Annotated in this window: 55 protein-coding genes and 2 other annotated features (2 of these 57 cut by a window edge); of the genes, 46 read left to right on the forward strand and 9 right to left on the reverse strand. The window is 30.0% G+C overall.

Annotated features, from left to right (window positions below):
* The 3 genes in view from P8F83_RS00260 to P8F83_RS00270 are tightly spaced (at most 5 nt apart) and all read left to right on the forward strand, a layout consistent with a single transcriptional unit that may run on beyond the window.
* Positions 1-1,007: the 3' portion of a flagellar hook-length control protein FliK gene (locus tag P8F83_RS00260; protein WP_326512972.1), read on the forward strand. 832 nt of this gene lie to the left of the window's left edge; 1,007 of the gene's 1,839 nt are visible here — the last part of the coding sequence; the start codon falls outside the window, past its left edge; the stop codon is at positions 1,005-1,007.
* A 5-nt stretch (positions 1,008-1,012) separates the two neighbouring features.
* Positions 1,013-1,276 (forward strand): EscU/YscU/HrcU family type III secretion system export apparatus switch protein, encoded by a 264-nt coding sequence (locus P8F83_RS00265; RefSeq protein ID WP_073020664.1) that lies wholly within the window; start codon positions 1,013-1,015, stop codon positions 1,274-1,276.
* A gap of 5 nt (positions 1,277-1,281) precedes the next feature.
* Positions 1,282-1,971: a metallophosphoesterase gene (locus tag P8F83_RS00270; protein WP_326512973.1), complete on the forward strand. Its 690-nt coding sequence runs from the start codon at positions 1,282-1,284 to the stop codon at positions 1,969-1,971.
* A 40-nt stretch (positions 1,972-2,011) separates the two neighbouring features.
* Here P8F83_RS00270 and P8F83_RS00275 read toward each other — a convergent pair whose 3' ends face one another.
* Complete coding sequence (locus tag P8F83_RS00275; RefSeq protein ID WP_021803132.1) at positions 2,012-2,986, reverse strand: methyl-accepting chemotaxis protein; 975 nt, start codon at positions 2,984-2,986, stop codon at positions 2,012-2,014.
* A gap of 32 nt (positions 2,987-3,018) precedes the next feature.
* Positions 3,019-3,801, reverse strand: coding sequence for a DUF2225 domain-containing protein (locus P8F83_RS00280; RefSeq protein ID WP_326512974.1), 783 nt, complete (start codon positions 3,799-3,801; stop codon positions 3,019-3,021).
* Positions 3,802-3,912: 111 nt separating this feature from the next.
* Here P8F83_RS00280 and yjbM point away from each other — a divergent pair, with 111 nt between their 5' ends.
* From yjbM to P8F83_RS00305, 5 genes are all read left to right on the forward strand, one after another.
* A complete protein-coding gene (yjbM, locus tag P8F83_RS00285; RefSeq protein WP_073020672.1) occupies positions 3,913-4,710 on the forward strand; it encodes a GTP diphosphokinase in 798 nt (265 codons plus the stop codon).
* A gap of 137 nt (positions 4,711-4,847) precedes the next feature.
* A complete protein-coding gene (locus tag P8F83_RS00290) occupies positions 4,848-5,624 on the forward strand; it encodes a hypothetical protein (protein WP_326512975.1) in 777 nt (258 codons plus the stop codon).
* Positions 5,625-5,645: 21 nt separating this feature from the next.
* Positions 5,646-6,764 (forward strand): AAA family ATPase, encoded by a 1,119-nt coding sequence (locus tag P8F83_RS00295; RefSeq protein WP_326512976.1) that lies wholly within the window; start codon positions 5,646-5,648, stop codon positions 6,762-6,764.
* 13 nt (positions 6,765-6,777) lie between these two features.
* On the forward strand, positions 6,778-8,112 hold the full coding sequence (locus tag P8F83_RS00300; protein WP_326512977.1) for a vWA domain-containing protein: 1,335 nt from the start codon (positions 6,778-6,780) through the stop codon (positions 8,110-8,112).
* 185 nt (positions 8,113-8,297) lie between these two features.
* Positions 8,298-8,948, forward strand: coding sequence for a hypothetical protein (locus tag P8F83_RS00305; protein ID WP_073020677.1), 651 nt, complete (start codon positions 8,298-8,300; stop codon positions 8,946-8,948).
* Between the two features lie 56 nt (positions 8,949-9,004).
* Here P8F83_RS00305 and P8F83_RS00310 read toward each other — a convergent pair whose 3' ends face one another.
* Positions 9,005-9,334, reverse strand: coding sequence for a HesB-like protein (locus P8F83_RS00310; protein WP_021803125.1), 330 nt, complete (start codon positions 9,332-9,334; stop codon positions 9,005-9,007).
* Between the two features lie 208 nt (positions 9,335-9,542).
* On the opposite strand from P8F83_RS00310, the gene P8F83_RS00315 reads away from it, so the two are divergent.
* Together P8F83_RS00315 and aroD are read left to right on the forward strand one after the other, a co-directional pair.
* Positions 9,543-10,277, forward strand: coding sequence for a polyamine aminopropyltransferase (locus P8F83_RS00315; RefSeq protein ID WP_326512978.1), 735 nt, complete (start codon positions 9,543-9,545; stop codon positions 10,275-10,277).
* Between the two features lie 48 nt (positions 10,278-10,325).
* Entirely contained in the window at positions 10,326-11,090 is a 765-nt protein-coding gene (aroD, locus tag P8F83_RS00320; protein ID WP_326512979.1) for a type I 3-dehydroquinate dehydratase, read from the forward strand.
* A 44-nt stretch (positions 11,091-11,134) separates the two neighbouring features.
* Here the strand turns inward: aroD and leuS are convergent, their stop codons facing one another.
* Entirely contained in the window at positions 11,135-13,585 is a 2,451-nt protein-coding gene (gene leuS, locus P8F83_RS00325; protein ID WP_326512980.1) for a leucine--tRNA ligase, read from the reverse strand.
* Between the two features lie 61 nt (positions 13,586-13,646).
* Positions 13,647-13,855 (reverse strand) — a binding site (T-box leader).
* A 126-nt stretch (positions 13,856-13,981) separates the two neighbouring features.
* Between leuS and P8F83_RS00330 the strand changes: the two genes are divergently transcribed.
* The 4 genes from P8F83_RS00330 (at position 13,982) to P8F83_RS00345 (ending at position 18,512) form a co-directional block, all read left to right on the forward strand.
* The gene (locus tag P8F83_RS00330; protein WP_326512981.1) at positions 13,982-14,344 is read left to right on the forward strand and encodes a YccF domain-containing protein; all 363 of its coding nucleotides are present in this window, start codon (positions 13,982-13,984) and stop codon (positions 14,342-14,344) included.
* 498 nt (positions 14,345-14,842) lie between these two features.
* Positions 14,843-15,538, forward strand: coding sequence for a response regulator transcription factor (locus P8F83_RS00335; RefSeq protein ID WP_326512982.1), 696 nt, complete (start codon positions 14,843-14,845; stop codon positions 15,536-15,538).
* Positions 15,513-17,786 (forward strand): HAMP domain-containing sensor histidine kinase, encoded by a 2,274-nt coding sequence (locus P8F83_RS00340; protein ID WP_326512983.1) that lies wholly within the window; start codon positions 15,513-15,515, stop codon positions 17,784-17,786. Before P8F83_RS00335 ends, P8F83_RS00340 begins: the two co-directional genes overlap by 26 nt.
* 183 nt (positions 17,787-17,969) lie before the next feature.
* Positions 17,970-18,512, forward strand: a complete 543-nt coding sequence (locus P8F83_RS00345) for an NADH peroxidase (protein WP_238903818.1) — start codon at positions 17,970-17,972, stop codon at positions 18,510-18,512.
* A 224-nt stretch (positions 18,513-18,736) separates the two neighbouring features.
* On the opposite strand, the gene P8F83_RS00350 is transcribed toward P8F83_RS00345, so the two are convergent.
* The gene (locus P8F83_RS00350) at positions 18,737-19,303 is read right to left on the reverse strand and encodes a TetR/AcrR family transcriptional regulator (protein WP_326512984.1); all 567 of its coding nucleotides are present in this window, start codon (positions 19,301-19,303) and stop codon (positions 18,737-18,739) included.
* 155 nt (positions 19,304-19,458) lie between these two features.
* On the opposite strand from P8F83_RS00350, the gene P8F83_RS00355 reads away from it, so the two are divergent.
* The 22 genes from P8F83_RS00355 (at position 19,459) to galT (ending at position 41,849) form a co-directional block, all read left to right on the forward strand.
* Positions 19,459-20,373, forward strand: a complete 915-nt coding sequence (locus tag P8F83_RS00355; RefSeq protein ID WP_326512985.1) for a ketopantoate reductase family protein — start codon at positions 19,459-19,461, stop codon at positions 20,371-20,373.
* Between the two features lie 171 nt (positions 20,374-20,544).
* Entirely contained in the window at positions 20,545-20,826 is a 282-nt protein-coding gene (locus P8F83_RS00360) for an ArsR/SmtB family transcription factor (RefSeq protein ID WP_021803117.1), read from the forward strand.
* Between the two features lie 69 nt (positions 20,827-20,895).
* Positions 20,896-23,304 carry an endopeptidase La gene (gene lon, locus P8F83_RS00365; RefSeq protein ID WP_326512986.1) on the forward strand — a complete coding sequence of 803 codons (2,409 nt, stop codon included), beginning with the start codon at positions 20,896-20,898 and terminating at the stop codon, positions 23,302-23,304.
* Between the two features lie 284 nt (positions 23,305-23,588).
* Positions 23,589-23,741 carry a hypothetical protein gene (locus P8F83_RS00370; protein ID WP_156337861.1) on the forward strand — a complete coding sequence of 51 codons (153 nt, stop codon included), beginning with the start codon at positions 23,589-23,591 and terminating at the stop codon, positions 23,739-23,741.
* Positions 23,742-23,760: 19 nt separating this feature from the next.
* Positions 23,761-24,396, forward strand: coding sequence for an accessory gene regulator B family protein (locus tag P8F83_RS00375; protein WP_326512987.1), 636 nt, complete (start codon positions 23,761-23,763; stop codon positions 24,394-24,396).
* Entirely contained in the window at positions 24,368-24,532 is a 165-nt protein-coding gene (locus tag P8F83_RS00380) for an AgrD family cyclic lactone autoinducer peptide (protein WP_181602648.1), read from the forward strand. The genes P8F83_RS00375 and P8F83_RS00380 overlap by 29 nt, the downstream gene beginning before the upstream one ends.
* A 68-nt stretch (positions 24,533-24,600) precedes the next feature.
* The gene (locus P8F83_RS00385; RefSeq protein WP_326512988.1) at positions 24,601-25,911 is read left to right on the forward strand and encodes a sensor histidine kinase; all 1,311 of its coding nucleotides are present in this window, start codon (positions 24,601-24,603) and stop codon (positions 25,909-25,911) included.
* A gap of 12 nt (positions 25,912-25,923) precedes the next feature.
* A complete protein-coding gene (locus P8F83_RS00390) occupies positions 25,924-26,640 on the forward strand; it encodes a LytR/AlgR family response regulator transcription factor (protein ID WP_021803115.1) in 717 nt (238 codons plus the stop codon).
* Positions 26,641-26,768: 128 nt separating this feature from the next.
* Positions 26,769-26,891: a hypothetical protein gene (locus tag P8F83_RS00395; RefSeq protein ID WP_275299559.1), complete on the forward strand. Its 123-nt coding sequence runs from the start codon at positions 26,769-26,771 to the stop codon at positions 26,889-26,891.
* Positions 26,892-26,998: 107 nt separating this feature from the next.
* Positions 26,999-28,015: a 3-deoxy-7-phosphoheptulonate synthase gene (aroF, locus tag P8F83_RS00400; RefSeq protein ID WP_021803114.1), complete on the forward strand. Its 1,017-nt coding sequence runs from the start codon at positions 26,999-27,001 to the stop codon at positions 28,013-28,015.
* A gap of 17 nt (positions 28,016-28,032) precedes the next feature.
* Entirely contained in the window at positions 28,033-29,088 is a 1,056-nt protein-coding gene (aroB, locus tag P8F83_RS00405) for a 3-dehydroquinate synthase (RefSeq protein ID WP_315114419.1), read from the forward strand.
* A 16-nt stretch (positions 29,089-29,104) separates the two neighbouring features.
* Complete coding sequence (aroA, locus tag P8F83_RS00410) at positions 29,105-30,382, forward strand: 3-phosphoshikimate 1-carboxyvinyltransferase (protein ID WP_326512989.1); 1,278 nt, start codon at positions 29,105-29,107, stop codon at positions 30,380-30,382.
* On the forward strand, positions 30,363-31,436 hold the full coding sequence (gene aroC, locus P8F83_RS00415; RefSeq protein WP_326512990.1) for a chorismate synthase: 1,074 nt from the start codon (positions 30,363-30,365) through the stop codon (positions 31,434-31,436). The genes aroA and aroC overlap by 20 nt, the downstream gene beginning before the upstream one ends.
* Positions 31,437-31,441: 5 nt before the next feature.
* A complete protein-coding gene (locus P8F83_RS00420; RefSeq protein WP_326512991.1) occupies positions 31,442-32,578 on the forward strand; it encodes a chorismate mutase in 1,137 nt (378 codons plus the stop codon).
* Between the two features lie 10 nt (positions 32,579-32,588).
* Positions 32,589-33,395, forward strand: a complete 807-nt coding sequence (aroE, locus tag P8F83_RS00425) for a shikimate dehydrogenase (protein ID WP_326512992.1) — start codon at positions 32,589-32,591, stop codon at positions 33,393-33,395.
* Positions 33,396-33,409: 14 nt separating this feature from the next.
* Complete coding sequence (locus P8F83_RS00430) at positions 33,410-33,919, forward strand: shikimate kinase (RefSeq protein ID WP_315114408.1); 510 nt, start codon at positions 33,410-33,412, stop codon at positions 33,917-33,919.
* A 67-nt stretch (positions 33,920-33,986) separates the two neighbouring features.
* The gene (aroF, locus tag P8F83_RS00435; protein ID WP_315114406.1) at positions 33,987-35,000 is read left to right on the forward strand and encodes a 3-deoxy-7-phosphoheptulonate synthase; all 1,014 of its coding nucleotides are present in this window, start codon (positions 33,987-33,989) and stop codon (positions 34,998-35,000) included.
* 26 nt (positions 35,001-35,026) lie between these two features.
* Positions 35,027-35,860, forward strand: coding sequence for a prephenate dehydrogenase (locus tag P8F83_RS00440; protein WP_326512993.1), 834 nt, complete (start codon positions 35,027-35,029; stop codon positions 35,858-35,860).
* A gap of 220 nt (positions 35,861-36,080) precedes the next feature.
* Positions 36,081-36,296 (forward strand) — a binding site (T-box leader).
* Between the two features lie 65 nt (positions 36,297-36,361).
* Positions 36,362-37,663 (forward strand): dicarboxylate/amino acid:cation symporter, encoded by a 1,302-nt coding sequence (locus P8F83_RS00445; RefSeq protein ID WP_326512994.1) that lies wholly within the window; start codon positions 36,362-36,364, stop codon positions 37,661-37,663.
* A 451-nt stretch (positions 37,664-38,114) separates the two neighbouring features.
* Positions 38,115-39,014: a galactose-1-phosphate uridylyltransferase gene (locus P8F83_RS00450; RefSeq protein WP_326512995.1), complete on the forward strand. Its 900-nt coding sequence runs from the start codon at positions 38,115-38,117 to the stop codon at positions 39,012-39,014.
* A gap of 162 nt (positions 39,015-39,176) precedes the next feature.
* The gene (locus P8F83_RS00455; protein ID WP_326512996.1) at positions 39,177-40,346 is read left to right on the forward strand and encodes a galactokinase; all 1,170 of its coding nucleotides are present in this window, start codon (positions 39,177-39,179) and stop codon (positions 40,344-40,346) included.
* An 18-nt stretch (positions 40,347-40,364) separates the two neighbouring features.
* On the forward strand, positions 40,365-41,849 hold the full coding sequence (gene galT / locus P8F83_RS00460; RefSeq protein ID WP_326512997.1) for a UDP-glucose--hexose-1-phosphate uridylyltransferase: 1,485 nt from the start codon (positions 40,365-40,367) through the stop codon (positions 41,847-41,849).
* Between the two features lie 39 nt (positions 41,850-41,888).
* Here the strand turns inward: galT and P8F83_RS00465 are convergent, their stop codons facing one another.
* Positions 41,889-44,075, reverse strand: coding sequence for an alpha-galactosidase (locus P8F83_RS00465; protein ID WP_326512998.1), 2,187 nt, complete (start codon positions 44,073-44,075; stop codon positions 41,889-41,891).
* 137 nt (positions 44,076-44,212) lie between these two features.
* Here P8F83_RS00465 and P8F83_RS00470 point away from each other — a divergent pair, with 137 nt between their 5' ends.
* Together P8F83_RS00470 and P8F83_RS00475 are read left to right on the forward strand one after the other, a co-directional pair.
* Positions 44,213-45,070: an AraC family transcriptional regulator gene (locus P8F83_RS00470; protein WP_326512999.1), complete on the forward strand. Its 858-nt coding sequence runs from the start codon at positions 44,213-44,215 to the stop codon at positions 45,068-45,070.
* 146 nt (positions 45,071-45,216) lie between these two features.
* Positions 45,217-46,206: a LacI family DNA-binding transcriptional regulator gene (locus P8F83_RS00475; RefSeq protein ID WP_326513000.1), complete on the forward strand. Its 990-nt coding sequence runs from the start codon at positions 45,217-45,219 to the stop codon at positions 46,204-46,206.
* A gap of 167 nt (positions 46,207-46,373) precedes the next feature.
* On the opposite strand, the gene P8F83_RS00480 is transcribed toward P8F83_RS00475, so the two are convergent.
* Positions 46,374-46,928, reverse strand: a complete 555-nt coding sequence (locus P8F83_RS00480) for a class IV adenylate cyclase (RefSeq protein ID WP_326513001.1) — start codon at positions 46,926-46,928, stop codon at positions 46,374-46,376.
* A gap of 125 nt (positions 46,929-47,053) precedes the next feature.
* Between P8F83_RS00480 and P8F83_RS00485 the strand changes: the two genes are divergently transcribed.
* From P8F83_RS00485 to P8F83_RS00495, 3 genes are all read left to right on the forward strand, one after another.
* Positions 47,054-48,094: a nucleoid-associated protein gene (locus P8F83_RS00485; RefSeq protein WP_286905051.1), complete on the forward strand. Its 1,041-nt coding sequence runs from the start codon at positions 47,054-47,056 to the stop codon at positions 48,092-48,094.
* Positions 48,095-48,186: 92 nt separating this feature from the next.
* Positions 48,187-48,582 carry a hypothetical protein gene (locus tag P8F83_RS00490; protein WP_326513002.1) on the forward strand — a complete coding sequence of 132 codons (396 nt, stop codon included), beginning with the start codon at positions 48,187-48,189 and terminating at the stop codon, positions 48,580-48,582.
* Positions 48,583-48,616: 34 nt separating this feature from the next.
* A complete protein-coding gene (locus P8F83_RS00495; protein WP_315114383.1) occupies positions 48,617-48,961 on the forward strand; it encodes a hypothetical protein in 345 nt (114 codons plus the stop codon).
* Between the two features lie 64 nt (positions 48,962-49,025).
* Here P8F83_RS00495 and P8F83_RS00500 read toward each other — a convergent pair whose 3' ends face one another.
* Both P8F83_RS00500 and P8F83_RS00505 read right to left on the reverse strand, forming a co-directional pair.
* Positions 49,026-50,450, reverse strand: coding sequence for a BclA C-terminal domain-containing protein (locus tag P8F83_RS00500; protein ID WP_326513003.1), 1,425 nt, complete (start codon positions 50,448-50,450; stop codon positions 49,026-49,028).
* Positions 50,451-50,639: 189 nt separating this feature from the next.
* On the reverse strand, positions 50,640-52,484 hold the full coding sequence (locus P8F83_RS00505; RefSeq protein ID WP_326513004.1) for an urease accessory protein UreH domain-containing protein: 1,845 nt from the start codon (positions 52,482-52,484) through the stop codon (positions 50,640-50,642).
* A 150-nt stretch (positions 52,485-52,634) separates the two neighbouring features.
* On the opposite strand from P8F83_RS00505, the gene P8F83_RS00510 reads away from it, so the two are divergent.
* The 5 genes from P8F83_RS00510 to P8F83_RS00530 form a co-directional block, all read left to right on the forward strand.
* Complete coding sequence (locus P8F83_RS00510; RefSeq protein WP_326513005.1) at positions 52,635-52,877, forward strand: hypothetical protein; 243 nt, start codon at positions 52,635-52,637, stop codon at positions 52,875-52,877.
* Positions 52,878-53,001: 124 nt separating this feature from the next.
* Positions 53,002-54,057 (forward strand): aldose epimerase family protein, encoded by a 1,056-nt coding sequence (locus tag P8F83_RS00515; protein ID WP_326513006.1) that lies wholly within the window; start codon positions 53,002-53,004, stop codon positions 54,055-54,057.
* Between the two features lie 251 nt (positions 54,058-54,308).
* Entirely contained in the window at positions 54,309-55,808 is a 1,500-nt protein-coding gene (locus P8F83_RS00520; RefSeq protein ID WP_326513007.1) for a sugar ABC transporter ATP-binding protein, read from the forward strand.
* Between the two features lie 37 nt (positions 55,809-55,845).
* Positions 55,846-57,072, forward strand: a complete 1,227-nt coding sequence (gene mglC / locus P8F83_RS00525; protein ID WP_326513008.1) for a galactose/methyl galactoside ABC transporter permease MglC — start codon at positions 55,846-55,848, stop codon at positions 57,070-57,072.
* A gap of 170 nt (positions 57,073-57,242) precedes the next feature.
* Positions 57,243-57,671, forward strand: the 5' portion of a protein-coding gene (locus P8F83_RS00530; protein ID WP_326513009.1) for a response regulator. Its footprint extends 1,182 nt past the window's final position; only the first 429 of its 1,611 coding nucleotides appear in the window; it begins with the start codon at positions 57,243-57,245; the stop codon falls past the right edge of the window.

The raw sequence follows: 57,671 nt of genomic DNA on the forward strand, positions 1-57,671 counted from the left end.
AAAAAATAAGTATTTTAGATATGTTGAAAAAAATATCTGGAGATTTTGAAGAAGTTAATAATAATGAGAAAAACGTTAATCTAAACTTGAGTAAAGAAGGAATTAAAAACGAAATAGTTATTAATAAAGATACTATTATTAATAAGAATACTATTATAAATTATTTTAAAGAGAACAATATTAATACAGAAAGTCTGACAGATAAAGATATAGAAAAGTTTATAGAGATAGTAAATAATAAGAATACAGATGAAGCTGATATGCAGGAGTATAAGTTTAAAAATATATCTTTTAGCACAACTAAAGACGTAAAGGAGTTTATAGATATTTTAAAAAATCAAGCAACTATTCCCAAAAATGATAAAGTAGATAAAGTAATGACTCCATTAGAGGTAGAACAAGATGAATTTGTACAAGCAAAAGAGTTAGTTAAAGATGTACATAAAGCTACGCCGGAGATAATAAAAGAAGGTATTAAAGCAAAAGCTTTAGATATTAAGGATATAATCAAAGAGGTTATACTATCTTCAAAAAATGGAGATGATGAAGGGGAAGCCTTTAATAAAGTTATAGAGTTTATTAAAGGAAATGCTGCAGAAGTAAAGGTATTTAATTCAGTAAGTAATAATTATTATTACATGAATATACCTTTAAAGGTGAAGCAAGATGAATACGAATGTAAGCTTATAGTTAAAGATGAAAGAGGAAAAGGAAAAAAATTAGATTCTAGCAATGTAAAAATGATTGTATCTGTAAAAACATTAAACTTAGGAAATGTGGATGCATATATAAAGCTTCAAAATAAGAATTTAGATATTGATTTAAAATGTTCAAAGGAATATGTTAAAATTCTTGATAAAGAAAAAAATAAACTTATAGAATCATTAAATACCATAGGATATAATAGTAAAGTAATAGTATCTAGAGCCATAGAAGAGGTTAATATAAGTACATCAAGGGAATTTTTTAATTCTACTAATCTAGTTATATTAGATAGAAAGGTGTAAGGATAATGAAACAGAGAAAAAAAGCAGTTGCACTTAAGTATGAATTAAATAATGAAGCTCCTATAATAACAGCAGCTGGTATGGGACCAATAGCTGATAAAATAATTGAAAAAGCTGAGGAAAGTGATGTGCCTGTAGTTTATAATAAGGAATTAACAGATTTACTATCAAATGTTGATATCGGGAAAGAAATTCCTGAAGATTTATATGAGGCTGTAGCATACATTATTGCATTTGTAACAGATTTGGATAAAAAGAATGAAAGGTGAGTATTATGGCATTATACGCTATATCAGATCTTCATTTATCTTTTAGTACGGATAAACCTATGAGTATTTTTGGAGATAATTGGATAGGGCATGAAAATAAAATAAAAAAAAATTGGGAAGATAAAATCAATGAGAGTGATACTGTTTTAATTGGGGGAGATATATCTTGGTCAATGAACGCAGATGAATCTAGAGAAGACTTAAAATGGATTAATGCTCTTCCAGGTAGGAAGATAATAATTAAAGGGAATCACGATTATTGGTGGAGTAGTATAACAAAGCTTAATTCGCTATATGTTGGAATGAATTTTATACAAAATAATTATTTTAGTTATAATGAGTGGGCAATATGTGGAACTAGGGGATGGATATGTCCTGACAGTGATAAGTTTGCGGAGAAAGATAAGAAAATATATGACCGGGAACTTATAAGGCTTAGATTATCTTTAGATGCAGCCAAAAGAGATGGATATAAAAAATTTATATGTATGATACATTATCCTCCAACTAATGAAAAATTTAATTCATCAGGGTTTGTTGAAATTTTTAATGAATTTAAAGTTGAGAAAGTTATATATGGTCATTTACATGGTCCAGCTCTTGGTAAGGTAATACAAGGAACATATGATGGAGTTGAGTATATTATGACATCCTGTGATTTTATAAATTTTGACCCAGTTAAAATAATGGATTAGTATAACATAAAAAGGAACCTATTAAAGGTTCCTTTTTATGTTATTTATTTATAATATTTAAAATAGATTCTATGGAATCATGAAGATCATTACAAGCTTGAGAGTCTATTTTTACTGCAGCAGAAATCTCTTGGGTTAAAGCTGTATTTTCAAGAGTTATTGTTTCTAAATCCCTAACAAGACCAATGGAATCATCTTTATTAGCTGCAACAGAAGTTAGATTTTCAATAAATTCATCTATTTCAGTAACAGCCTCATTGATGGATGTTTTAATATTTTTAAAAGTTCCCTTAGTTGATTCAATAGCATCTTGTTGAGAGCTTAATGCAACATTTCCAGTACTCATAGCTGTAGAAGCACTTAAAATGTCCACTTTAATTTCTCCTAATAAATTAGTTATACTTTGAACAGCTTGCTTAGAATTTTCAGCTAGCTTTCTAACTTCTCCAGCAACTACAGAGAATCCTCTACCAGCTTCTCCAGCACGTGCAGCTTCAATTGCAGCATTAAGTGCAAGTAAGTTTGTTTGGCTAGCAATCTGACTTATAGAATCGGTAATTGAATTAACATATTCAAGCTTGCTAACTAATTCATTAATAGTATCAGAACTTACAGTAAAAGCCTGTTTAAGTTCACTTAAAGAATTATCCAAAGTATTTATAGTCTCAACACCTTGATCAGCGGAAGAATCTGTATCAAGAACCTTAATATGTACATTAGTTACGTTATAAGCAAGCTCTTCTAGTGAAGCACCAATGCTTCGTATAGAACTACTAACATTAGATAATTGATCACTTTGTTTTATAGATGAATCTGCTAAAGAAGATACAGAGTCTTCTATGTTACCAATAGAATTTTTTAAACTTTCAGAGTTTGCCTTCGTACTTTGTAACTCTGAAGATATTGAATCTAATATAGTATAATCATTAGTAGGTTCAATAATAGCGTTTTTTGAGGAAATATCTTGAGAAATTTCCTTAGGTTCAACATTTTTCTTTTTTGAGAATAAACTCATAGTAAAATCCTCCTAAGTTTTATTTGATAATATTATTTGTTTTTATAATCTTTTATAAGATCTTTACAATCTCTTGCAAGATCTTTAACTTTTTGAGGAACTCCAGGGGTCGTAATAACGCTAGAGAACCATCTTAATGCCTCATCATAGTTACCAACTCTTCTATTTAATTCACCAATTAAATACATTATACTATATCTATGCATACCATATATAGGGAAATCCTCACTACTATATGCTTCGTTAAAACCATTCAAAGCTTGAGATAAAAATGAAATCTCGTTGTCAGTATCTTCTAGGAGCCTGTACATCCAAGCAGTTTTCAAACAAATCATTGCTTTAGTACTATTTTTTGCTTCCATGAATATAGCGTTAACTAAGGCTAATTTGAATCTCTCTATAGCTACTTTCTCATCAAAAACTTCAGGATATTCTCTTCCTTTCCATTTTGGAGTAATTGAGGATAATATAATTTCCTTTTGAAAAGCCTTTATTTTAGGGAAATCAGCTTTCATGGCAGTATATCCACAACTATTACAAACCCATACATCATATAAATAGGGGTTAATTACATCATAATGAATAAATAAGTCAGAATCTTGTCCCCTCATTCTAGGGGAATTAACTTTAACAGATTTAACCTTGAAAGAAGCACTACAAACAGGACAATCTACTTGTTTATCAAATATATGACTCATAGGGTCCAATTCTTTCTTTTCAACTATAGTCTGTTTTTGCTTTTTCTCTTCATATACTTTTAAACCGTTTAAATTATCGAATCCCAGATTCTCTAATCCGGAAAAAATGTTACCCATTGTCAACACCTCTGTAAAATTGTATTAATATCATTATATCATAAATTTTAATTATCAGAAGCACTTTATTTTGGTATAATAAATATAGATTTAAGGAGTAGGTGAGACAATATGGCTATAAATGACTGGAAAAAATTTCTGATACCCTATGAACAGGCAGTAGAAGAATTAAAGATAAAACTAAAAAGTATTAGAAAAGAATATAGGAAGAGAAAAGAATACTCACCAATAGAATTTGTGACAGGAAGAGTAAAAGAAGTTAGCTCTATGTTAGAAAAGGCTAATAAATTTGAAATTCCTTTAGATAGATTGCAGTATGAGCTTGAAGATATTGCAGGAGTAAGGATAATGTGTCAGTTTGTTGATGATATAGATAGAGTTGTAGAAATATTAAGAAAAAGAAGAGATATGCAGATCTTATATGAAAAAGATTATGTGAGAAATGTTAAAAGTTCAGGATATAGGAGTTATCACATGATAATAAAATACCCAGTTAATATGGCAGACGGACAAAAAGAAATCTTAGCAGAATTTCAAATAAGAACTTTGGCTATGAACTTTTGGGCAACTATAGAACATTCCTTAAATTATAAGTATAAACATCAAAAACCACAGGAGATAATGTCAAAATTGAAAAGTGCAGCCGATGCAGCCTTTAGATTAGATGAAGAAATGCTTTTAATAAAAGATGAAATAAAAGATGCTCAAAAATTATTTGAAGTTAAGTCTGATGTAATATCCAGCATAATGAATAATATATTAACATTAATGGGATTAGGTAGAATAGCTGAAGCTAGCAGATTTCAAAATTCTCTTAATAAACTATTAGAAGAGGGAGAAATGTGGGAATTTAACAACTTACTGTTTTTAATTCAGCGAGAAATTGAAAAATATAAAGAATCTAGATAAAGGGAACTTCAAATGATAGAAGTTTCCTTTTTAATAACTATTATTAAGTAATAGATAAATTCTTTTTAGTGGTATATAATTATATTAAGAAAAAAGTTGTTTTATATTATTAACATAGAAAACGAAGGGAAGTAAAGATGGAGAAATATGATTTAGAAATAAAAATTAAGGATAATCCTATTTATATTAGAGAAATAGATAATCCTAGTGAAGATATTAAAATATTGGCAGTAAGAAAAAATGGAACAGTTATAAGATATATAAAAGAACCATCAGAAGCTGTACAAATAGAGGCAATAAAAAGCAACCCACTTTCTATAGAGTATATAGAAAATCCAGAGGAAGAGGCTTCAATAATAGCTGTTAAAAGCTTATGGAATGCATTAAAGCTTATAAAACATCCAACAGAAAAAATTCTTAGAGCTGCTATACAAACTAAAGGATGGGCAATTCAGTTTGTAAATAATCCTAAAGAAGAACTTCAAATATTAGCCGTAGAAAATGATTATGATGCAATAAAATATATAAAAAAACCAAGTGAAAATGTAGTATTAAAAGCCATAGAGAACTACTGGGGGGCTATTAGGTTTGTTGATAATCCATCAATGGAAAGCAAGAAAAAGGCTATATCATTAAATGAAGAAGCTATAAACTATATAAATTATACTTATGAAGAGTTAGTTGAACTAATTGAAGTTAATATTAATGTAGTAAAGTACGTTTATAACGATATAAGCATTGATTTAGTTGTAGATATACTAACCAAAAAGGTTAGGGAAGATCGTATAGATGAGAAATACTTAAAAGATTTCCTAAATCTAGAGGTTTTAGAAATGGACAAAATAAATTTTATAAATAATTTTGGTAGTAAGACAGCAAGAAAAATCTTAGTTGATTATAAACTTTCAATTTAGCTTAAGAAAGGACGAAAAAAATTGAATTTTAGAGAAGCATTAAAAACAGTGGAGTTAATTATAGAGGCCAAAGATGTACCGCTACTAATTGGAGAAAGTGGAATAGGGAAGACATCATTAATAAAAGAATTAGCATACAATAAAAATTGTGAATTAGTTACTATAGATGCAAATTTACTAAAGGAGGGGGAAATAGGAGGATTACCAACAGTAGAAAAAAGAGAATTCTTAGTGAAGGGAATTTCTAAAAGTAGAAAAGTAACTGAATACGCTACTCATTCAAAATTGATAGAGGTAGATAGTTATATAGAACAAGGTAAGCAAGTAGTTTTATTTATAGATGAATTAAATAGATGCGAACATACAGTTCAACAGGAACTTATGAATTTAATATTAAATAGAGAAATAAATGGATATAACTTAAGTGAAGATGTTTATGTAATAGCGGCTATGAATCCATCTAACAAATATGATGATTATGAAGAAAGTGAATATCAAGTAATAGATATGGACCCAGCCCAAGAAGATAGATTTGTTTGGATCCAAATGGAATCAGAACTAAAAGAATGGGTAAGATGGGCTATGACAAAAGGGCAGATACATGAGCATATAATAGAATTTATATCAACTTTTCCAGAATTTCTTCATACCCCAAACTCTAAAGAACATATAAAAGCTACACCAAGAAGTTGGGAGAGGGTTTCTAAGGGATATAAGGCGTTTTTAAAGAATAAAGACTCTACGGGGAAAAATATATTCTTTAATTTGGTTAAAGGAAATGTAGGAGCTTCAATTGCTGGAGATTTTATAAACTTTTTAGACAATTTAAAGAATCCATTAATTAAACCAGAAGAGGTATTTAGAGAAAATATATTAGTATTTGATATTAAAGATAGAATCTCAAAGGAAAGTCATTCACGACTATATATATTATCTAAAAATTGTTTGAATTATATTGAGTCATTATCTATAAGAGAAAAAGAAATATCTGTTTTTTCAGAGCTACTTAGTTTTTATCCAAAGGATTTAAGATTAGGAATAATGAAGGAAATAAAAAGTGATTACTCTAAAAAACTTTATGATGAGATGCTTGAGAATGAAAACTTCCTAGATGCATTTTTTAATATCTATTCTAATTAGTTGGGGTGATGTTATGGATTTTGAAAAAAATAGTAAGGAATTATTGAAAGTATGTTATGAAATAGAATCTCAGAATGATTTTAAAGATTATCATAAAAGAAAATTTTGGGAACTAATAGAGTTTATAAATATAAGTCTTTTATCCAGCGAAGATAACTTTTTTGGACAATTTATGATTCAGATTAAGAGGGAGATTAATTTTAACATTACTTGGCCCATAGCAACTGAAGTTACGCTGGAAGGATATAAAATGCATTTTAACCCATTTTTAATGCTTTCTTTATCTCTTAAGGAGATGGAAGCACTTATAAAACATGAGATATATCATATAATGTATAACCATTATGAAAGAGAACGTAGCCTAAAGAACAAAGTATCTACTTTGGCTATAAATATAGCAATGGACTTATCTATAAATCAGTATATAAAAAATCTACCTGCATTTTGTAAGAAGCTTCATACAGTAAACATAGAGTATGATTTAGATTTAAAAGAAGATATGCCTATTGAAGTCTATGCGGAAGAGATACAAAAGGCTATAGATAAAAGAAAAAATAAAAAGGTAATAAATAAAGATTCTAATATACAAAGGTCTATAGACTTAGAAAGAGCTCATGAGTTATGGGAAAGAGGAGAGTTAACCTTAGATAATATTAAAGATATAAAGAAAAGAACCTCTAAAAGTGCGTATAAAGGGAAAGCTCCTAAGGATATTGAAAAAATGATTCTATCTTTTGATGAAAAAGAAGAAATAGATTGGAAATCTCATTTAAAAAGATTATTAAATACCTCTAAGATTGGTTATAAAAAAACTATAACCAGAAAAGACAGAAGACAGCCTGATAGATTGGATATTAGAGGGGTGTTACCTAATAATATACCAGAAATATTAGTTGCTATAGATATATCCGCATCTATGAGTGATGGGGAAATTAAAAGCATAATGAAAGAAATATTAGCTTTATGCAGAAATAAGCTTGGAAAGATAAAAGTAATTGAATGTGATAACCAAATTAGGCGTATTTATGAACTTAAATCTACTAAGGATATAAAACAAAGAATGAATAAAAGTGGAGCTACTCAATTCTCTCCAGTATTTAATTATATAAAAGAGAATAACTATAGAAATCATATATTGATATATTTTACTGATGGAGTAGGAGAAAAGGAATTAACAGTTAAACCTATAAACTATAAAACTATATGGGTTTTAACCTCAAAAGATAATCTTTCATTAAATAAAAACTATGGTGTAGTTACTAGATTAGAAAAGGTACAAGTTGAGGGATATGGTTATGATTATGGACTACAGGCAGTTAGAGATGCTATACATGATTGGGCAAGGTAAATAAAAGAAGCTATTACAGGAAGTGATAGCTTCTTTTATTATAAGGAAATTGTTAATAAAGAGTTTATGGTAATATTGTTAAGGAGATGCTATTATTTCTATAGGGAGATAATAATTATTGATGTCAATAATTGTAGAAAAATGAAAGATGGTGTGGTATAATTATCAAAATAGGGGGGGATTGAATGAGACAATTATCCGTAAAGAATTGTTTTTTTATTGTGGTCATAATTCTTGTGATAAGCTTTTCATTAAATATTTATTTTGCCTTAGATAATAAAAAGTATGAGAAAAAGATAGGCGAAAAATCCAATAATGAAATTTGTTCAATTAAAGATAAAAATGAGGCCAATCTTATAATGCTTGAGATGGTTACAGAAAAGGGAAGTATATCTAAAAAAGATATAACTAAGCTATACTCTAATTACAATGATATTTCAAAGAATTTATATACCTTACTTGAGGAATATAATGAGTATAAAGAGGATAGGACAATATTTAATAAGAAAGTTGTAGAGAGTAATGGATTAATTTTAGATGATATTTATGCAAAGGGAAATACATTTATTTTATATATAATGGAGAATAATGAAACACAAAGTGTAGAAGGTACAAAAGTATTTAAACTTAATGAATCAGATAAGGTTAATTTTAAAATGTTATATAATCTATCATTAGAAATTGAAAAATACTTTGAAGATCTTACTGAAAAGTTTCCTATTAGTGGGAATGAATTTAAAAATGAAATTATAAAGAACAGATTATGGATAGATATCTTAAATGATTTAAAGAAAATAAATGATAAATATAGTAGCTTTACTTTACCAGTAAAATAGAAATATAAAAAAAGGAAGAAGTTCACTAAAATGAATTTCTTCCTTTCTAAATGTTATTAGTGACATCCACCACAAGTTCCGCAACCGCTACTTTCAGATTCTATAACAGGTCTTAAACTTAATCCTCTTCCATCATTTTCATCAGTAGAAAGAATTATAAAACCGCCGAATTCATCTATAAGATTTTCTTCAGCAAAAAAAGTAATATCGTTAACTTTTTCAACAACATCATTTTCTTTAGGTTCTTCAACTGATATATTAAAAGCAGGACCACTACATCCATAACCAGCAAGATTTACTCTTACGTTAAAATCAGTAATATCATTTTCACCTAAAAATCCTTTAAACTCAGTATATGCTTCTTCACTTAATATAAATTTATTCATCAACTTCACCTACTTATTTCAATTAATAATAATTATTAATTACATTATAGAATATTTTATAACAAACTTCAAGGGGGGATTTATAAAAAATATTTCTAAAAAATGTAAAACGTGTTATTATAGTAAAGAATGTATTTAATATAAGATCATTAATCATAATATATAAGATACAAGTAATTGACATTATAGTTAGAATGGAAGTGATTATGTGCTTTTTGATAGAGCATATTATATAGATAAAATAAGAGAGTATAATAAAAAAATCAAATGTGAAAAAATTAATAAATTTGAAGTTTCTAAAATTGACGGATTAAAAGGAATAATTCCTCATTATCTTTATGAATTAAATGAGGAGATAGAAGAATCTATTATAGAATTAAGCGATAATACTAAGACATGGATGCGATTAACTCCATTAGAAATAGAAGGCTGCTATGAAAGTATAAAAAGAGCAAAAGGAACTGTTGGAGTAGTAGGATTAGGACTTGGATATTTTATTCAAGAGATATTAAAAAAGAAGGAAGTTAAAAATATAACTGTATATGAAACTTCAAAAGATGTTATAGAAATTTATAAACATAATTTTGGAGAAGATGATAAAATAGAAATAATACAAGAAGATGCTTTTAAAAGTCAATCAAGAAATTTTGATTTCTTTTTTGTTGATATTTATGAATATAAATTGACTTCTAAAATAGCTGAGGATTATAAATTTTTTAATGAACTTCACGATATAAAGGAATATTCTTTCTGGGGGGTTGAAAGGTTTCTGTTAAGTTGTACTATGGAGGATTTAATGCATTTATGTATTCCAGAAGAATGGATGGATATGGCAAGAGATTTATACGATAAATTTAATGATTCCTATTACTTTAACCAGTTTAAACCGCTAGACTATAAAGAGATAGAGAAATTATTAAATGCCTTTGAGCGAATATTATAAAATTATTGGAGAATAAGCTGTGGAGAACTATTGGGGGGGATTAAGTAAATGGAGAAAGTAGTTAAAGTAAAAGATGTAGTGATTGGAGAGGGTTTACCTAAAATATGCGTTCCAATGGTTGGTGAAAGTCTTTCTGAGCTTTTAGAAGAAGCAAATTATCTAAAAGATTTAGATGTAGATATAGTTGAGTGGAGAGTAGATTTTTTTGAGCATGTTAGTGATATAGAAAAAGTAAAACAAGCTTTAAAAGAAATTAGAGAAGTATTAAGTTCTAAACCTATTATATTTACATTCCGTAGCAAAAAAGAAGGCGGACAAAAAGAGGTTAGTTCAGAATTTTATGTTGAATTAAATAAAACAGCAGTAGAAACAAAACTTATTGATGTAATTGATGTTGAATTATTTAATGAAGAAAAAGATGTTAAAACATTAATTGAAGTAGCTCATTTAAATAATATAGCAGTTATAATATCAAATCACGATTTTGATAAAACTCCAGCTAAGGAAGAAATAATAGCACGTCTTCGTAAAGCAGAGAAGCTAGGTGGAGATATTCCTAAAATAGCTGTTATGCCTACTTGTACTGAGGATGTAATCACTTTATTAGATGCAACAAGAATAGTTAAGGAACAGTATATTGAGGGACCTATAATTACGATGTCTATGGCAGGAAAAGGTGTAATAAGTAGAGTTTCTGGAGAATTATTTGGGTCAGCTTTAACTTTTGGAGCCGTTAAAAAGGTTTCTGCACCAGGACAAATATCACTAGTTGATTTACGTAATATAATTGAAGTATTTCACAATAATTTATAATATATATGAAAAAGCAGTAAGGATTAAGCCCTACTGCTTTAACTTTATTTAACAACTATATTTACAAGTCTTCCTTTTATAACTATTACTTTAACAACATTTTTACCATCAATAGCAGCTACTACTTGTGAGTTAGCTAAAGCCTCAGCTTTAATTTCTTCCTCACCTAATCCAGAAGCAATATTTATTTTAGCTTTAATTTTTCCATTGATTTGAATAGCTATTTCAATCTCATCTTTAACTAAAGCTTTTGGATCAAAAGCTGGCCATGATTGGTTAAATATTGAGTAAGAATTACCTAATAGTGACCATTGTTCTTCAGCAAAGTGAGGAACAAATGGTGCTAATAATTTTAAATAATCGTCTAAAGCTTCTTTTAAGAAGGATGAATTCATATCACTTTCTTGAGTGTACTTAGAAAGTGCATTTACAAATTCCATCATTCTAGCTATAGCTGTGTTAAATTGAAGTTTATCTGTATCTTCTGTTACTGATTTTATAGTATTATGTCTCCAGAAGTTTAATTCTTTTTCTGCTTTATCTAAAGTAGTTTTGGAATCTTTATTAGCTTCTATAAATTCTCTTGAAGTTTCTAGGACTCTTTCAATTCTTTCAACAAATCTATTTACAGATTTTATTCCATCGTCGCTCCAAGCGCCACCTTCAGTATATGCAAAACCAAACATCAAGTACATTCTAAATACGTCTGCACCGTATTGTTTTATATAATCATCTGGAGATATAGTATTTCCTTTTGATTTACTCATTTTAAGGCCATCTGGTCCAAGTATAAGACCTTGATGAGTTAAGCTTAAGAATGGTTCATCAAAATTTATATATCCCATATCTCTTAAAGCTTTAGTAACAAATCTTGCATATAATAGATGCATACATGCATGTTCAGGTCCACCTACATATTTATCTACAGGAAGCATTTTGTTAATCATATCTGTATCAAATGCTTTTTCAGAATTATGAGCGTCTGCATATCTTAAATAATAGAAAGATGAACAAACGAATGTATCTAAAGTATCAGCTTCTCTTTTAGCGGCTCCACCACAACAAGGACAAGTCGTATTTATAAAATCCTCATTTTTAGCAAGTGGTGACTTTCCATCTGGAGCAAATTCTACATCATAAGGAAGCATAACAGGAAGATCTTTTTCAGGTACTGGAACAGTTCCACACTTTTCACAATGGATCATTGGAATAGGTGATCCCCAGTATCTTTGTCTAGATACTAACCAGTCTCTTAATCTGTAGTTAACTTTTTGTTCTCCAAGATTGTTTTTATCTAGTTTCTCAACTAGCTTAACCTTAGCTTCTTCTGTTGTTAAACCATCAAATTCTTCTGAATTTACAAGCTTTCCATATTCACAATAAGGAAGTTCTTTAGAATCTCCATTTTTAGCTACGATTACCCTTTCTATAGGTAACTCAAACTTTGTAGCAAAAGCAAAGTCTCTTTCATCATGAGCAGGAACAGCCATAACAGCTCCTGTACCATAAGTAGCTAAAACATAATCTCCAACCCATACAGGAACAGTTCTTCCGTTAATAGGATTTATAGCATATGAACCAGTAAATACACCAGTTTTTTCTCTAGAAATTGATTGTCTTTCTATATCAGATTGCTTTTTAGCAGCTTCTTTATAAGCTTCTACAGCTTCTTTTTGATCAGCTGTTGTGATTTCATCAACCAATGGATTTTCAGGAGCTAAAACTACATAAGTAACTCCGAATAAAGTATCAACTCTTGTAGTAAATACATCAAAGCTTAAATCTGAATCCTTCATATTAAAAGTAACTTGTGCACCAGTAGATTTTCCTATCCAGTGTTTTTGCATTGCTACTGTTTTTTCTGGCCAATCTAAGGTATCTAATTTTTCTAATAATTCATCAGCATAATCAGTGATTTTTAAGAACCATTGAGTTAAGTCTTTTTTAGTTACCTCAGTTGAACATCTTTCACAGGCACCATCAACAACTTGCTCATTTGCAAGAACTGTATTACAAGATGGACACCAGTTAACAGGAGCCTTTTTTCTGTAAGCTAACCCTTTTTCATAAAGTTTTAAAAATAACCATTGAGTCCATTTATAATAATCAGGCTGGCAAGTTACAACTTCACTTTCCCAGTTAAACATAGCGCCCATAGCTTTAAGTTGCTTTTCCATAGTTTCTATGTTTTTTACAGTTGAATCCTTAGGATGTATTCCAGTTTTTATAGCATAGTTTTCTGCTGGTAAACCAAAAGCATCAAAGCCCATTGGTTGAAATACATTATATCCATTCATCTTTTTAAATCTAGCCCAGCTATCTACTGGTCCATAATTAAACCAATGCCCTGCATGAAGCTGACTGCCTGATGGATAAGAGAACATCTCAAGGACATATAACTTCTTATCTAAATTTTCTTTATCAAACTCATATAATTTTGTTTCTTCCCACTTATCTTGCCATTTCTTATCAATGGAAGTTCCGTAGTTTCCCATAGTATTTTCCTCCTTAAACAATAAAAGATAAAAAAATAAAAACCCATCATCTCATAAAAAATTAAGAGACGAAAGGTTAAGTTCCGCGGTACCACTCTTGTTGAAATAAAATTAATTATTTCCACTTGAAACTTTAACGCAGTTAACGTCTTTGCTTTTCACAAAGAAACTCCTAGACAAGTTCATATTTATTCATTACTGTTTTGCACCAAACAACAGCTCTCTAAATAAATGAAATAAAATATTACTACTTCTAATCAATGCTTTAAAATATTACATTATCGTTATTATATTCTATTACAGAATTTAAATCAAGAAATTCCTTTATAAAGATATTTAATAGCAAAAAGAATTAAAGGATAGTATAATATTAAAAATGAATACTGGAGGAGTAATATGAATTTTTTAGGAAATTTAGTTTGGATAATATTTGGGGGATTAATTCATAGTATAGGTTGGCTTTTAATAGGAGCATTGTGGTGTTTAACTATTATTGGGATACCTATAGGAGTTCAATGCTTTAAGATGGCATCTCTTCAGCTTGCACCCTTTGGAAAAGATGTTATTACAGTAGATAATGGAGGGGGAAGTTTAATTGCAAACATATTTTGGTTAATATTTGGTGGACTAGAGCTTGCTATAGGAAATGTCATTTCAGGTGTAATAATGTGTGCAACTATTGTTGGAATTCCTTTTGGACTACAGTTTTTTAAAATGGCGTCATTAAGTTTGATGCCTTTTGGGAAAGAAATCAGATAATATTAATAAGGCTATTACAAATTTAATTTGTAATGGTCTTTTTGTTTTTAAGAGAGAATTGCTTTAAATAGTAAAACTAAACATTAGGCTAAAAGTTAATAATATTAGGTGGAAGATGGGGCCCAACATGAGGCCCAAGACAAGGCCCAAGATAAGGTGATTATAGAAATAAAATCTGGGTTAAAGAGTAAAAGTATGAAGAAGCCAAGGGAAGAAGCTCCTACAAGTTAGAAGTGCAGAAACTCAGAAGATCAGAAATTTAGAAACGTAGAAATTTAGAAATTTTTCTAATAAAATATGAAAAAACTAATATTCGTTGAGTTTATTATTTCTAGCTCTAAGTGAGGATTTAATATAAATCTTCAAATTTAATAATTTGTAATGGAATCTTAAGAATTACAAGGGTAACTTTGTAATTTTTTTTATTTAACATTTTAATAGAGCTAAATCAGCAGGGGGTGTTATAATAATGCTAGGAATTTTAAGGGGGATGCTAGTATGGAAAAATACAATGTTTTAGTAGTTGACGATGAGGTTGAAATAACGGATGCAATACAAATATATTTAGAGAATGAAGGATATAAAGTATTTAAAGCTTACGATGGATTAGATGCTTTAGACACACTAAATTCTGTGGACATACATCTAATAATAATGGATATAATGATGCCAAAACTAGATGGAATGAGAGCAACTTTAAAAATAAGAGAAAATAAAAATATTCCTATAATAATGCTTTCAGCAAAATCAAGGGATACAGATAAAATTTTAGGACTTAACATGGGAGCAGATGATTATATTACAAAACCCTTTAATCCTCTAGAACTTATAGCTAGAGTTAAATCTCAATTAAGAAGATATGTGAACCTTGGAAACTATGGAGGAGAGTCAAAGGAAATCCTTAGAGTAGGAGGCTTATATCTTAATAAGGAGACTAAAGAGTTTAAAGTTGATGAAGAGGATGTAAAGATAACTCCATTAGAATTTAAAATTTTAACTTTACTTATGGACAACCCAGGACGAGTTTTTCCTATAGAAGAAATTTACGAAAGAGTATGGAATGAACCTTCTTATAATGCAGATACAGTTACAGTTCACATAAGAAGAATTAGAGAAAAAATAGAAATAAATCCGAAAGAACCAAGATATTTAAAGGTGGTGTGGGGAATTGGCTATAAAATTGAAAGGCAGTAGAAAAGTTGGGGTTATATGTATAATATTATTTATTTCTTCAATTTTAATTGGGGGATATGCGATATTAGACATAAGAAATAACTGGTATATTTTAAAATTAAAAAATTATACAGAAGATGTTCAGTTTAAAAACATAATGGCAGAATACGTTGAAGCAGTTACTAGTTCTTATATTAGATATGGGGAGTCAAAAAGTAGCGAAAGATTTAACAAAGTGACTGAAAGTGATCTAAAGGAAAAAAGGGAGGAGTATGAAGAAAAATATACACAAGGAAAGGCGAATTTAAATCAAGCTTTAAACAATGGATACATTAGTGAAAATAGTTCAGATGAAAATTCTAATAGTTATTACAGCCTTCCAGATATAGGTAATATAAACGGGTATTTTGATGGATTAGATAAGCTGGAAACAACATATAAAATAGACGATGAAAACTTAAAAAAACAAATATTAGATGAAAGAACACAACAATATAATAACTACGATAGAATAATAGCAGATTCTAAAAACTTTCAATATGTACTTTATGAAAATAATAATGTAGTTAAAGCAAATATTGAAAAAGAATATCTAAATGATAATAATTTAGAAAAGATTATAAATAATTCACAATTTTATTTAATATTAGATGGAACAAAATTGGGGAATTTATTTCAAAATGTTGAGGGTACTTTTTCTCCTGACTATTTTATATATTATACAAGGCGGTATGAAGATATAAAAAACTATAAGCTAAAACTTTTATTATTTCTTCCAAGAGATTTATATTATGATGATACTATTAAATATATTTCAAACAGGTATGAAATGCAAAATGAGATGTATAAAGTAAAACTTATAATAATAGGATTATGTATATTTATAGCTCTAGTAACATTTGCGTATATAATTAAGTTTAGAAAAAAAGTGTTTATAAAATCTAATAATGCATATAAAGAAAAGCTTACTTATAGATTGTATAAGAAATTATGGCTAGAAATTAAGATATTAAATATATTAATCATTGTAGTAATGTCTATAATTATGTATGAATTTATTAAGGGTATATTGCTTTACTCTAGCGAAGATCTTATAATTCCAAGCATATTAATGTTATATTACATGTTTTTAACTTTAGGGTTAAGCTATGTTACTTTAATAAAAGAAATAGATGAAAAAGGATTAAAAAATATTATAAAGGAAACAAGCTTATTATATAAATTCTATTTGTTAATGAAAGAAACCTTTATAATAAAGAGTGTTGGATTTAAGATATCAATATTTAGTATAGCAACAATTATATTTATACTTTTTACTGCATTATCATTACCAATACTGACTTCAGGAGGTAATGGGATTTTTTTTCTTCTCTTTATGATAATTTATATAATTATGTATATATGCTCTATGGGATACTTTGTTTTCAATTTTACAGGAAGTTTTAACAAAATAGTCCTAGGAGCTCATAAGATATCACAAGGAGATCTTAATTATCAAATTGAAGGTAGTTCTATATCTGTTTTAGATGTATTAGCTAAGGATATTAATAATATGAGAAGTGGGCTTGGAAATGCTATTCAAAATGAAGTTAAAAGTGAAAGAATGAAAACTGAGCTTATAACTAATGTTTCTCATGATTTAAAAACTCCCTTGACCTCTATAATAAATTATGTGGATTTAATTAAAAAAGGTGATTTTACAAAGGAAGAAATTGAGGATTATATTAAGATAATAGATAGAAAATCTCAAAGGCTTAAAGTTTTAATTGAGGATTTATTTGAAGCTTCAAGTGCAGCTTCAGGTGAAATGGAGCTAAATATAGAAAAGCTAGATATTGTAGCTTTACTTAAACAATCTATTGCTGAGTTTGAGGAAAAAATAAAAATTAGCAAGTTAGATTTTAGAATAAATATACCTAATGAAAAAGTTTATGTTATGGTTGATGGTAAGAGGACTTGGAGAATATTTGAAAACCAAATATCTAATATATTAAAGTATTCTTTAGATAATACAAGGGTATATATAAATCTTGAAGAAAGTGAAGATAGAATCATAATAATATTTAAAAATATATCTGCCTATGAAATTGACTTTAATGAGGATGAGATAACAGAAAGATTTAAAAGAGGGGATCAGTCGAGACATACTGAAGGATCGGGTCTTGGTCTTGCAATTTCAAAAGGTTTAACAGAACTTCAGGATGGCATATTTAAAATAAAAGTTGATGGAGATTTATTTAAAGTGGAAATTCAACTAAAAAAAGCATAGATATAAAACCTCTGCATATATAGTTATACAGCGGTTTCTTTATATATTTTATTATAAATCATGGAAAATAATTTGGAAAAGGTTTAAGAAAGTACTTTACAATAAATAATAATTGTTATAGAATAATAATTGTCGAGAATAAATAAGATGAAAATTAAAGTTATATAGAGGAGGATTTTTTTTATGAAAAAATTTGTTTGTACAGTATGTGGATATGTTCATACAGGAGATGAAGCTCCAGCAAAATGCCCAGTTTGTGGAGTTCCAGCTGAAAAGTTTATGGAGAAATCAGGAGATTTAGCTTTTGCAGATGAGCACGTAATAGGTGTAGCAAAAGGCGTAGATCCAAGAATAATAGAAGGATTACAAGCTAACTTTATGGGAGAATGTACAGAAGTTGGTATGTATTTAGCAATGTCTAGACAAGCTGATAGAGAAGGATACCCAGAAGTTGCTGAAGCATATAAGAGAATAGCGTTTGAAGAGGCTGAGCATGCAGCAAAATTCGCTGAATTATTAGGAGAAGTAGTTGATGCTGATACTAAAGCTAATCTTCAAGTAAGAGTAGATGCAGAGCATGGTGCTTGCCAAGGTAAAAAAGATTTAGCTACTTTAGCTAAACAATTAAACCTAGATGCTATACACGATACAGTTCATGAAATGTGTAAAGATGAAGCAAGACATGGAAAAGCATTTAAAGGATTATTAGATAGATATTTCAAATAAGCCGGTCACATAGAGGTTCGTGATGCACTTAGTCCCGATAGTCCACTGAAAACAGTGGACTATCGGGACTTTTTATGTACAAATTCTATGTACGCAGTACATGGATTGAGGAAGGAAGGTATATGCTGTAGAGATTAATAAGTTTGAGAGTTTTTGACAAACTTAAGGGAAAACTTATGGAAAAATAGTAAAAAAGCACCTAAAAGTGAAGGATACTGAAGTTACTAGTTTCTATCGATAAGTACAGACAATGAAGTCTGATGAAGACTAGCTTGCGCCCATAGCTGTTTTGTTACTTCTTCTATACTACATGGCATGGAATTCACAAGCCACCATTCTACTACACCAACAAAAGCCGAGGTTAAAAAATGTACTGTAATTTCTTTTGAAAAACCTGACGTATCGTTCTCAGTCACAACAACCGTAGCAACTTTTGAGGCAATCATTGAATAAAGAGATTTGCGAAAATAGCCAATGCCTTCATTTGTCATCAAAATTTTGTATTGGATAAAATTTTCACGTAGGTATTCAAATGTGGTAAGGAGTACATTATAATTAGCACTTTTAACTTCTTGTTCCTCACAATATTGCATGAGCTTTCTAGTATATGTTTCGATGCACTTGTCCAGTAAATCGTACTTGTCAGCAAAATGAAGATAGACAGTTCCTCTGTTTACATTTGCATGTTTTGCAATATCGTTAATCGTTATTTTTTCAAACTTATTCACACTTAGAAGTTCGACAAAAGTAGATATAATTAGTTGTCTAGTTTTTTGTATTCGCCTGTCCATAATTCCTCCATATATTTTCAACAGAAGGTGGAAATCTGTTGAGTATTCAACAAAAGCTGTAATATCAACCATTGATTAATGAGTTAATAATGTTTATATTTATTTTATCAAACATTTGTTGAAAAAACAACAAATGTCATTTGGAGGGGAACAGAATGAAAATATTATTTTTTGGACGAGGTGTAGTATCTACTCAATATGCTTGGGCGTTTGAGAAGGCAGGTCATACAGTGGAGTTTTACGTCAGAAAAGGAAGAAAAGAAACCTATGGTAATTCAGTCCAGCTTGAAATATGGGACGCAAGAAAAAGCTTGAAAGGAAAGTTCGTAAATGAAAATTGGAAAATAACTTTGCATGAAGAAGTTAATCCTAACCATGATTATGACCTTATCTTTGTAAGTGTAAATACTGAACAGGTTTCTAGCGCAGTTGACTATTTAAAAAATCGTGTTGGAAACGCAACGGTATTGTTTTTCAACAACTTTTGGCAAGACCTAAAGACAGAAGTAGTTCCTATTCCATTGAATCAAGTTGTGTTTGGTTTCCCAGGTGCAGGCGGCGGCATTGAAAATAATAAGTTGAGAGGTGGCTTCTTAAAAACTGTCTTTATTGAAGGGGCAAGGCATGGGGTGGAAACTCGTATTGAAGAAGTGAAACAGCTCTTTTGGGGTGCGGAATTTAAAGTTAGTACACTAAAAGATGTGCGTAGTTGGTTATGGAATCATTTTGCGATAAATGCGGCTATGGAAGTAGAACTTGTTAAGTGTGGAAGTTTTAGTAATATGATGGAGTCACCGCAATCACTTTCAAACATCGGCTTGAATTTGAGGGAAATTGTTCCTGTATTAAAGGCAAAGGGTGCTAAAATTGATTTAATCACTAATCTTTTTGCATATCTACCCCATAAGTTTTTAGGATTTTTGTTAGGCAAAGTTGTGTTTGCTCCCAAAAGTCTGTCACGTAAATTTATGGTATACAATAACAGCAAACCCGGTTACGCATTACAAGAAGTATTTAATACAGCTCAGAAATTCAATGTATCCACTCCAAGATTAAAAGCAGCTTTTTAAATATGATATTTATAAGAGATTATTGCAGAGTAATTTGTGATAGCCTCTTTTTATTATTTGTAAAATTCTGAAAAAAGAAATAAATTACAGGTAACTACAGCTATTGACAATAATTATTAGTTATGATACTATAGTTCTATAATTATAGAACTACAAGGTGAGGAAGTCTTTATGAAACTTGATGAAAATACTATACAACAAGCAGTTAAAGTTTATAAGGCTTTAGGAGAGCCTACAAGAATAAAAATAATTCAGATTTTATATAAGACTGAGGAATTAAGTTGTAATGAAATAGAATATAAAACTTGCATATGTGCTAAGTCAACTTTATCACATCACATGAAGCAATTAGCAGATTGTGGACTTATTGAACTTCGCAAGGATGGTATATATCATTATTACAGCTTAAACAAAGAACTATTAAACAAATTTGTAACAATAATTTGGGAATAAAGAAAAAATTTTTAATGGATAGTTCGATAAAAATAGAACTATCGAATAATTTCGATGGAGATGATGAAAATGAAAGATTTAATTAATAATACAGCATTACCTATAATAGCAATCCCAAATACAGTTTTAATGCCAGGAAAATCAATAACATTAAAGGTTAATTCAGAAATAGGAAAACATATTACTAATAAAATGGAGAATGAGAATTTTTATGGTGTAGCATTAGCTATTAGAGAGGAATATGAAGGTGGAGATTTTTCTAGAGAAGATTTTTATACAGTTGGAACATTAGTAAAGCTTGAAGAAAGCAAAAAGATTAAAGATGGATATAATATAACTTTAGAAGTTATAGAAAGGGTAGAAGTTGAGGACTTTGTGTTAGAAGACAATAACTTCAAAGCTATTTATAGCACTATACCTGATATAGAAGACCTGGACAAACAAAATCAAAAAGAAATCATGCAATACATGAGAAACCTAATTTCAGAAATAAGTAAAAATTTCAGAGGCTCTGAAACTTATGTTGAATATGTAAACAGCCTAGAGGATATTCAAGGAATAATAGCATATGTATTCCCATTTATGAATCTATCTTTTAGTGAGAAACAAGCTTTCTTAGAAATTCGTTCTTTAAGAAAGAAGAGTTTAAGATTTTTAGATATACTAATAGAGCAAAAAGAAACTATTCAATTCCAGATGGAGCTTGCTCAAAAATTTAATGATAAAGTTAATAAAAGCTATAGAGAAAACATGTTAAGACAACAACTTAAAGCTATCCAAGAAGAGTTGAATGAAGGGTCAGAGGATAATGTTAAGAGTAAAAATAAAAAAAATTATAGAGAAAAAATAGAAGCTGCTAACATGCCTGAAGAAGTAAAAGAGATTGCTTTAAGTGAATTAGAGAAGTTTGAAAGGCAAGGACCTAATAGCTCAGAGGCAAATGTTATTCAAACTTATCTTGATTTATTAGTTAGTCTCCCTTGGGAAAAGAATAAGGTTAAGGATATAGATATTGAAAAGGCTAGAGAGATACTTAACAGCAAGCATTATGGTCTTGATAAGGTTAAGGATAGAATAATACAGCACTTAAGCATATTGAAGCTAAAAGAAAACAAACAAGGATCAATATTACTTTTAGTAGGGCCTCCAGGAACAGGAAAAACAAGCCTTGGAAAAAGTATAGCTGAAGCCTTGGGAAGAAAATATGTCCGTATTAGTTTAGGTGGAATAAGAGATGAAGCAGAGATCAGAGGACATAGAAGAACTTATATAGGAGCTTTACCAGGTAGAATAATTCAAGGAATGAAAAAGGCAGGAGAAAAGAATCCAGTATTCATTTTAGATGAAATAGATAAGATGATGGTTTCAAATAGTGGTGATCCAGCAAGTGCTTTATTAGAAGTTTTAGATCCAGAGCAAAACAATACTTTTGCAGATCACTACTTAGAAGTACCGTATGATTTATCGGATGTATTCTTTATTGCAACTGCTAATTCATTAAGAAGTATACCAGGACCACTAAGAGATCGTATGGAGATAATAGATATATCAAGCTATACAAGTAAAGAAAAGTTTTATATAGCAAAAGATCATTTATTACCAGCTGTTTTAGAAGAAAATGGTCTAAACTCTAGTCAACTTCAAATTGATGATGAAGCTATGAAAGCCATAATAGATAATTATACAAGAGAAGCGGGAGTAAGAAGTTTAAAGAGACAATTATCTTCAGTTGCAAGAGTTTCAGCAGAAAAGATAGTTCTTAATAAGGTTAAACTTCCACATATAATAAAAGAAGACATGCTATTTGATGTTTTAGGTCATGAAATAGCTCGTTATGATAAGGTTAATCAAAAAAACGCTCCAGGTGTAGTTACAGGGTTAGCTTGGACTCCAGTAGGAGGAGATATATTATTCATTGAAGGTGTATTTATGCCAGGTAATGGCCAATTAATGTTAACAGGACAACTTGGAGATGTAATGAAGGAATCAGCAAGAATTTCACAAAGCTTAATTCGTTCAAGGTTTGCTTTAAATCTAAAGTATCTTGAATTAAATAAAAATGATTTACACATCCATGTCCCAGCAGGTGCTATACCTAAAGATGGTCCATCAGCCGGAGTAGCTTTATTTACAACTATAGCTTCATTGATTACAGGAATAGAAGTAGATCCAAAGTTAGCTATGACAGGTGAGATATCCTTAAGAGGAGCTGTTCTACCAGTTGGTGGAATCAAGGAAAAAGTAATAGCAGCACACCGTTCAGGTATTAAGAGAGTTATCTTACCTAAAGATAATGAGATGGATATAAAAGATGTTCCACAAGAAGTTAGAGAGGATTTAGAATTTATTCTTGTTGAAACAATAGAAGAAGTTATAAAAGAAACTATTGGAATAGAGCTTCCTAAAGTGGCAATGCTTCAGATTGCGGCTACAGAAGAAAAAAATAATGAGAATTTAAAGTTGATTAATGTTGATTAATAATAGAAAAACAGAGACTTTACCGATTATTAGGTAAAGTCTCTGTTTGTTTTATCCTGCATAAGTTACCTATATATTAGATATTTCTACAAAATTATCAATGTAATAAACATTCAATATTTAGTAATAAACGTAGAAATTTATGAAAATAAGTATGATTTTTACCTTTAAATTATGCATTGTTATATAAGTGTGAATATTATACATTTTTATGCTAATATTTATATTAAGATAAATATTGTAAATTTATGGTGGATAATAATACTTTATAGAGGTGGAAAATTTTGAAAGATAGCATAGCATTATTTTTAGTATTTACTTTGCTATTGATTCCTTTAGTTTTATTAAGTGGTATAGAGTTTATAATAAAAATACTATTAATGACTGGAATTGCTGTATCATTAGGGGTTCAATATGCTTTAATAAGCAAAGATTAATTAAAGTTGTGGTGATTTTATGAAAACTGTGAAAATTAAAAGAAAAAATTACATTGAAGAAATATCTAATAATTTAACTCAAGTTTTAAAAACTAGGAGTAGTAATCCTAATTTTAATGAAAATATAGTTAAATATGGAATAGAAATTGTTTTGATAAATTTTACAAAGAGCGCATTTATCATGGCTCTAGCAGCTATGTTAAATATATTTTGGACAATCCTTATAATAATGATAAGTTATGGAGCATTAAGAAGATATGCTTATGGTGTACATGCTTCCACAAGCTTAGGATGTACATTAACTACTATAATATGTTTTTTTTCTGGAGCATTTTTAAGTAGTTATGTACTAGAAAATAAGTTTATACTAGCAGGTATGTTTACTATTTCAATTATCAGTATTCTTGCCTTTTCCCCAGCAGATACAGAGGCAAGACCATTACTTGGAAAGAAAAAGAGAGATAAGTTAAAAAGAAAATCGATTTATGTATGGCTAATTACACTTATTTTAGCTATATACTTTAAAGACTTTAGGGTAGGTTTTTTAATAACCTATGGAAATCTGCTAGAGGCATTTATGATAATGCCAATAACCTATAAGGTATTTAAAAGGAGGTATAAAAATTATGAGAGATATGAACAAGGGACTATTTGAAGAATTAAAGGATATGGTGTTAGATGGAGTTGAGAAAGCATCTGTTAAGGTTGCAGAAAATTCAACTTCAAAGTGTATATTTTGGATGGCATATGAAACTAAAATGCCTGAAGAACTTTTAAAGGAAGAAGAATAGTAAATAATTGAAGTTATAGTACATATCTGCTAATATTAAATAAAAAGGCAACTAGTGGGGGAAGAATTTTGTTTAATTTCATTATTGTAACAATAGCTTGTTTTTCTTTTATTTTTTCAGTATATAATATAGGCATTGTTGACGTAGATAAGAAAAAAATTATAAAGAATTTTATAATTGTAGATCTTTTTATGATACCTATTGCAACTATTAATGTATCCTTAGGTATGCCAATAATGTTTTTAATAAGTTTTTTACTTCTGTATTTTGATAATAAGAGATTATTTTTGAATATTATTAATTGTATTTTTGCAACTATTATAGTTTTTATATCAGATGGGTTAGTAGCAAGTATAGCAATACCAATTATAGGCGAGGAATTCTATACGGCTATGGAAATTCCACGTTTTAAAATAATGGTACATATAGGAATGCTAGTAATAGTTATAATTATTACTCAAGTGGTTAGATTTCTAATTAGAAAGTTCAAAGTTAATCCAGAAAATATAAAAATAAAAAACAAAATGACTATATTAATGATAGTTAACATTTGTATAATAGCTATTACATATTACTTAAATGCCATTGTAGCCCAAACATATATGGCTAGGAATACAACAATGCTTATTTATGTTGCATTGATGATAGTTTATCTTATATCAATGTCAGTAATTACTTTTGTTGTAGCAAACAACATGAAAAAAGAAATACAATATGAAAATCGTAAAATAGAATTAGAAAACTTAAAAGAGTATAACTCTAATTTGGAAGCTATGTATAATGATATGAGAGGCTTTAGACATGACTACACTAACATATTAACTGCAATGTCTGGATACATAGAAGAAAAAAATATAGAAGGTTTGGAGGAATTTTTTTATAAAAAAATTGTTCCTTTAAATAGTGAAATGAATAGAAAAAACAACAGAATAGGGTTACTACAAAATATACATATCACAGAAATCAAGGGACTTATAGCATCTAAGGTTATAAGAGCGCAGGAGCTTGGGATAGATGTATTGGTAGACATTGTAGAGCCAGTGGACAAGATTGATATGGATATAATAGATTTAAGCAGAACTATAGGTATATTATTAGATAATGCCATTGAAGCTGCTATTGAATGTGAAAAATCATGGATAAAATTAACTTTTATACAAAAAGAGAATTTTGTCCTTTTAGTTTTTATAAATTCATGTGTGGAAAGAACTCCTCAGATATATCGAATATTTGAGAAAGGTTTTTCAACTAAGGGTGACAATAGAGGGTTAGGTTTATATAACTTAAAAGAAATAGTCAATAAATACCACACTATATCACTAGATACAAAGGCTGACAAAGGCGAATTTACTCAAGTTTTACAAATTTCTAATAGTTAAATAGGGGGAGTTATGCTAAATATATATGTTTGTGAAGATGACGAAAAGCAAAGAGATAGTTTTGCTAAATTTATTGATGACATAACTATAATAGAGAACTTAGATATGAAGTTAGCTTTAAGTACAGGTGATCCGTACGAGCTAATAGAATATGTTAAACAAAGCAAATACTCAGGTGTGTATTTTTTAGATGTAGATTTAAATTCTAATATAGATGGTATAAGATTGGCAGAAAAAATAAGAAAATATGACTCAAGAGGATTTGTTATATTTGTTACGACTCATGCAGAAATGAGCTATTTGACTTTTGTTTATAGAGTTGAAGCCTTAGATTATATTATAAAGGATGATTATTTAAATATAAAAAATAGAATACATCAATGTATTTTAGAAGCTCTTGATAAATATAGCAGAAGAAAAAAAGACAATGATGTTTTTACTATAAATACTGATGAAAGAATAATTAATGTTGAATATGATAAAATACTTTTTTTTGAAACTTCCAAGAAAATTCATAAAATTGTACTTCATGCTACAGATAGGCAAGTCGAATTCTATGGACAAATGAAGGATATAGAAGAGGATTTAGATGAAAATTTTATAAGAGTACATAAATCTTATTTAGTAAATAAAAAAAATATATCTGAGATAAATAAATTGAGCAGGAAAATAACTATGAAAAATGGGGAGCAGTGTATTATTTCTATAAAAGCGTTAAGAAAAATATAGAAATATTGAGAATATATAAAAAATTTAAATAAAAATTAATGAAAAAGTTTTCTCAGTATTGACATACTATTTTTATTAGTATACAATTTAGAAAAAGATTTTTACAGAAATTCACATAGGAGGTTAGTATGCTTAAAGGAGTTAATAGAATAGCAGGACAATTATTTGGATACTTTTACTTTAGCTGGGGCTTTTATTTTAGCGCTGGTTCATCGTTCTGCAATAAAATACTGTTAATTTCTAATGAGTAGAAATAACCTTAAAACCTTGTATCAAGAATTAATTATGTTGGAATAATAAGACTCATTAGATGAGTCTTATTTTTTTATTATAAAAAATCATTAAGGGGGCAATTTATATGATAGTAATTTTAAAACCAAAAACAGCACAAGAGGAAGTAGAAAAATTATCAAAATCTATTGAAAGACTTGGGGTAGAAGTACATCCAGTTATAGGTAAAGACTTAATAATCTTAGGATTAATTGGTGATACCACTAAAATAGATGCAAGAAAAATAGAAGCTAATAAAAGTGTTGAAAGAGTAATGCATGTTCAAGAACCTTTCAAGAAAGCTAATAGATTATTTCATCCACAAAATTCTGAAGTTAAAATAACTGACGATATTTCTATTGGAGGAAAAAAGATAGCTTTAATAGCTGGACCATGTTCAGTAGAAAGTGAAGATCAAATTATAGGAATAGCTAAAAATGTTAAAGAATCAGGAGCAAGACTATTAAGAGGAGGAGCATTTAAGCCAAGAACTTCTCCATACAGCTTCCAAGGATTAGAGGCAGAAGGATTAGATCTATTAAAAATAGCTAAAAAAGAAACTGGATTACCAATAGTTACTGAGTTAATGTCTGAGAAGTATTTAGAAAGATTTGTTGAAGATGTTGATATAATTCAAATCGGAGCTAGAAATATGCAAAACTTCGATTTACTAAAAGAATTAGGTAAGATTGATAAACCTATACTTTTAAAGAGAGGATTATCAGCAACTATCGAAGAACTTTTAATGTCAGCTGAATACATTATGGCTGGTGGTAATGAAAGAGTAATACTTTGTGAAAGAGGCATAAGAACCTTCGAAACTTATACAAGAAACACTCTAGATTTAAGTGCAGTACCTGCAATAAAGAGATTAAGTCATTTACCAGTAGTAATTGATCCAAGTCACGCAGCAGGGAAGAACTGGATGGTAGATCCTTTATCAAAAGCAGCTGTAGCCGTTGGGGCCGATGGACTTATTATAGAGGTTCATAATGATCCAGCAAATGCTTTATGTGATGGACCACAATCTATTAGACCAGAAGAGTATGATAAGTTAGTTAAAGAACTTTCTGTAATAGCTCAGGCTGTAGGAAGAGAAATATAATTAAGGGGGATGGAGCCTTGGAACTAAAGGTAAATTTAGAAGAAAACTCATACCCGATTATAATTGAAAAAGGAAGTATAAAAAATATTAGCAAACACCTTAAAGATAAGTTTAAGGGAAAGAAAATAGCAATAATATCAGACAATATTGTTTATGGAATATATGGTGATCTCATTAAGGAAGAGCTTGAAGCAGAAGGATATACAGCAAAAGCTATAGTTATTCCAGCAGGAGAAAAGAGTAAATCTTTCTCTACACTACCAGCTGTATATAATGAACTATTAGAGTTTAAATTAACTAGAACTGACATAATCCTTGCATTAGGAGGAGGAGTTGTAGGAGACTTAGCTGGGTTTGTAGCTTCAACTTATTTAAGAGGAGTACCTTTTATTCAAATTCCTACTACACTTTTAGCACAGGTTGATTCAAGTGTTGGAGGAAAGGTAGGAGTTGATTTAGAAAAAGGTAAAAATCTAGTAGGAGGCTTCTACCACCCTAAAATTGTTATTATAGATCCAGAGGTTTTAAATACTTTATCAGATAGAATATTTAAAGACGGTTTAGCAGAAGTAATAAAATACGGCTGTATTAAAGATAAAGATTTATTTGATAAACTTAAGGCTTATAAAGATAAAAAAGCGTTAATAGAAGATATTGAAGAAATAGTATATACTTGCTGTGATATTAAAAGAAAAGTTGTAGAGGAAGATGAAAAAGATACTGGGGAAAGAATGCTTCTTAACTTTGGTCATACTTTAGGTCACGCAATTGAGCAGTATTATAAATATGAAAGATATACTCACGGGGAAGGAGTAGCTATAGGTATGTATCAGATAATGAAAAGTGCTTATAGTAAAGGATTAGTAGCTGAGGGTGTAGCAGAAGAAATAAAAGATATTCTTATTAAATATGACTTGCCTTATTCTTTAGACGGAGAAAATATTGATGAATTGATTAATGTAATAAAATTAGATAAAAAAAATATCAATAACTCCTTAAGTTTAATACTCTTAAAAGAAATCGGTGAAAGTTATATATATCTAAGTAATGAAAATTTCTTTTCGGATATTTAATTAAGGGGGCTATTAAATGAATAGTGTTAAGATTACTCCAGGAAAGCTTAATGGAGAAGTTAAAATTCCACCATCAAAAAGTATGGCTCACAGAGCAGTTATATGTGCTTCATTAAGTAAAGGAAAAAGTAAGATAACTAATATTGAATACTCTGACGATATAATTGCAACTATAAATGCTATGAGAGCTTTAGGATCTGAAATAGAGATATTTGATGATCATTTAGAGATAGATGGTAGTAGGGTTTTCTCCAAAAATGCTGGAGAAATAGATTGTAACGAATCTGGATCAACCTTAAGGTTTATGGTTCCACTAGCTATAGCTAAAGAAGCAGAAATGAGATTTATAGGTAAAGGTAATTTAGGAAAAAGACCTTTAACAACTTATTATGAGATATTCGATAGACAAGGAATTGAGTATAGCTATAAGGAAGGAGAACTTGACCTTAAAGTTAAAGGGAGCATTAAGGGTGAAGAGTTTAAGATAAGAGGAGATATAAGTTCTCAATTTATAAGTGGATTACTATTTACGCTTCCTCTTATTAAAGAAGATTCTAAAATTATTATAACTACTAATTTAGAATCAAAAGGATATATAGATTTAACTTTAAGTATGTTGAATTACTATGGAGTTAATGTAGTAAATAATGACTATAAGGAATTTATAATCAAAGGTAATCAGAACTATACACCTAAGGATTATAAAGTAGAAGGTGATTTTTCTCAATCAGCATTCTTTTTAGTTGCAGATGCCTTAGGAAGTGATGTTTTAGTTAAGGACTTGAACATGGATTCTCTTCAAGGAGATAAAGAAGTTATAGAAATAATAGAAAGAATGGGATGTGAAATCTTATCTAAAGAAGAAGGAATTAAAGCTAAAGTAAAAGATTTAACTCCAACAATAATAGATGCAGCTCAGTGTCCAGATATTATACCTGTTTTAACTGTTTTAGCTTCCTTAACTACAGGAATAACTAAGGTAATAAATGCAGAAAGACTTAGAATAAAAGAATGTGATAGGTTAAAAGCCATTACTAGAGAATTAAATAAGTTAGGTGCTAGTGTAACAGAATTAGAAAACTCTTTATTAATAGAAGGAGTGGAATATTTAATTGGAGGAACTGTGAGTTCTTGGGATGATCATAGAATAGCTATGAGTTTAGCTATAGCAGCTACTTGTGCCAAGGATGAAGTTATTATAGAAAATCCAAGTTGTGTAAAAAAATCTTATCCTAGCTTTTGGAGAGATTATAAATTATTAGGAGGGAAAGTAGATGAGCGTTTGGGGAAATAATATAAAAATATCTATTTTTGGTGAATCTCATGGAATAGCCTTAGGAATTAATATAAGTGGGCTGCCTTCAGGTATACTTTTAGATATGGAAGCTATAGAAAAAGAAATGGAAAGAAGAGCACCAGGTAGAAGTAAGATAGCTACTGCAAGAAAAGAAGGCGATAAAGTAGAAATAGTAAGCGGTGTATTTGAAGGAAGAACAACTGGAGCACCTCTTTGTGGAATCATAAGAAATGGAGATACTAGAAGCCAAGATTACTCTAAACTTAAAAGTTTAATGAGACCAGGGCATTCAGATTATCCAGCTATGATTAGATATAATGGATTTAATGATGTTAGAGGTGGTGGACACTTTTCAGGTAGAATAACTGCTCCACTTGTATTTGCAGGTTCTATAGCAAGACAAATATTAAAAGAAAAAGGTATAACAATAGGTGCACACATTAAATCTATAAATAGTATTGAAGATGATAGCTTTAATCCATTAGCTATAGATGAAGCTTTATTAACTTCTTTAAAAGAAGGCGATATAGCAACCATAAATAAGGACAAAGGCGAAGAAATGAGAGAACTTATTTTAGCTACTAAAAAGCAGGCAGACTCATTAGGTGGAGTGGTAGAATGCGCTGTTACAGGAATACAAGCAGGAGTAGGAAATCCATTTTTTGACTCAGTTGAAAGCACTTTGGCTCATTTAATGTTCTCTGTTCCAGCAGTAAAAGGAATTGAATTTGGAGCAGGTTTTGGAATTACTAAAATGAAAGGTTCTGAAGCAAATGATAGCTATTATTATGAGGGCGATGAAATAAAAACAAAAACTAATAATAATGGTGGTATCTTAGGAGGAATTACTAATGGTATGCCGATTATATTTAGGGCAGCTGTAAAACCAACTTCATCAATAGGTTTATATCAAGATACGGTTGATGTAGTTAATAAGGCTAATGATAAACTTCAAGTTGTAGGAAGACATGATCCTTGTATAGTAACTAGAGCTGTAGTTGTTATAGAATCAGTAACAGCACTAGGAATTTTAGATTTGATGATGGGGTGAAAATAATGGATGGACTAGATGGCTGGAGAAGTAAAATTGACGAAATTGATTATGAAATCATAAAGCTATTTCAAGAAAGAATGGCTTTAGTAGCCAATATAGCTAAATATAAAGAAGAAAATAATCTTCCAATATTTCAAGAAGATAGGGAAAAGAAGGTTATAGAGAAAAATTTAAAGTATGTTACTAATGAGGACATGAAGGAATATGCCGAAGAATTTATTCGTGATTTAATGAATGTAAGTAAAAAATATCAATGCAAAAAAGTTTTTTCAGATAAAAACGAAAGTTTAGATGTGAAAGCATGTAGAGATAAAAAAGACGTTGATAGTTTTAAAATAGGTTATGGTGGAGTAGAGGGGGCATTTTCAGAAGAGGCTTTAATCAAGTATTTTGGTGATAAGGTTAAGAAAGTAAACTATGAGCAGTTTGAATGGGTTTTTGAAGCGCTTAAAGAAGATAAAATAGATTATGGAGTATTACCTATAGAAAATTCCTCAGCAGGTGTAGTAAATGACGTATATGATTTATTAAGAAAATACGGCTTTTATATTATTGGAGAAGAGTATATATCCATAAGTCAACATCTACTAGGACTTAAGGGAACTGAAATTTCTGATATAAAGGAAGTATATTCCCATCCCCAAGGACTTCAACAAAGTAGTAACTTTTTAAAGGCTCATGAATATTGGAGGAAAATACCTTATCATAATACAGCTTTAGCTGCTAAATTAGTTAGTGAAGGTAATGATACTACTAAGGTTGCAATTGCATCTGAAAGAGCTGCAAAAATTTATAATCTTGAAATACTTCAAAGAAACATCAATAATGAAGAAAGCAATAAAACAAGATTTATAGTTATAGGTAAAGAACTAGAAAATTCGGAAGATAAGATATCAATTATATTTAAGTTAGAAAACAAAGTAGGTACTTTATTTAACGTGTTAAAGTTTGTAAATGACTATGGTTTAAATATGCTTAAAATTGAATCAAGACCTGTTGGTAATGAACCATGGGAGTACTATTTCTATTTAGATTTCCAAGGAAATTTACAAGATGATAAGGTTAAAGATGTATTAACATTAATAGAAAAAAATAGTTCATATTTTAGGTTGTTAGGGGCTTATAAAAGTAAATATTAAGGGGGATATTATGTTATTATATGGTTTGCTAGGAGAAAAACTCACTCACTCATTATCCCCAGAAATTCATGATGTTATATTCAAGAATTTAAATTTAAAAGCAAGATACTCTTTATTTCAAGTAGAAAAAGAAAATGTCTGTAAAGTAATTGATTCTCTAAAAGTTTTGGGTATATCAGGAATAAATGTAACAATTCCCTATAAAGAAGAAATAATAAAGTATTTGGATGAAATATCAGAAGAAGCAAAAAATATAGGTGCAGTTAATACTGTAGTTATAAAAGACAATAAATCTTATGGATATAATACAGATTATTTTGGATTTGGAAATATGCTTAAAAGAGAAGATGTTGCTGTAGAAGGGAAAACAGTAGTAGTTTTAGGTGCAGGGGGAGCAGCAAAGGCTATTATACAGTATTTTAAAGATAATAAAGCAAAAGAAATATATTTAGTTTCTAGAAGTAAAGAGAATGTATGTAAAAAATATTCAGGAGTAACAGCTTTGGATTACGAAGAACTTAAAGAAATCTCGGGAGATATAATCGTTAATACAACTCCTTTAGGTATGTATCCGGGTATAGAGGGCATGCCAGTTAGTGGAGAGATAATAATGAAGTATAAAGTGGCAGTAGATGTTATCTATAATCCACTAAAAACAAGGTTCTTGTTAACAGCAGAATCCCAAGGATTAAAAGCTATAAATGGATTATATATGCTTATTGACCAAGCTATAAAGTCTGAAGAAATTTGGCACAATACAACTATTGATGGAAAAATTGGGGAAGAAATATATGAAGATTTATGCAAATTATTTTGAGTGAGGAGAAAAACATGCGCAAAAATTTAGTACTAATAGGAATGCCAGGATCAGGGAAAACTACTATTGGAAAATTAGTATCAGAAAAGCTGAATTATGATTTTGTTGATATGGATGAATATATGAAAACAAAATATAAAAAAAGTATAAATGATATGTTTTTAAATGGGGAAGATTATTTTAGACAAGAGGAAAGTAAATGCTGTGAGGAGATAAGTAAAATCCAAAACAGTATAATATCAACTGGCGGTGGAGTAATAAAAAAGAAACATAACGTTGATTTACTTGGATCTACAGGTATAATAATATTTATAGATAGGACAGTTAATGATATATTGTCAGATATAGAAGTTTCCTCAAGACCATTATTAAAAGATGGGAAAGAAAAGTTATATAAATTATATGAAGAAAGGTACAATCTTTATAGAGAGTATGCGCATATAATTATAAAAAATGATAAAAATTTAGATGAAGTTGTAGAAGAGATTGTAAACAAGTATAAAGAAGCTAATAATTCTTTATAGTGTAGTTTTGTAGTACGGTAGGTTAAGAAAAATTTAAATTATATGAAAATGTAGGAGGACGGTAGTAATGATAGTTATAATGAATAATAACGTGAAAGATGAAGAAATTAAAAAAGTAGTAGCAATAGTAGAAGGATTAGGTGTTCAAACTAACGTTTCAAAAGGAGATAGTCTTTGTGTGATTGGGTTAGTTGGGGATACTTCTAGAATAGATGGAGACAAACTTATGGCACTAGACGGAGTAGATAAGGTTCTAAAGGTTCAAGAACCTTATAAAAAAGCAAATAGATTATTTAAACCAGATAATAGCATAATAGATGTACGAGGAAATAAGATTGGGGGAAGTAATTTCTCTGTTATGGCAGGTCCTTGCTCAGTAGAAAGTGAAGAGCAGATAATAGAAGTAGCTGAAGCGGTTAAAAAATCAGGAGCTAACTTCCTAAGAGGAGGCGCTTTTAAGCCTAGAACATCCCCTTATAGTTTTCAAGGTTTAGAGCTTGAAGGGCTTAATCTTTTAATGAAAGCAAGAGAAGCAACTGGACTTCCAATAGTTACAGAAATAATGTCTACAGACTACATCGATGAATTTGTAGAGAAAGTAGATGTAATACAGGTTGGAGCTAGAAATATGCAAAACTTTGACCTTTTAAAACAATTAGGTAAATGCTCTACCCCTATACTTTTAAAAAGAGGATTATCAGCAACCTATGAAGAATGGATAATGTCAGCAGAATATATAATGGCAGGCGGTAATGAAAATGTAATTCTTTGTGAAAGAGGAATAAGAACATTTGAAACTTACACTAGAAATACTTTAGATTTAAGTGCTATACCAGTGTTAAGAAAGTTAACTCATCTACCAATAATAATAGACCCTTCTCATGCTGGAGGTATGTGGTGGTTAGTTGAATCTATGGCAAAAGCTGCTGTAGTAGCTGGAGCAGACGGACTTATGATAGAAGTTCACAATGACCCAGCTAATGCTTTAAGCGATGGTGGTCAATCTCTTAAACCACAAGTTTTTGATGATGTCATGAAAAAAGTAAAAGTTTTAGTTGAACTTGAGGAAAGGAAGCTTTAAGACTTATAAGCTATTAGGTAAGAAATATGAAGATTACTATAATAGGCTTAGGAGTCATAGGTGGTTCCTTTGCAATGGCATTAAATGCTTTAAATGAGCATGAAATTTATGGTGTGGATAGAAATAAAGAAACTTTAGAAAAGGCTTTAGATTTAGGGATAATAACAAAGGGATGCACATCTGGAGATGAGTTTATTAAAGAAAGTGATTTAATAATAATTGGATTATACCCGTCTCTTGTTATAGATTTTCTTAAAAAGAATAAAGACAATTTCAAAGATGGAGCTATAATAACTGATGTTACAGGTATAAAAGAAACCTTTATAGCTGAAGCTTTAGATATAATCCCAGAAGGTGTAGACTTTATATTTGGTCATCCTATGGCTGGTAGAGAAAAAAAAGGAATAGACTTTGCATCAAAGGAAGTGTTTAAAGGAGCAAATTATCTTCTAACTCCTCATAGCAAAAATAAAGAAGCTAATTTAAAGCTTATGGAAGATTTGGTGTTAAAAATAGGCTTTAAAAAGGTTAGAAAGATAACACCAAAAGATCATGATAAAATCATATCTTTTACCTCTCAATTACCTCATGCAATTGCTGTAGCGTTAATAAATAGCGATAATCAAGAGTTTGATACGGGATCATTTATTGGAGACTCATATAGAGATTTAACTAGAATAGCTAATATAAATGAGGAATTATGGAGTGAACTATTTTTAGGCAATAAAGAGAATCTACTAAAGAGTATAGAAGATTTTGAAAAGCAATTAAATTCTATTAAGGATGCGGTGAAAGAGGCAGATATAGATAAGCTAAAAGAGCTTTTTATTGAATCTGGTAAACGAAGAGAAAAACTATAGAAATACAATAAGAAAAATCTGAAGAAAGAGGGAAAACTCTATCTTCAGATTTTTTTATTAATTAAAGTTGTTATTTAATAAGAATATAAATTAATGAGGTAATAGGAGTGTAAACCTATAAAAATTAAAATAGTTAATAAATTTTGAATAAAACAAGGATTGATATATATAAGAAAATGAAATATACTAATTTCACAGTAATGTTATAGGAATTATATGAATGCAGGCTGTGATTAGGAAAAGTAAATTATAAATACTTTACAGAGAAGAACTTAATGGTGAAAAAGTTCTAAGGAAATATAATTGAAATGCACCTAGGAGCTTTAAACCGAAATAATAGTAGGTGGTACGGGTTCTCACGTTATAGAGAAATTGAGATGAATGTGTAATACATATTCAATCAGAGTGGAACCGCGGAATATATTCTGCCTCTGAATTATAGAGGGAGAATTTTTTTATGTCCCAAAAATAAAAAAATTAATTTCAAGGAGGAAATTCATAATGGGAATTGTTTTATCAGTATTAATTTTAGCACTAATTTATTTCTTAAAGACAAAGAAAGTTAGTTTTGGAAACAGAGTTTTATTAGCTCTAGTTTTAGGGGTAGTAATAGGTTCATTTTTCCAAAATGATGTTCAATATATACAAACAATAGGTGGAGCATATGTTAATCTTATTAAAGCTCTAGTTGTACCTTTAGTTGTTTCAGTAATAATTACTAGTATAACAGCTTTAGAAGACCCAGCAAGATTAAAGAAAATAGGTTTAAAAACATTAGGTTGGTTCTTCTTAACAACAGCTATAGCAGCAGTAATAGGAACAGTTATTGCTTTAGCATTTAATTTAGGTGACGGCGTACAGTTTGTTGCATCAGAAGAGTTTAAAGCTAGAGAGATTCCTACATTTTCACAAATAATTTTAGATTTAATTCCAGCAAACCCAGTATCAGAAGCAGCAAGTGGTAAGATAATACCTGTAATGGTATTTTCAATAATCGTAGCAGTAGCAATAATAGTAGAAGGTCATAATAAACCTGAGCTTGTAAAACCAGTTAAAGATTTCTTTAAATCTTTCTCACAAATAATGTTTAGAGTTACAAGATTCGTAATGCAATTAACTCCATACGCTGTATTTGCATTAATGGCTCAAGTTTCAGCTAAATACGGTATATCAAGTTTATTACCATTAATTAAAGTTATAGGGGCAGTATACTTAGCTTCAATAATACAAATAGTTGTAGTTCAAGGTGGACTTATTGCTTTCGTAGCAAAATTAAATCCAGTGAAGTTCTTTAAAAAGATTTTCCCAGCTCAATTAGTAGCATTTACTACAAGAAGTAGTTATGGTACATTACCTGTAACAATAAAAACTTTAACTGAAAGAGTAAAAGTTTCGGAAGAACTTTCAACATTTATAGCACCATTAGGGGCTAATATGGGAATGAACGGATGTGCAGGATTATATCCAGCTATAGTTGCAGTTTTTGTAGCAAAAGTATTTAACATACCAATGGACTTCTCAAGTTATCTTTTATTAATAGGATTAACAACAGTTGCATCTATAGGTACAGCAGGGGTTCCAGGAACTGCATCAATAATGGCAACAGTAGTATTATCAGGTATGGGATTACCTATAGAAGGACTTACTTTAGTACTTGGAGTTGATACAGTAATAGATATGGCTAGAACAGCTACAAATGTTACTGGAGCAGCAGTTGTATCTACTTTAGTTGCAGCATCAGAAAATGAATTAGATAGAGCTGCTTTTGAAGAAGAAGATAAAGAATTTGAATTAAGTATGTAATTTTAATATAAGCTGTCACATTAGCTATTATATTTAGCTAAATGTGGCAGTTTTTTTGTATAGAATATTTAAATATAGCATAAGCAAAAAGGGCTAAAGAGTCTAAACATTAGGCTAAACATATATAATTTTATAGTAGGTATAAGATTAGGAGGAAAAGGGATTTGATGGAGCTGCACTACTGCTCTATAGAGACCTTTTTTAGATCTCATTAGAATCCTTTTAAGAAACGCTCCTACAGTATAAAAGTGCAGAACATCAAAAGTTTAGAACATCAGAAGAGCAGAAGTTTAGAACATCAAAACATCAGAATTAGTAAATGAATTTAATGAAGCCTCTACGAGACTTCTACAGCATTAATATAAAATGAATTTAATGCAACCACTACGTGGTATGCTACAGTAATAAGGTGTATACTAATTATAAGGAAGATACTTTGAGAGGTAGTTTAATGAAGAATATTAGATATGATTTTTTAACGAAGTCAAATATTGTTTTTGCTAAAAAGAGAGAGAACAGACCTAATAATTTTGAAGATACAGTAAAGAAACCACTTAAGATATATATAGAAGATTGTCCTTTTTGTCCAGGAAATGAGGATGAAAGTATGGATGAAGTTATTGAGTTTAAGAATAATTTTGGTATAAAAATTATTAATAATAAATATCCTGTTGTTAGTATAGATGAGGAAGATAATTACGGACATCATTATGTGGTTATTGAGGATAGTAATCATAATGGAGATGAAAATACAATAACACAAGAAAGATTTTTTCAAATATTAAGAGCATATAAAGTAGCTATAAAAAATATTAAAAAAGATGGTAGGATTAAGTACGTACAGATATTTAAAAATTGTAAGAGAGGTGGAGGGGCATCTTTAGAACATCCTCATTCGCAAATAATTGCACTTGATCATATACCTAAGAAGTATTTAGAGCTATGTGGTGAAACATGTGATGTTTGTGATGAAATAGAAAAAGAAGAAAATGATAAATTGAGAATTGTAGCTAGAAATAATCATTTTATTGCTTATGCGCCTTTTGCGTCAGTAAATGCATATCAAATAAGAATAGCTTTATTAGAACATAAGGGATCACTTTTAAATTTAGATGGGGAAGTATTAATAAGTTTTGCTGAAATATATGAAAATGTAATGAGTAAATTAAGAAATATATTAGAAGATTTTCCTTATAATTTAGGGTTTTATTCTTTAGAAAATGAAAACTTCCATTTTTTCTTAGATATATATCCAAGAAAAGTAAGCCTTGGAGGATTTGAATTATCTAGTGGAATGTTAATAAATCCTAAGCTTCCGGAAGCTGTAGCAAGTGAAATAAACAAATTATAAAAGTTACCACTGAAATAAATTTTTGGTGGTATTTTTATGTTTAAAAATCTATGAAAACCTTTAATAAATCTATTGACTACCTAAGTAAAAAAGAAGTAAAATTAAAGTAAATAAAAGATATATTTTACTAAAATAATAAGTTTTAAAAAGGTGGAGAGTTTTATGGATTTAAGGGAATGTAAAAATGAGTTTATAAGAATTTTTGGAAAAGAAGATTTTAGGATATTTTTTGCTCCAGGTCGAATTAATCTTATTGGGGAGCATACAGACTATAATGGTGGTAATGTATTTCCGGCAGCTATAACTTTTGGGACTTATGGCTTAGCAGGAAAAAATGACTTAAATAAGTTTCGATTGTATTCTATGAATTTTAAAAACCTAGGAGTTATAGAATTTGGTCTTGAAGAATTAGACTATAACAAACAACATGATTGGGCAAACTATATTAAAGGGATGATCCGTTATTTAAAGGAAGCTGGTTATGAGATTAATTATGGAGTAGATATACTTTTTTATGGCAATATTCCTAATGGAGCAGGGTTATCTTCTTCAGCATCAATAGAGCTAGCAACTGGAGTAATACTAGAAGGTCTTTTTTCATTAGATATAGATAGAATAGATTTGGTTAAGATAGGTAAAAAGGTTGAAAATGAGTTTATAGGGGTTAATAGTGGAATTATGGATCAATTTGCCATAGGAATGGGGAAAAAGGAGTGTGGAATTTTACTTGACTGTGAAACACTAAAGTACTCATACGCTCCAATAAAATTAGAAAATTACGACATAGTTATTATGAATACTAATAAACGTAGAGAACTGGCAGATTCCAAATATAATGAAAGAAGAGATGAGTGTGAAGAGGCTTTAAGAAGATTACAAAAGGTAGTTGATATTAATTCATTAGGACAGCTTAGTGAAGAGGAGTTTGAAAAAAATAAGTATATAATAGATGATGAAATTTTAACTAAACGTGCTAAGCATGCTGTTTATGAAAATCAACGTACCCTTAAAGCTTTAGATAAATTAAATAAAGGAAATATTTTAGCTTTTGGTGAACTTATGAATAAGTCCCATATTTCACTAAGAGATGATTATGAAGTCACTGGAAAAGAATTAGATGCATTAGTTGAAGCTGCTTGGGAGCAAGAAGGAGTAGTTGGTGCTCGTATGACTGGAGCAGGTTTTGGTGGATGTTCTATTGCAATGGTTGAAAAGAAAAATACAGATGAATTTATAAAAAATGTAGGAAATAAATATAAAAATATTATAGGATATGAAGCTGACTTTTATATTGCAAGTATAGGTGATGGGGCTGGAGAACTTAAAGAATAGCAATTTTGGAGGATAATTATGTTTGTTTATGAAGTAATACAAGGGTTATTAAATAAAGCAATTGAATGTTGTCTTATAGATAAACAAGATGAGATCTATGTAAGAAATCAGATATTGGCCCAGCTAAAATTAAATGATTTTATAAAAAGTGATATAAAAATTGATAAAAATATACCAGATTTTCTAGAGGATATAGTTAAGTATGCTGTTGAAGAAGGAGTAGTTGAAGACAGCTTTCATGAAAAAGACATATTGTCTACAAATATTATGAATTGCTTTATGCCTAGACCATCTGAAGTTAACGATAGGTTTTATGAATACTATAAAATTAATCCTAAAGAGGCCACAGAATACTTTTTTAATTTAAGTAAAAATAGTAATTATATTCAAACAAAAGCTATAGCAAAAAATATAAACTATAAGGCAGATACAGAATACGGAAATATTGATATAACTATAAATTTATCAAAACCAGAAAAGAATCCTACGGATATAATTAAAGAAAAAGCAGTAAAAAGTAGTAGTTATCCTAAATGCTTATTGTGCATAGAAAATGAAGGATATGAGGGCAGAGTAGGTCATCCTGCTAGAGCAAATCATAGAATGGTAAGAGTTGATTTATTTGAGGAAGAGTGGCTTTTGCAATATTCACCCTATGCTTATTATAATGAACATTGTATATTATTATCAGAAATTCATAGAGATATGAAAATAGATAGATCAGGATTTAGCAGATTGTTAAGTTTTGTTGATATGTTTCCACACTATTTTATTGGTTCAAATGCAGATCTTCCAATAGTAGGGGGATCAATATTATCTCATGACCACTATCAAGGCGGTAGATATGAATTTGCTATGGAAAGAGCAGAAGATGAGGAGTTTTTTAAGATTAGTGAATATCCTAATATCGAAGCTTCTATAGTTAAATGGCCAATGTCAGTAATCCGTTTAAAAGGTAAAACTACCGAGGAGTTAACTAATGCTTCTGAGAAGATCTTAAGTGCGTGGAGAGAATATACTGATAAAGAGGCAGATATATATGCCTATACTGGAGATATACCGCATAATACAATAACGCCAATTGCTAGAAAAAGAAGCGGATTTTTCGAGATGGATTTAGTGCTTAGAAATAATAGAACTAGTGAAGAACATCCATTAGGAATATTCCATCCGCATGATGATGTTCATCATATAAAGAAAGAAAATATAGGATTAATAGAAGTAATGGGGCTGGCGGTATTACCAGGTAGATTAAAAGATGAACTTAAAGAAGTTGAAAAATATATATTAGGAGAAGATAATCTAATTGAAGATTATCATAAACCTTGGGCTGAAGAATTAAAGACCATTTATAGAAATTCAGTAAAAAAAGAGGATGCTCAAGAAATAGTTAAAATTGAAACTGCTAAAAAGTTTCTTAAAGTATTAGAATACGCTGGAGTGTTTAAAAGAGATTCAAAAGGTAAAGAAAACTTTAGAAGATTTATTAAAGCAATAATATAGAAAAATTGAGGCTCTAAATTTAGAGCCTCAATTTATGTTTTAAATACTTTTTAGATGCCAGATTATACTTTGATAATCCCCTTTCAATTCAGGTATAGTAATGCCGGCATACATCAATTCATCTCCACCTAGAGTAATATTTTTATCTGAAATGTTGTAATATTTATCTTTATCTAAACCTCTTAAATATAACCTTACTATAGAAGGGTTAGGCAAAGCGAGAACTCTAAAATAGCATACGAGGACCTCGGTTTTATCTTGAGAAATAATCATCCATGCTGTTTCATTTCCTTCGAAAGGACTTAATAATCTATACATTTCTCCAAATTGTATTAGCTTCCTAAACTTTTTATATGTTTGAATTTGATGACTTATTTCATATTTATCTTTAGAGGAGATTTTAGTCAAATCCATTTGATAGCCGAAGTTACCAGACATAGCTACATCACCCCTCGTTTTTAATGGGGTAGATCTTTGTATCTGATGATTTGGGGAAGCAGATACGTGTGACCCCATAGAACTAATAGGATAGACTATACTTGTACCATACTGTATTTTTAATCTTTCAACTGCATCTGTGTTATCACTAGTCCAAGTCTGAGGCATATAATAAAGCATTCCTGGATCAAACCTTCCACCGCCACCAGAACAACTTTCAAATAATATGTCTGGGAAAGCGGTTGTAATAGTAGCTAAAATTTTATATAAGCCTAGTATATATCTATGTGCTGTTTCTCTTTGTCTTTCTGGAGAAAGAGATAATGTTCCTATGTCTGTCATATTTCTATTCATATCCCATTTTACAAATTTAATGTTAGTAGTTCTAAGAATATTAGAAACTGATTCAATTATATAATTACATACGTCATCTCTGGTTAAATCTAATATAAGCTGTTTTCTTGCTTGGGAAGGTATTCTATTTGGAACATGCAAGCACCAATCAGGATGGGTCCTATATAAATTACTATCTGGAGAGATCATTTCTGGTTCAAACCACAATCCAAAGTCTAATCCTAAGGAATTTATATTATTAGCTAAACTATCTAATCCGTGAGGAAGTTTTTTATAATCAACTATCCAATCACCTAATGAAGAATCGTCATTATTTCTTTTACCAAACCATCCATCATCCAACACAAGAAGCTCAATTCCTAAATCTTTTGCATCACTAGCCAGTTCAAGAATTTTTTCTTCTGTAAAATTAAAATAAGTTGCTTCCCAGTTATTAACTAAAATAGGCCTTACGGTATCTCTAAATTTACCTCTACATAGTCTTTCTCTATAAAGCTTATGATAAGTTCTTGACATTGAACCTAGTCCATCAGAAGAATAAGTCATAACAACTTCAGGAGTTTGAAAAACTTCCTCTGGTTCTAATAACCAGGAAAAGTCAAAAGAATTTATTCCCATTGAAACTCTTGTCGTATTAAACTGATCTACTTCAGCCTGAGCTAAGAAATTACCACTATATACTAGGTTAAATCCATAAACATCTCCATGATTTTCATCAGCATCATTGCTTAACAATGCAATAAAAGGATTATGGTTATGGCTGCTTGAACCTCTTCTGCTTTCTATAGATTGATTACCTGTAAAAAGAGGTCTTATTTCAATATTTCTTTCTCTTGCCCATGAACCATGAAGATGCATGAACTTGTAATTATTATGATTGAAGTCTATGCTCATACTTAGTGCACGTAGTAATTTTAACTTAGTACTTCCACAATTAATAAAACGAACATTCCTAGTAATTACATCTAAATCTTTATATACAGAATAGGAAAGGATTACATTTAGACCTAATAGAGAATCCACCATTGTAATTTCAAGAGTTTGAGCTTCATTATTATTTTCTACATAGGTTGATGGTAATCCTATTAAAGAGGGTTTTCCATCTATAATTATATGAGATTTATATCTTAAATCTGTTAAGGTTGATCCATTGTCTAGTTGAATTTCATAAGCTGGTGAACGGAAGTCAGTATTTCCATACGAGGGATATTCTTGAGGTAAAGTATCTAATGAAAAAGTATTATCATTAGCTTGAGGATTTGAACAGAAAGAACTTCTCTCTCTCAGTACAAGAAGCTCAGAAGAAGTAATGTTTTTAAGTTTTCTTCCCCAATAAAGATGTGAAAGATATCCATCTCTAAATATACACATAGCATAACTAGTATTTTTAGTTTGCAGATGAAAAGTTTTAGTTTCCTTATCGTAGTTTATCATATAATTACACCATCCTTATATAATATAGATTCTTATACTTTTATATTATAAATATATGTAGAGTGATTAAAATGGAATTTTAAAAGATAAACATGGTATAATCTAAGTAATTAACAATAGAGGGTTAGGTATAAATTATGAGAAATAATAATGAAAGTACAGAACTTTTATTACTTAATGAGTCAGCCTTTGATTTAATAGTATATCATTGTGGTATGGAAAAGTGTAAGGAATCACATGCTTATGGTCCAGCAGTAAGAGACCACTTTTTAATTCATTTTATACTTGATGGACATGGTACTTTTTATGTTGATGGTAAGGCATACAAACTTAATAAGAATCAGGGATTTTTAATATGTCCAGATGTAATAACTTATTATGAGGCTGATAGTGAAGAACCATGGACCTATGCTTGGGTTGGATTTAAGGGAATGAGAGCAGAAAGCTATATGAAATTGGCACATTTAGATAGAGATAATCCTATATTTGTTTATGAACAGGGAAATAAAATAGAAAAATGTTTTGAAGATATGATAAATTCAGCAGATTTAAAATATGGAAGGGAACTTAAACTTCAGGGACTATTAAGTATATTTTTATCTGAATTAATTGAACAAGAACAAAAAGAGACAATCATAAATTATAATTATACAGACATATATGTTAAGAAAGCTTTAAAATATATAGAAACTAATTTTTCAAGATATATAACTATAGCTGAGGTAGCCGAAACTATTGGATTAAACAAAAATTATTTTAGTTCATTATTTAAAGATAAATTAGGAATATCTCCTCAAGAACATTTAATAAGATTTAGAGTTAATAAGGCTTGTGAACTTATGAAGAATAAATCTTTATCTATAAGTGATGTAGCTCGATCAGTTGGATATAATGACCCTCTTGCTTTTTCCAAGATATTTAAAAAAGTAAAAGGAAAATCCCCTAAAATATTTAGAGAGTCTATGAATATAAGTATTATAGAAGAGTTTAATTGAATTTGGAATAAAAATGTGTGAAGAATTAAGTCGATATGTTGAGTAAAAATACAGTAAAATTCACTTGGAAAAGTAATGAATTTTAGTTAAAAGAGAGATATAATATAAGTTATATATAATATTTATTAATTTAAAAGGAGAAAATAATGGCGACAATTAAAGATATTGCAGATAAAGCAGGAGTGTCAATAGCTACAGTTTCAAGAGTTTTAAATTATGATGAGACTTTATCAGTAGGTGATGATACTAAAAAAAAGATTTTTAATGTGGCAGAGGAATTGGATTATGAGAAAAGGCAACCAAAGAAAAAAACATTGGCTAAGATAGCTCTTATTCATTGGTATACAGAAAAAGAGGAATTAAATGATTTATATTATATGTCTATTCGTATAGGTATAGAAAACAGATGTAAACAAAATAACTTGGCTATAGTAAAGTTTTTTAAAAACAATATTGATGAATTAATGAAGGAAAAGATACAAGGAATTGTTGCAGTAGGAAAGTTTAGTAACAAAGAGGTAGAGGATTTAGCTAAGATAACAAGTAATATAGTATTTGTGGATTATGCCCCAGACGAAGAAAAATATGATTGTGTTATAACGAATTTTGAGATAGCTACAAAAAAGATATTAAACTACTTAATGGAAAAAGAGCATAGAGAAATAGGATATATCGGGGGAAGAGAAACTTTTAACGATAGAACCTCGGAGATAAATGATTCTAGAGAAGTTGTTTATAAAAGTTACTTAAAAGAAAAGAATTTATTTAAGGAAGAGTATATGTATATAGGAAAATACTCTGCAAGTGATGGTTATGATTTAATGAAAAAAGCTTTAGAGGAGCATAAAGATAACTTGCCAACAGCATTTTTAGTTGGAAGTGATTCTTTAGCTATTGGATGTCTTAAGGCATTAAATGAAAATAAAATAGCTGTTCCAGATAGAGTAAACATTATAGGTATAAATGATATAAGTATAGCCCAATATGTTTATCCAACTTTAAGTACTATTAAAGTACATACTGAACTTATGGGTGAGACTTCTGTAGATTTATTGATAGAAAGATTAAATGACAGGATCATCAGCAAAAAAGTTAGTATAGCTACAGAACTTATAATTAGGGAAAGTAGTTTTTAAAATATTAGAATTGAAAAAGAAAATGGAATATAAGTAAAGCTTAAACTAAATGCGAGTATTAAATGAATTTAGTTTAAGTTTTACTGATTTTTTTAGCTAAATGGAAGATATATAGATATATATCTTTCTATATAACTATATATAGTGTTAATGCGGGTTTGCAGAGATCATAACCCTTTTTCAGAGGATATCCCCTTGTCTTTTAGTATTTCATATATTGTCTTAGAAGTTGTGTCCTCTAAACTATAACCTAAAAGTTCTAAGATTTCTTTAAGTTCTTCTTCAGAAGAGGTTTCAAACTCAACATAGGGAAAAGGACAAAAATTTTTTTCATTAATATCTATTTCAATTAAAGTGTTTTTGTATTTATAACTTTCTCTATATTTCTTTATTGAATCAATAAGTTCTAATCCTAAGGCTTCAAATATCTTTTTACCAACTTCCCCATCTTCAATAATGGTTTCATTCTCTTCCATAACTTTAAATCTCTCTTGAGAGAGCATTTTTTTTGTAGTAATAAAGCTAAAAGATTTTTTGTTTAATAAATCTTCGACTATTCTAATTCTAGCATAACCTTTTTTTGAGAGAAGTCTTCTATCTGGAAAATCATATATGTTGTTAATCTGATTTTCTTCTTTTACCTTTTCAGCATTAATCATTTTTAAATCCCTACGAAACTTATCTAAATCTATATCTATAATACGGGTTTCTAACTCTTTCATATAATATCATTCCTTTCATAAATTTAATTCTATTATAAATCAAATTATTATTCTAGATAAATACCTATAAAAATATGTGATATAATAGGGACTGAAATATACAGGACTATAATGGAGGTACCCCTATGGAATACGTTAATGATATAAATATTGTAGAGGCGGTTATTCATATTTTAGATAATAACTCAGATGAACCAATATTAAATGAATATAAATTAGATTTAGGTGATGAAATTTACAAGTATATATATAGACATATTGAAAAAGCCTTAAAAGATGAGGAACTAAAGTATGCCGTATTTAATCCAGAGAGAAATATAGTAAAAGAGTTATCTCAAGAGTATTTAAATGGTGCGAATACTGATTTAGTTTCTATATCTCAAGAAATGGGAAGACAACTGTTTGCAATAATGAAGGGCAATGGAAATATTCCATCCTGTGATTTAGTAGTTGCATCAATATCTACAGACCAAGGAATTATGTTAGCTTTATTAAAAATGGACTATGTAAGGAACTTTGCTCATAAGGTAGATTTTTTGGATGATAAAATAGGAATCGGTATAATCCAACAATATGGTGGACTACCAGCATCCTCTCAAAGAATACAAAAATGTGCTTTTATAAAACCATTAGCTCAAGATCAAGATTTTAACTTAATGGTGATTGACAAGCAAAAGAAAAATAAAGAGGAAGAAGAGTATGGTTCTAATTATTTTATAAATCATTTTTTAGGTTGTACAGTTATAACAAATGAAAGAGATATGACTAAAAGCTTTATGAAAGCAACAGAAACTTGGACCAGAAATAATATTAATCAGGATGCTGATAAGGCAGAGAAGATAAGAACAACTATAAAAAGTAAACTAAAAGAAGAAGAGAAGATAAATATACCTGAACTTTCTAATGAGCTTTTTAAAGAAGAACCAGAGGCGAAAAGAGCATTTGATGATTTTATTATATCTCAAGGTCTAAATGAAGAGGTTCAGATAGATAAACAATATGTGGAGAAAAAATTAAAAAGAGTTAGATTAAAGATAGATAAAGAAATAGATTTATATATAGATGAGGAAGCTTACCACGATAATTCTAAATTTGAAATAGTTAGAAATGGTGATGGAAGTATAAATATGGTTATAAAACATGTAATAAATTATATAGAAAAGTAATTTAATAGCTTCATTACTCCAAAAGGATTTAAGGTAGAATTGTAGAATATATTATATAAGTGAGAACTTTACAAAAATCTGGAGGGGTGTATATGTTTGGAAAGTTCATAAATGGATCACAGGGAATAGATAGAGGGCCAAACAAGGGATTAAATAGATTACCGATAGTATATGTAAGAAATAACACAGAGGAAAATATAGAAAATATAAGTTTTTCTTTTGATAATGTGGTACTTATAGGATCAGAAATTAAAAAGGTTAAGCCTAATACGACCAAGAATGTATCTTTATATCTAACTTATAGACAAAGAGATCAGCTAGAAAGAGAAGATTATGATTTAATAATGAATCATGGAAAAGAAAATAAATATACAATAAGTGAGGCTTATGGAGCTGAGCATATAAGGGACATTTTGGTTGAGATTATGAAGGTTTATAATGCTGGAAGTTTAGGAATAAAAATTGAGGAAAACTATTTAAGCTGTTAAATAATATTTAATTGTATTTATGAGGTAGATTAGTATGCAAGCACAATTATTACCAATAGTTTATATTAGAAATAATACATCGCAGATCATAGAAGATATCTATTTTTCTTTTGACGATATAGAACTTATGGGTTCAAAAGCTAAGAAAATAAAACCTAATACTACTAAAAATATATCCCTATACTTAGCAGATAGGCAGAAGTTTCAACTAGCGAGAGAAGATTATGATTTGGTAATGCATCATAGAAATGAAAATAAATATGTAGTAGTTGAATGTTATGGAATTTCCCCTTCTCTTAATATTTTAGTGGAAATCATGACAGTTTATAAAGATGGAACATTAGGAATTAAGGTTGATGAAAAGTTTTCTAGAATATAGAAAGTGTGTATGATAAAGGCCAGTATTTAATTAAAAATACTGGCCTCAAAATTTTAGTCTAATACTAAGCTATTCTCATTAGGGTTATAGAAGCTGTTACACCTGAATCTATAAAATCAGTAGTACCATTTATTCTTAATCTTAATACATCTGAAGTAGATAAAGATAGAATTATATGGCCAACAGCTTCTCCGCTTGTACCTGGGAATGAGATAATACTTCCAGGGATATCGGAATTATTCACAAATAAATTTATAGAAGAATTGTTTGTATCTGTAGCATTAGCAGAAAAGGTTATATGATATATGCCACTAATTTGTACAGTTATATCTGATCCATTAGCACCTAAAGTTACATTGGATGGAGCAACAGAATTAAATTCAAATATTTTAAATATTAATCCTTCTATATTGTTTGTTGCTGGTGTAGTACTAAAGAAAGATGCATATCCAGATGCAATACTTCCAGTAGCGCCAGTAGCACCAGTAGGGCCGGTAGCTCCGGTAGGACCAGTAGCACCAGTAGGGCCGGTAGCTCCAGTAGGGCCGGTAGCACCAATAGGACCAGTAGGACCAGTAGCACCAGTAGCACCAGTAACACCAGTAGGACCAACAGCGCCGTTAACGCCGGTAGGACCAGTAACTCCAGTAGGGCCAGTAGCGCCGGTAGAACCAGTAGCCCCAGTAGAACCAACAGGACCAGTAGAGCCAGTAGGACCGGTAGCACCAATAGGACCAACAGGGCCAATGTTACCAGTAGCCCCAGTAGGACCAATAGGGCCAGTGTCTCCAGTAGGACCAACAGCACCAGTAGAACCGGTAGGGCCAGTAGCTCCAGTAGGACCAACAGGACCAGTAGAGCCAGTAGGGCCGGTAGCACCAACAGGACCAACAGGGCCAATATTACCAGTAGAGCCAGTAGGGCCAACAGGGCCAGTGTCTCCAGTAGGGCCGGTAGCCCCAGTAGGACCAACAGGACCAGTAGAGCCAGTAGGGCCGGTAGCACCAACAGGACCAACAGGGCCAATGTTACCAGTAGCTCCAGTAGGACCAACAGGGCCAGTGTCCCCAGTAGGACCGGTAGGACCAACAGCACCGGTAGAACCGGTAGGACCAGTAGCCCCAGTAGGACCAACAGGACCAGTAGAACCAGTAGGGCCGGTAGCACCAACAGGACCTACTGGGCCAATGTTACCAGTAGCCCCAGTAGGACCAACAGGGCCAGTGTCCCCAGTAGGACCGGTGGGACCAACAGCACCGGTAGCTCCGGTAGGGCCAGTAGCTCCAGTAGGACCAACAGAGCCATCATCTCCAGTAGGACCCGTTGGACCAGTAGGGCCAGTAGGACCGGTTGGCCCAGTTGGACCAGTAGGACCAGTAGGTACAGTAGGCCCAGTTGGACAACAATTCCAATCATCACAGCAATGTTTATTATTACATCTACTTGCACTATCATAAAAATCGTTTCGACAAGAGTATCTATTATTCAATTAAAACACCCCTTTTTAAAAAGTTTACTACTAATATACTATTATTTTTATTAAGGAAGAGTGCTTATAAAAAGCCGAATTGTAAACTAATTTGTCAGCGAATACGGAAAACTTCATTTATGGGCCTTTTGATAATAAAAAGAGCAGCAAAATAATATAAAATCATTAAGCTACTCCAGTTCGAAAATATTAATCTATTAATTCTGATCTAACTTTTTCTATATCTTCCGTTTCAGGGGAATCAGAAGTTTTTATGGTTCCAACTATTGAAAAATCTTTTTCTATAAAGTAGATACTGGATTTATTAAGTGTAATATCAATAGATCCTTTAAAGTCTGATATAGTGAAGGAACCAACAATTTCTTGTGAACTAAATTCAACTATATTATAAGTTCCATTAGCAGCAGGCACTTTAGTTAAATTGAATGTAAGCTTAGCTGGAATATTAGTTTTTAAAATTGAAACAAGTGGTTCAAAATAGGTATCTATTCCAGAAATGCTTAGAGCTTGACTGCTACCTGAAATAGAGCTTTTTTTAACTAATCTATCTGTAGGTATTTCAGTTAATGGCAAGCCATAAACCAAGAATTCTTGAGCTTGATTAGAAGAAGAACCTTGACAGCAGCTTCCAGCGGAATTTTGTGAAAGTTCACTTTCTGCTGACGATATATCTTTATCACTTACGCTATCAAGAGTATCTACAACTTTTATGGAGCCTGAGAGCATTCCCATCCAACAACTGTAGTTAATATCTTTTTCACCAGCTGTAAAATTAATCTTTGTTTCACCTTTTTTTAGTTTTTGCTTTATATTCATGGATGGGAAAATAACCTCATTATTACATGACGTTATTGTTTCCCCTTCAAAAATAATTTCAGTAGGAAGATTTTTTTCTATAAATACTACTTTTGGGGAGTAGCCAGAAGATGTTGCTTTTATTTTTACAACCTGTTTTCCATCTATTACTGTAGCCTTATTTTCATCAGTTATCACATTAGATGAATTTTTGTTGTTAAAAGATAATAAATTATTTATTGGAATGTTTACACCTAATAGTGTAAATCCTCTGTTTGCCATTAAAATTCCTAATATAACGATTAAGATTCCACTGAATTTTATAAGTTTTTTAGTGTTTTTCATATTTATGGCATTTATAGCTAACGAAAATATAAGCATAAGAGGAATAGTCCCTAGTCCAAAAATGAACATAGAGGACGCTCCTTTGAAGAAACTTCCAGAAGCTAAAGCATACAACTGCATGGTTTGCAAGGGACCACAAGGCATAAATCCATTTAGTAAACCAACAATTAAAGGACTAGATTTTTTATTTGAAGATTTACAATTACTAAATGGAAGTTTTAAGTTTATTCCTCTAAATAATTTAAAGCCAGACATATTAAAACCCATTATTATCATAAAAAGACCAGCAAGTATTGATATAGAGGCCTGAGTACTTAATGATAAAGAAAAAACAGAGCCTAAAGCACCTACTAATCCACCTAACAGAGTATATGAGGTTAATCTACCTACATTATATAAAAGAGAGGGAAGTAGATTTTTAAATTTACTACCTTTATTTATCGTTATACTTTGAGATAACATTATTCCACCACACATACCTACACAATGAAGAGAAGTGAAAATACCTATTATAAATAACATAAGATAAGTTGTATTTGTACCTAAGTTATTACTTATATTGAAAGTACCAGAATTTTTACTTAGTGCTATAATAACAAAAGCAAGAGCAACTATAGCAAATATAGAGATAATTTCTTTAAAAGTTGTAGAAGAACCATTTGTGTTAATTTTGTTATTAGAGATTTTTATGGTATATCCTGAACTTTCTATAGCAGAACAAATTTTGCTATAAGAACATTTAGTAGAATCAAAAGTTACCTTCACTAAGGAGGTTTTATAATTAACCTCAACCTCAAGGACACCATTTATCTTTTTTATAGAATCTGATATTATTTTTTCACAGGATGTACAAACCATATCTTCAACTAATATATGAGTAGTTTTTATGGACAAAATATCACCTCTTAAATTTATATTACTTTCTGAGACATAATTATATGAAACTAATATGAAGATAAAATGAAGAAACATACTGGTATCTTCATTTTATCTTCATAACTATGAATTAGACTAGTTGTAATATTAAAATTTAGGAGTGAGAAAATGAATAAGAAATTTAATCTTAAGCATATTATGCCTATGGCACTATGTTGTATGTTACCTATACTTATAGTTAGTTTATTACCAGTTATTCAATTAGTATTACCTGGGGTCGCACCTATTTTAGCATTCTTAAGTCCGTTTATATGTCCAATTATGATGGTATCTATGATGTTTTTTATGGGAAAAGGTGATAAAAAACATGGATGTTGTGATCAGAAAAAAGAAGAAAAAATAGAATTATAGAGTTAACAAGTTAGGTGTAAAATAATTTAGATATATACCTAACTTTTTTATTCTTGAAAGAATAACATAATATACTTATACTAGCTAATATAGGTAGTATTTTATATAAAAGGAGTATGAGAGTATGGGAATTAGAAGAGAATTATTTGGAAAGTTAATGAATGAAGTTGAGGTGGATATTTTTACATTTACTAACTCCAAAGGAATGGAAGTAAAAATAACAAATTTAGGTGGCGCTATAGTATCTTTAAAGGTTCCTGATTCTAAAGGGAAATTAGATGATGTTGTTTTAGGGTATGATACTCCACAAAAATATTTAGAAAAGGGACCATATTTAGGAGCTATTATAGGAAGATGTGCGAATAGGATTGAGGATGGCATTTTTGAGATAAATAATATAGAATATAAACTTCAAAAGAATAGTAGACATCACTTGCATGGAGGAAATAGAGGATTTGATAAGGTTTTATGGGAAGCAGAACTTGTTAATTTAGGTGATAGTCAGGCATTAAAACTATCATATCTTAGTAAAGATGGTGAAGAAGGATACCCTGGTAACTTAGAGGTCAATGTTATATATTTTGTTAGTGAAGATAATGAGTTTAGAATAGATTATAGAGCTGTTACAGATAAGGATACAGTAGTTAATCTAACTAATCACTCTTATTTTAATCTTTCAGGACATTCTTCAGGAAGTGTGTTAGAGCATAAAGTTATGATAAATGCAAGTAGCTTTACACCTTCTAACAATGAGTCAATTCCAACAGGTGAAATATTAAAAGTTGATGGAACACCAATGGATTTAAGAAAATTAACTATAGTAAAGGATAAAATATTTAGTGATTATGAACAGTTAAATTTCGCTAATGGGTTTGATCATAATTGGGTATTAGATGTTAGCACAGAAGAACCTAAAAAAGCTGGAGAAGTGGTAGATGAAAAAAGTGGGAGAGTTATGGAAGTTTATACTACTAAACCAGGAGTACAATTTTATACGGGGAATTTTCTAGCAGGGGGGCCTACTGGAAAAGATGGAGTAACTTATGAAAATAGAGATGGGTTATGCCTAGAAACACAATTTTTCCCTAATGCAGTTAGATGTAGTAGTTTTCCATCCCCAATATTAAAAGTTGGTGAAGAATATAAACATACTACTATATATAAATTTTCAGTTATTTAATAAATATAGAATAGAAAAAAGACATGCATTTTTTACTAATTTATGCATGTCTTTTTTAGAATAAAAAAATATGAATTTGTTATATAAATTAATTAAGAAATTCGATAAAAGTGTGAAGAATTTTGTATGGAGAGTAGAAGAGAAAGTTTATATAATTAATAATGTAAACGAATAACAATAATAAAACTAACTAAATGAAAAATAGACAAAATAAAGAATGGATTAATATTTGACCAAAGGAGGATTGTGGTATGGGTGAGTATGTACTGGAGATGAACAATATAACAAAGACATTTCCAGGGGTAAAGGCGTTAGATGACGTATCATTAAAAGTACGTAAAGGTAGTGTTCATGCCCTAATGGGAGAAAATGGTGCAGGAAAATCAACCTTGATGAAATGTCTTTTTGGTATATATCATCAAGATAATGGCGAGATAATATTAGATGGAGAAAAAGTTGAAATAAATACTTCAAAACAAGCATTAGACTTGGGAGTATCAATGATACATCAGGAACTACATCCTATTAGATTTCGTCCAGTTATGGAAAATATATGGCTTGGAAGATTTCCTATGAGAGGAATAGCTGTAGACAAGAAAAGAATGATACGTGAGACAGAAGCTTTATTTAAAGAGATTGATTTAGACATTGATCCAGAGATATTGGCAGGAAAGCTTTCTGCATCTAGTCTACAATTGGTTGAAATCGCTAAGGCGGTTAGTTATAATTCTAAAATAATTATTATGGACGAACCAACATCTTCATTAACCGAGAATGAAACAGAACATTTATTTAAAATAATAAAGCAACTTCAAAAAAAAGGATGCGCAATTATATATATATCTCATAAAATGGAGGAAATTCTTAAAATATCTGATGAAGTTACTATCATGAGAGATGGTCAAGGGGTAGGAACTTGGGAATCAAAAGATCTTACAACAGAGCTTATAATTAACCGTATGGTAGGAAGAGATATGACTCATAGATTCCCAGAAGCAAACTATAAACCTACAAAGGAAGTTGTATTAAAAGTTAACAATCTTTGTTCTCCTTTGGAGAAATCCTTTCAAAATGTAAGTTTTGAGTTATATAAAGGGGAAATTCTTGGTATAGGAGGGCTTGTTGGAGCTCAACGTACAGAACTTGTAGAAGCACTATTTGGTTTAAGAACGATACAAGAGGGAACTATTGAAAAAGATGGTAAGGTAATAAAAATAAAGTCTGCAAAAGATGCTAAATTACAAGGATTAGCTCTATTAACAGAAGAGAGACGTGCTACTGGCATCTTAGGGATATTATCAGTGTTAGATAATACAGTAATTGCAAGTCAAAAAGATTACGCAAAATTTGGAGTGTTAAAAGAAGGAAAACGTTATAAAGCTGCAGTTAAATCTAATACAGATTTAAAAACTAAAACACCAAATATGGAGCAGCTTATAAAAAATCTTTCTGGTGGTAATCAGCAAAAAGTTTTAATAGCACGTTGGCTTCTTACAAATCCAGATATTTTAATATTAGACGAACCTACAAGAGGAATTGATGTAGGTGCAAAATATGAAATTTATTCTATTATGCATGACTTGGTTAAAAGAGGCAAATCAATCATAATGATCTCTTCAGAAATGCCAGAGTTACTTGGAATGTCAGATAGAGTTATGGTTATGTGTGAAGGAAAGGTTACTGGAATTTTAGACAAAGATGAAGCAGATCAAGTAAAAGTTATGAATTATGCAACACAGTTTATGAAATAAAGAGACTTAGTTATGTTAAAGAAGGAGAGGATTAGATATGCAAGAAGCTAAAGTTATCTCACGCAAGGATTTTGGAAAAATATTTTTAGGAATTGGTGCTTTCCTTGTTGTGTTAGGAATTGTTTTTAATTTTATTTTAGATCCAGATGTATTTTTTGATTTACCTATTTATATAGATGGGATAGGAATAATAGCAGCTATTTATGGACTTAAACATTTTTTAGATAAAAAAAATCACGACAGTACAGTGACCTTTTCAGTAGAGACAGTAAAAACCTTTTTAACTAATAATGCAATTATTTTAGCATTACTAGTATTAGTAGTTGTAATAATGATAATTCAACCACGTTTTATGCAATATGAAGTAATGCTTGACATACTAACAATGTCATCAACTAAACTTATAGTTGCCTTAGGTATTTGTTTTACATTATTAATAGCAGGAACAGATTTATCAGCAGGACGTATGGTTGGACTAGCGGCAGTAATATCAACATCAATGCTTCAAAATCCAGACTATGCTAATAGATTTTTCCCTAACATGCCTCAGCTAGCAGTTATAATCCCTATAGTAATAGCAATTATAGCTTGTATGGTATTTGGTGTACTAAATGGTTTCTTAGTAGCAAAATATGATATGCATCCATTTATAGCTACTTTAGCAACACAGGTTATAGTATATGGTGCATGCTCTCTATACTTTGATATGCCGCCAAATAAATCACAACCAATTGGTGGTGTACGTCCAGACTTTATTGCACTTGGACAAACAAAACTTTTTAACATAGGAGATTTTCCAGGAATATCAATTCTGGTACCTATAGCACTTCTATTTGTAATATTAGTTTGGTTTATATTAAACAAAACTATATTTGGAAAGAATGTTTATGCTATAGGAGGAAATCGTGAAGCAGCAGTAGTTTCAGGAGTTAACGTATTTGCAACTATAATGGGAATATTCATTTTCGCATCACTTTTATATGGTGTAGGAGGTATACTGGAAGCTGCTAGAACTGCTGGGGCAACCAATCAATATGGTAATGGATACGAACTTGATGCAATAGCAGCCTGTGTTGTAGGTGGTGTATCACTAAATGGTGGTGTTGGAAAAGTTGGAGGAATTGTAAGTGGTGTATTGATATTTACGGTTATACAATATGGATTACAGTTCATAGCAGTAAGTCCAATGTGGCAACAAGTTATAAAAGGTGCTATCATTGCAGTAGCAGTTGCTATAGACTTAGCTAAATATAGAAAAAAATAAATTGATATATTGATAAGAAGGTTTGCTTCAATTAAAAATTGAAGTTAGCCTTTTTGTCGTTTTAAATAATATGGACATGCATTGCATAAAAGGAATTTTTTAGATATAATAGTAATCGATAATTAAATTATTATATTTAACTGCAACTTAATAAAAGAAGGAGTAATATAATGAGCTTATATAGAATTATTATAGTAGATGATGAAGAAGAGATAAGACTTGGAATTATCAAAAAAATAGACTGGGAAGCTTACGGATTTGAAGTGGTTGGAGATGCTGAGAATGGGCAGGATGCACTTGAAAAGGTTGAAAAATACAGACCGGATGTTTTAATGACAGATATAAAAATGCCTTTTATGGATGGATTAGAATTAGGAAAAAGAGTTTCAGAAATGATGCCTTCTACTAAGATTATAATTTTTTCAGGCTGTGACGATTTTGAATATGCTCACAAGGCTATTCAAATTAATGTAGTTGAATATGTTTTGAAACCGATTAATTCTGTAGAATTAATCGAGGTCTTAAAAAGATTAAAAGAAAAGCTTGATTATGAATATAATGAAAAAAGAAATTTAGAAAAACTACAAGAATATTATATT

Source organism: Clostridium intestinale (genome assembly GCF_035905475.1).
Lineage (GTDB): Bacteria > Bacillota > Clostridia > Clostridiales > Clostridiaceae > Clostridium_T > Clostridium_T intestinale.

Coding starts and splice junctions, on each gene's coding strand:
- P8F83_RS00510 (WP_326513005.1), top strand. CDS start 52,635: ATGAATAAGAAATTTAATCTTAAGCATATTATGCCTATGGCACTATGT.
- P8F83_RS00445 (WP_326512994.1), top strand. CDS start 36,362: ATGGGAATTGTTTTATCAGTATTAATTTTAGCACTAATTTATTTCTTA.
- P8F83_RS00265 (WP_073020664.1), top strand. CDS start 1,013: ATGAAACAGAGAAAAAAAGCAGTTGCACTTAAGTATGAATTAAATAAT.
- P8F83_RS00520 (WP_326513007.1), top strand. CDS start 54,309: ATGGGTGAGTATGTACTGGAGATGAACAATATAACAAAGACATTTCCA.
- P8F83_RS00395 (WP_275299559.1), top strand. CDS start 26,769: ATGCTTAAAGGAGTTAATAGAATAGCAGGACAATTATTTGGATACTTT.
- P8F83_RS00300 (WP_326512977.1), top strand. CDS start 6,778: ATGGATTTTGAAAAAAATAGTAAGGAATTATTGAAAGTATGTTATGAA.
- P8F83_RS00465 (WP_326512998.1), bottom strand. CDS start 44,075: ATGATAAACTACGATAAGGAAACTAAAACTTTTCATCTGCAAACTAAA.
- mglC (WP_326513008.1), top strand. CDS start 55,846: ATGCAAGAAGCTAAAGTTATCTCACGCAAGGATTTTGGAAAAATATTT.
- leuS (WP_326512980.1), bottom strand. CDS start 13,585: ATGGGAAACTACGGAACTTCCATTGATAAGAAATGGCAAGATAAGTGG.
- P8F83_RS00270 (WP_326512973.1), top strand. CDS start 1,282: ATGGCATTATACGCTATATCAGATCTTCATTTATCTTTTAGTACGGAT.
- P8F83_RS00495 (WP_315114383.1), top strand. CDS start 48,617: ATGCAAGCACAATTATTACCAATAGTTTATATTAGAAATAATACATCG.
- P8F83_RS00485 (WP_286905051.1), top strand. CDS start 47,054: ATGGAATACGTTAATGATATAAATATTGTAGAGGCGGTTATTCATATT.
- aroF (WP_315114406.1), top strand. CDS start 33,987: ATGATAGTTATAATGAATAATAACGTGAAAGATGAAGAAATTAAAAAA.
- P8F83_RS00310 (WP_021803125.1), bottom strand. CDS start 9,334: ATGAATAAATTTATATTAAGTGAAGAAGCATATACTGAGTTTAAAGGA.
- P8F83_RS00430 (WP_315114408.1), top strand. CDS start 33,410: ATGCGCAAAAATTTAGTACTAATAGGAATGCCAGGATCAGGGAAAACT.
- P8F83_RS00330 (WP_326512981.1), top strand. CDS start 13,982: ATGAATTTTTTAGGAAATTTAGTTTGGATAATATTTGGGGGATTAATT.
- P8F83_RS00380 (WP_181602648.1), top strand. CDS start 24,368: ATGAGAGATATGAACAAGGGACTATTTGAAGAATTAAAGGATATGGTG.
- P8F83_RS00440 (WP_326512993.1), top strand. CDS start 35,027: ATGAAGATTACTATAATAGGCTTAGGAGTCATAGGTGGTTCCTTTGCA.
- P8F83_RS00280 (WP_326512974.1), bottom strand. CDS start 3,801: ATGGGTAACATTTTTTCCGGATTAGAGAATCTGGGATTCGATAATTTA.
- P8F83_RS00455 (WP_326512996.1), top strand. CDS start 39,177: ATGGATTTAAGGGAATGTAAAAATGAGTTTATAAGAATTTTTGGAAAA.
- aroD (WP_326512979.1), top strand. CDS start 10,326: ATGGAGAAAGTAGTTAAAGTAAAAGATGTAGTGATTGGAGAGGGTTTA.
- aroE (WP_326512992.1), top strand. CDS start 32,589: ATGTTATTATATGGTTTGCTAGGAGAAAAACTCACTCACTCATTATCC.
- P8F83_RS00375 (WP_326512987.1), top strand. CDS start 23,761: ATGAAAACTGTGAAAATTAAAAGAAAAAATTACATTGAAGAAATATCT.
- P8F83_RS00420 (WP_326512991.1), top strand. CDS start 31,442: ATGGATGGACTAGATGGCTGGAGAAGTAAAATTGACGAAATTGATTAT.
- aroA (WP_326512989.1), top strand. CDS start 29,105: ATGAATAGTGTTAAGATTACTCCAGGAAAGCTTAATGGAGAAGTTAAA.
- P8F83_RS00360 (WP_021803117.1), top strand. CDS start 20,545: ATGAAACTTGATGAAAATACTATACAACAAGCAGTTAAAGTTTATAAG.
- P8F83_RS00275 (WP_021803132.1), bottom strand. CDS start 2,986: ATGAGTTTATTCTCAAAAAAGAAAAATGTTGAACCTAAGGAAATTTCT.
- P8F83_RS00390 (WP_021803115.1), top strand. CDS start 25,924: ATGCTAAATATATATGTTTGTGAAGATGACGAAAAGCAAAGAGATAGT.
- P8F83_RS00290 (WP_326512975.1), top strand. CDS start 4,848: ATGGAGAAATATGATTTAGAAATAAAAATTAAGGATAATCCTATTTAT.
- P8F83_RS00515 (WP_326513006.1), top strand. CDS start 53,002: ATGGGAATTAGAAGAGAATTATTTGGAAAGTTAATGAATGAAGTTGAG.
- P8F83_RS00470 (WP_326512999.1), top strand. CDS start 44,213: ATGAGAAATAATAATGAAAGTACAGAACTTTTATTACTTAATGAGTCA.
- P8F83_RS00480 (WP_326513001.1), bottom strand. CDS start 46,928: ATGAAAGAGTTAGAAACCCGTATTATAGATATAGATTTAGATAAGTTT.
- yjbM (WP_073020672.1), top strand. CDS start 3,913: ATGGCTATAAATGACTGGAAAAAATTTCTGATACCCTATGAACAGGCA.
- aroC (WP_326512990.1), top strand. CDS start 30,363: ATGAGCGTTTGGGGAAATAATATAAAAATATCTATTTTTGGTGAATCT.
- P8F83_RS00355 (WP_326512985.1), top strand. CDS start 19,459: ATGAAAATATTATTTTTTGGACGAGGTGTAGTATCTACTCAATATGCT.
- P8F83_RS00350 (WP_326512984.1), bottom strand. CDS start 19,303: ATGGACAGGCGAATACAAAAAACTAGACAACTAATTATATCTACTTTT.
- galT (WP_326512997.1), top strand. CDS start 40,365: ATGTTTGTTTATGAAGTAATACAAGGGTTATTAAATAAAGCAATTGAA.
- P8F83_RS00345 (WP_238903818.1), top strand. CDS start 17,970: ATGAAAAAATTTGTTTGTACAGTATGTGGATATGTTCATACAGGAGAT.
- aroF (WP_021803114.1), top strand. CDS start 26,999: ATGATAGTAATTTTAAAACCAAAAACAGCACAAGAGGAAGTAGAAAAA.
- P8F83_RS00305 (WP_073020677.1), top strand. CDS start 8,298: ATGAGACAATTATCCGTAAAGAATTGTTTTTTTATTGTGGTCATAATT.
- P8F83_RS00475 (WP_326513000.1), top strand. CDS start 45,217: ATGGCGACAATTAAAGATATTGCAGATAAAGCAGGAGTGTCAATAGCT.
- P8F83_RS00490 (WP_326513002.1), top strand. CDS start 48,187: ATGTTTGGAAAGTTCATAAATGGATCACAGGGAATAGATAGAGGGCCA.
- P8F83_RS00335 (WP_326512982.1), top strand. CDS start 14,843: ATGGAAAAATACAATGTTTTAGTAGTTGACGATGAGGTTGAAATAACG.
- lon (WP_326512986.1), top strand. CDS start 20,896: ATGAAAGATTTAATTAATAATACAGCATTACCTATAATAGCAATCCCA.
- P8F83_RS00450 (WP_326512995.1), top strand. CDS start 38,115: ATGAAGAATATTAGATATGATTTTTTAACGAAGTCAAATATTGTTTTT.